Source organism: Streptomyces yangpuensis (assembly GCF_001005295.1).
In the GTDB taxonomy this organism is placed as follows: Bacteria; Actinomycetota; Actinomycetes; order Streptomycetales; family Streptomycetaceae; genus Streptomyces; species Streptomyces yangpuensis.
The window spans coordinates 1,751,189-1,803,162 of sequence record NZ_LBMK01000002.1; the positions used below are offsets into that span (position 1 = coordinate 1,751,189).

General features: G+C 72.6%; 43 protein-coding genes and 2 pseudogenes (1 of these 45 cut by a window edge). 21 read left to right on the forward strand and 24 right to left on the reverse strand.

Annotated features, from left to right (window positions below):
• The 3 genes from AAT21_RS13090 to fusA all read right to left on the reverse strand — a co-directional run.
• Positions 1 to 396, reverse strand: partial view of a polysaccharide deacetylase family protein gene (locus AAT21_RS13090; protein WP_046777342.1) — the 5' portion only. Its footprint begins 345 nt before the window's first position; only the first 396 of its 741 coding nucleotides appear in the window; it begins with the start codon at positions 394 to 396; the stop codon falls past the left edge of the window.
• A gap of 123 nt (positions 397 to 519) precedes the next feature.
• The gene (locus AAT21_RS13095) at positions 520 to 1,068 is read right to left on the reverse strand and encodes a nitrobindin family protein (RefSeq protein WP_235438772.1); all 549 of its coding nucleotides are present in this window, start codon (positions 1,066 to 1,068) and stop codon (positions 520 to 522) included.
• A gap of 121 nt (positions 1,069 to 1,189) precedes the next feature.
• Positions 1,190 to 3,268 carry an elongation factor G gene (gene fusA, locus AAT21_RS13100; protein WP_046776769.1) on the reverse strand — a complete coding sequence of 693 codons (2,079 nt, stop codon included), beginning with the start codon at positions 3,266 to 3,268 and terminating at the stop codon, positions 1,190 to 1,192.
• 455 nt (positions 3,269 to 3,723) lie between these two features.
• Here fusA and AAT21_RS13105 point away from each other — a divergent pair, with 455 nt between their 5' ends.
• Positions 3,724 to 4,623 carry a hypothetical protein gene (locus tag AAT21_RS13105; protein ID WP_046776770.1) on the forward strand — a complete coding sequence of 300 codons (900 nt, stop codon included), beginning with the start codon at positions 3,724 to 3,726 and terminating at the stop codon, positions 4,621 to 4,623.
• Positions 4,624 to 4,635: 12 nt separating this feature from the next.
• Entirely contained in the window at positions 4,636 to 4,935 is a 300-nt protein-coding gene (locus AAT21_RS13110) for a hypothetical protein (RefSeq protein ID WP_046776771.1), read from the forward strand.
• Positions 4,936 to 5,044: 109 nt separating this feature from the next.
• On the opposite strand, the gene AAT21_RS13115 is transcribed toward AAT21_RS13110, so the two are convergent.
• From AAT21_RS13115 to AAT21_RS13125, 3 genes are all read right to left on the reverse strand, one after another.
• The gene (locus AAT21_RS13115; RefSeq protein ID WP_046776772.1) at positions 5,045 to 5,683 is read right to left on the reverse strand and encodes a GNAT family N-acetyltransferase; all 639 of its coding nucleotides are present in this window, start codon (positions 5,681 to 5,683) and stop codon (positions 5,045 to 5,047) included.
• A gap of 412 nt (positions 5,684 to 6,095) precedes the next feature.
• Positions 6,096 to 7,466: a sensor histidine kinase gene (locus AAT21_RS13120; protein ID WP_046777343.1), complete on the reverse strand. Its 1,371-nt coding sequence runs from the start codon at positions 7,464 to 7,466 to the stop codon at positions 6,096 to 6,098.
• An 85-nt stretch (positions 7,467 to 7,551) separates the two neighbouring features.
• Positions 7,552 to 8,232: a response regulator transcription factor gene (locus AAT21_RS13125; RefSeq protein WP_046777344.1), complete on the reverse strand. Its 681-nt coding sequence runs from the start codon at positions 8,230 to 8,232 to the stop codon at positions 7,552 to 7,554.
• A 135-nt stretch (positions 8,233 to 8,367) separates the two neighbouring features.
• On the opposite strand from AAT21_RS13125, the gene AAT21_RS13130 reads away from it, so the two are divergent.
• From AAT21_RS13130 to AAT21_RS13145, 3 genes are all read left to right on the forward strand, one after another.
• Positions 8,368 to 9,015: a hypothetical protein gene (locus AAT21_RS13130; protein ID WP_046776773.1), complete on the forward strand. Its 648-nt coding sequence runs from the start codon at positions 8,368 to 8,370 to the stop codon at positions 9,013 to 9,015.
• Positions 9,016 to 9,665: 650 nt separating this feature from the next.
• The gene (locus AAT21_RS13140) at positions 9,666 to 10,244 is read left to right on the forward strand and encodes an RNA polymerase sigma factor (RefSeq protein ID WP_220818769.1); all 579 of its coding nucleotides are present in this window, start codon (positions 9,666 to 9,668) and stop codon (positions 10,242 to 10,244) included.
• An 857-nt stretch (positions 10,245 to 11,101) separates the two neighbouring features.
• Entirely contained in the window at positions 11,102 to 11,947 is an 846-nt protein-coding gene (locus AAT21_RS13145; protein WP_046777345.1) for an IclR family transcriptional regulator, read from the forward strand.
• Positions 11,948 to 11,988: 41 nt separating this feature from the next.
• Here the strand turns inward: AAT21_RS13145 and nadE are convergent, their stop codons facing one another.
• Both nadE and AAT21_RS13155 read right to left on the reverse strand, forming a co-directional pair.
• Entirely contained in the window at positions 11,989 to 12,819 is an 831-nt protein-coding gene (gene nadE / locus AAT21_RS13150; RefSeq protein WP_046776775.1) for an ammonia-dependent NAD(+) synthetase, read from the reverse strand.
• A 175-nt stretch (positions 12,820 to 12,994) separates the two neighbouring features.
• Positions 12,995 to 13,645: an HAD family hydrolase gene (locus AAT21_RS13155; RefSeq protein WP_046776776.1), complete on the reverse strand. Its 651-nt coding sequence runs from the start codon at positions 13,643 to 13,645 to the stop codon at positions 12,995 to 12,997.
• Between the two features lie 195 nt (positions 13,646 to 13,840).
• Between AAT21_RS13155 and AAT21_RS13160 the strand changes: the two genes are divergently transcribed.
• The 4 genes from AAT21_RS13160 (at position 13,841) to AAT21_RS13175 (ending at position 18,167) form a co-directional block, all read left to right on the forward strand.
• Positions 13,841 to 14,206 (forward strand): PRC-barrel domain-containing protein, encoded by a 366-nt coding sequence (locus AAT21_RS13160; protein ID WP_046776777.1) that lies wholly within the window; start codon positions 13,841 to 13,843, stop codon positions 14,204 to 14,206.
• Between the two features lie 138 nt (positions 14,207 to 14,344).
• Positions 14,345 to 15,928 (forward strand): FMN-binding glutamate synthase family protein, encoded by a 1,584-nt coding sequence (locus AAT21_RS13165; RefSeq protein WP_046776778.1) that lies wholly within the window; start codon positions 14,345 to 14,347, stop codon positions 15,926 to 15,928.
• A gap of 26 nt (positions 15,929 to 15,954) precedes the next feature.
• Positions 15,955 to 17,682: a thiamine pyrophosphate-dependent enzyme gene (locus AAT21_RS13170; protein ID WP_046776779.1), complete on the forward strand. Its 1,728-nt coding sequence runs from the start codon at positions 15,955 to 15,957 to the stop codon at positions 17,680 to 17,682.
• A gap of 125 nt (positions 17,683 to 17,807) precedes the next feature.
• Positions 17,808 to 18,167, forward strand: coding sequence for a hypothetical protein (locus tag AAT21_RS13175; RefSeq protein WP_052757754.1), 360 nt, complete (start codon positions 17,808 to 17,810; stop codon positions 18,165 to 18,167).
• A 28-nt stretch (positions 18,168 to 18,195) separates the two neighbouring features.
• Here the strand turns inward: AAT21_RS13175 and AAT21_RS13180 are convergent, their stop codons facing one another.
• The 3 genes from AAT21_RS13180 to AAT21_RS13190 form a co-directional block, all read right to left on the reverse strand.
• Positions 18,196 to 19,110, reverse strand: coding sequence for a YihY/virulence factor BrkB family protein (locus AAT21_RS13180; RefSeq protein WP_235438773.1), 915 nt, complete (start codon positions 19,108 to 19,110; stop codon positions 18,196 to 18,198).
• 287 nt (positions 19,111 to 19,397) lie between these two features.
• Positions 19,398 to 20,225: a DUF1206 domain-containing protein gene (locus tag AAT21_RS13185; RefSeq protein ID WP_046776780.1), complete on the reverse strand. Its 828-nt coding sequence runs from the start codon at positions 20,223 to 20,225 to the stop codon at positions 19,398 to 19,400.
• Between the two features lie 5 nt (positions 20,226 to 20,230).
• A complete protein-coding gene (locus tag AAT21_RS13190) occupies positions 20,231 to 20,680 on the reverse strand; it encodes an SRPBCC family protein (protein WP_046776781.1) in 450 nt (149 codons plus the stop codon).
• Between the two features lie 135 nt (positions 20,681 to 20,815).
• Between AAT21_RS13190 and AAT21_RS39845 the strand changes: the two are divergent.
• Positions 20,816 to 20,941, forward strand: a pseudogene (locus AAT21_RS39845) (VOC family protein); the annotation flags it as partial.
• Positions 20,942 to 20,980: 39 nt separating this feature from the next.
• Here the strand turns inward: AAT21_RS39845 and AAT21_RS13195 are convergent.
• From AAT21_RS13195 to AAT21_RS13210, 4 genes are all read right to left on the reverse strand, one after another.
• Positions 20,981 to 21,412, reverse strand: coding sequence for an ATP-binding protein (locus AAT21_RS13195; protein WP_046776782.1), 432 nt, complete (start codon positions 21,410 to 21,412; stop codon positions 20,981 to 20,983).
• A gap of 180 nt (positions 21,413 to 21,592) precedes the next feature.
• Positions 21,593 to 22,597 carry a sensor histidine kinase gene (locus AAT21_RS13200; RefSeq protein WP_046776783.1) on the reverse strand — a complete coding sequence of 335 codons (1,005 nt, stop codon included), beginning with the start codon at positions 22,595 to 22,597 and terminating at the stop codon, positions 21,593 to 21,595.
• Complete coding sequence (locus tag AAT21_RS34445; protein ID WP_052757755.1) at positions 22,594 to 22,926, reverse strand: STAS domain-containing protein; 333 nt, start codon at positions 22,924 to 22,926, stop codon at positions 22,594 to 22,596. The genes AAT21_RS13200 and AAT21_RS34445 overlap by 4 nt, the downstream gene beginning before the upstream one ends.
• 10 nt (positions 22,927 to 22,936) lie before the next feature.
• The gene (locus tag AAT21_RS13210; RefSeq protein WP_052757756.1) at positions 22,937 to 23,863 is read right to left on the reverse strand and encodes a SigB/SigF/SigG family RNA polymerase sigma factor; all 927 of its coding nucleotides are present in this window, start codon (positions 23,861 to 23,863) and stop codon (positions 22,937 to 22,939) included.
• Between the two features lie 237 nt (positions 23,864 to 24,100).
• Between AAT21_RS13210 and AAT21_RS13215 the strand changes: the two genes are divergently transcribed.
• A complete protein-coding gene (locus tag AAT21_RS13215) occupies positions 24,101 to 24,445 on the forward strand; it encodes an STAS domain-containing protein (RefSeq protein WP_046776785.1) in 345 nt (114 codons plus the stop codon).
• A 49-nt stretch (positions 24,446 to 24,494) separates the two neighbouring features.
• Here the strand turns inward: AAT21_RS13215 and AAT21_RS13220 are convergent, their stop codons facing one another.
• Positions 24,495 to 24,932, reverse strand: a complete 438-nt coding sequence (locus AAT21_RS13220) for an ATP-binding protein (protein ID WP_046776786.1) — start codon at positions 24,930 to 24,932, stop codon at positions 24,495 to 24,497.
• Between the two features lie 342 nt (positions 24,933 to 25,274).
• Here AAT21_RS13220 and AAT21_RS13225 point away from each other — a divergent pair, with 342 nt between their 5' ends.
• The 4 genes from AAT21_RS13225 (at position 25,275) to AAT21_RS13240 (ending at position 33,753) form a co-directional block, all read left to right on the forward strand.
• Positions 25,275 to 29,294, forward strand: coding sequence for a HAMP domain-containing protein (locus tag AAT21_RS13225; protein ID WP_046776787.1), 4,020 nt, complete (start codon positions 25,275 to 25,277; stop codon positions 29,292 to 29,294).
• The gene (locus tag AAT21_RS13230) at positions 29,291 to 31,729 is read left to right on the forward strand and encodes a SpoIIE family protein phosphatase (RefSeq protein ID WP_079025599.1); all 2,439 of its coding nucleotides are present in this window, start codon (positions 29,291 to 29,293) and stop codon (positions 31,727 to 31,729) included. The genes AAT21_RS13225 and AAT21_RS13230 overlap by 4 nt, the downstream gene beginning before the upstream one ends.
• An 88-nt stretch (positions 31,730 to 31,817) precedes the next feature.
• Positions 31,818 to 32,660: a dienelactone hydrolase family protein gene (locus AAT21_RS13235; protein ID WP_046776788.1), complete on the forward strand. Its 843-nt coding sequence runs from the start codon at positions 31,818 to 31,820 to the stop codon at positions 32,658 to 32,660.
• A 304-nt stretch (positions 32,661 to 32,964) separates the two neighbouring features.
• On the forward strand, positions 32,965 to 33,753 hold the full coding sequence (locus tag AAT21_RS13240; RefSeq protein ID WP_046776789.1) for a class I SAM-dependent methyltransferase: 789 nt from the start codon (positions 32,965 to 32,967) through the stop codon (positions 33,751 to 33,753).
• Between the two features lie 53 nt (positions 33,754 to 33,806).
• Here the strand turns inward: AAT21_RS13240 and AAT21_RS13245 are convergent, their stop codons facing one another.
• From AAT21_RS13245 to AAT21_RS13260, 4 genes are all read right to left on the reverse strand, one after another.
• Positions 33,807 to 34,700 (reverse strand): hypothetical protein, encoded by an 894-nt coding sequence (locus AAT21_RS13245; protein WP_046776790.1) that lies wholly within the window; start codon positions 34,698 to 34,700, stop codon positions 33,807 to 33,809.
• On the reverse strand, positions 34,697 to 35,035 hold the full coding sequence (locus AAT21_RS13250) for a PadR family transcriptional regulator (RefSeq protein WP_046776791.1): 339 nt from the start codon (positions 35,033 to 35,035) through the stop codon (positions 34,697 to 34,699). Before AAT21_RS13250 ends, AAT21_RS13245 begins: the two co-directional genes overlap by 4 nt.
• A gap of 91 nt (positions 35,036 to 35,126) precedes the next feature.
• Positions 35,127 to 35,843, reverse strand: a complete 717-nt coding sequence (locus AAT21_RS13255; RefSeq protein ID WP_046776792.1) for a hypothetical protein — start codon at positions 35,841 to 35,843, stop codon at positions 35,127 to 35,129.
• Between the two features lie 50 nt (positions 35,844 to 35,893).
• A complete protein-coding gene (locus AAT21_RS13260; protein ID WP_235438879.1) occupies positions 35,894 to 36,250 on the reverse strand; it encodes a hypothetical protein in 357 nt (118 codons plus the stop codon).
• Positions 36,251 to 36,341: 91 nt separating this feature from the next.
• Between AAT21_RS13260 and AAT21_RS13265 the strand changes: the two genes are divergently transcribed.
• Both AAT21_RS13265 and argG read left to right on the forward strand, forming a co-directional pair.
• A complete protein-coding gene (locus AAT21_RS13265) occupies positions 36,342 to 37,613 on the forward strand; it encodes a PP2C family protein-serine/threonine phosphatase (protein WP_046777351.1) in 1,272 nt (423 codons plus the stop codon).
• A 17-nt stretch (positions 37,614 to 37,630) separates the two neighbouring features.
• The gene (argG, locus tag AAT21_RS13270) at positions 37,631 to 39,082 is read left to right on the forward strand and encodes an argininosuccinate synthase (RefSeq protein ID WP_046776793.1); all 1,452 of its coding nucleotides are present in this window, start codon (positions 37,631 to 37,633) and stop codon (positions 39,080 to 39,082) included.
• A gap of 577 nt (positions 39,083 to 39,659) precedes the next feature.
• On the opposite strand, the gene AAT21_RS13275 is transcribed toward argG, so the two are convergent.
• Positions 39,660 to 40,763 (reverse strand): GNAT family N-acetyltransferase, encoded by a 1,104-nt coding sequence (locus AAT21_RS13275; RefSeq protein ID WP_046776794.1) that lies wholly within the window; start codon positions 40,761 to 40,763, stop codon positions 39,660 to 39,662.
• Positions 40,764 to 41,735: 972 nt separating this feature from the next.
• Here AAT21_RS13275 and AAT21_RS13280 point away from each other — a divergent pair.
• Together AAT21_RS13280 and AAT21_RS13285 are read left to right on the forward strand one after the other, a co-directional pair.
• The gene (locus AAT21_RS13280) at positions 41,736 to 42,989 is read left to right on the forward strand and encodes a protein-glutamine gamma-glutamyltransferase (protein ID WP_046776795.1); all 1,254 of its coding nucleotides are present in this window, start codon (positions 41,736 to 41,738) and stop codon (positions 42,987 to 42,989) included.
• 354 nt (positions 42,990 to 43,343) lie between these two features.
• Entirely contained in the window at positions 43,344 to 45,128 is a 1,785-nt protein-coding gene (locus AAT21_RS13285) for an immunity 49 family protein (RefSeq protein ID WP_052757758.1), read from the forward strand.
• A gap of 177 nt (positions 45,129 to 45,305) precedes the next feature.
• Here the strand turns inward: AAT21_RS13285 and AAT21_RS13290 are convergent, their stop codons facing one another.
• Positions 45,306 to 45,974, reverse strand: coding sequence for a TetR/AcrR family transcriptional regulator (locus AAT21_RS13290; RefSeq protein WP_046776796.1), 669 nt, complete (start codon positions 45,972 to 45,974; stop codon positions 45,306 to 45,308).
• A gap of 79 nt (positions 45,975 to 46,053) precedes the next feature.
• Between AAT21_RS13290 and AAT21_RS13295 the strand changes: the two genes are divergently transcribed.
• On the forward strand, positions 46,054 to 47,031 hold the full coding sequence (locus AAT21_RS13295; RefSeq protein ID WP_107081251.1) for an alpha/beta fold hydrolase: 978 nt from the start codon (positions 46,054 to 46,056) through the stop codon (positions 47,029 to 47,031).
• A gap of 54 nt (positions 47,032 to 47,085) precedes the next feature.
• Here AAT21_RS13295 and AAT21_RS13300 read toward each other — a convergent pair whose 3' ends face one another.
• Both AAT21_RS13300 and AAT21_RS13305 read right to left on the reverse strand, forming a co-directional pair.
• A complete protein-coding gene (locus AAT21_RS13300) occupies positions 47,086 to 47,760 on the reverse strand; it encodes a GNAT family N-acetyltransferase (RefSeq protein WP_046776797.1) in 675 nt (224 codons plus the stop codon).
• 227 nt (positions 47,761 to 47,987) lie between these two features.
• Positions 47,988 to 50,690: pseudogene (locus tag AAT21_RS13305) on the reverse strand (M4 family metallopeptidase); the annotation flags it as partial.
• 257 nt (positions 50,691 to 50,947) lie between these two features.
• On the opposite strand from AAT21_RS13305, the gene AAT21_RS13310 reads away from it, so the two are divergent.
• Positions 50,948 to 51,974 (forward strand): helix-turn-helix transcriptional regulator (locus AAT21_RS13310; RefSeq protein WP_167350576.1); only part of this gene is annotated, 1,027 nt, incomplete at its 3' end.

The following is a 51,974-nucleotide window of genomic DNA, read 5'->3' on the forward strand; positions in this document are numbered from 1 at the left end:
GTCGGCGCGCCGTACCTCCTCCGTCCGCTGCGCGGTGCTGAGCCCGTCGAAGTAGGGATGTCCGTACGAGTGGTTGCCCAGGCCGTGCGCGGTACCGATGGCCCGTACCGCCGCCGGGTGCGCGTCGGCGAACGCGCCGGTCGGGAAGAAGGTGGCGGGCAGCCCGCGCCGCCGCAGTTCCGCCAGGACCGTGTCGATCCCGGCCTCGTCCCAGGCGGCGTTGAAGGTCAGCGCCACGACCTTGCGTGACGTGGGCAGCCGGCGGATCTCACCGCCGAGCAGCGAGGCCGGCGGGCGCGGACCGGACGGGGAAGCGGCGCCGCTCGCGGCCCGGGCGCCGGAGCACGGCATGAGTCCTGCGGCGAGCAGCGCCGCCAGCGCGGCGCGCCGTCCCATGTCCACCACGATCGCTCCCTCCGGCACAGCACGGCCCCTCGGCGCGGCCCGGGCCTGCCTCGACTATGCGTCGGCGCGTGCCGGAGCAGCCGCAGCCCGTGTCGCGCAGCCGGGTGAACCGGCTCAGGGCCGTCGGCGCAGGTGCGTCGTCAGGTGGTGCTGGAGCGGCCGGCCGACCGCGGCCATGTCGTGAACGACCGTCAGCTCCCCCTCCGGGGTGACGGTGTACCGGCGGCGCGTACCGGTGACCTCCTTCGCCAGCGGGGTCAGTGACACGTCCTTGGTCTCGATCTCGAACTCCGAGCCGGACACCCGCCCCACATAGGTCTCCACGATGCCGGTGGGGTGGGCGAGCACGACCTCCAGCGAGGCGTCGGGGGTCACCCGCCACCACCCCGCCTCGCGCCCCGCCGGGCGGACCGGGGCCCCGGTCCCGTCGATCAGCCACGCCCTGGCCTCGTAGCGCAGGAAGGGGCGGCCGTCATGGCTGAAGGTGACCTCCTGCTCGTAGCGGAAGTCCTGCTCCAGCGTCGGGTACTCGCCCCGGCCGCGGCCGTGCCAGCGACCCAGCAGCGGCAGCACGGGCAGGAGCAGCGGATGCGGATCCGGACCCTCGCCGAGGACGTGGCTGTCGGGGTACGGATCGTCCTGCACCGGCTCGAAGCTGTTCACCCGCAGCAGCATAGGCGGTGCACCGGGGCGTGCACGCCGCACGCCCCGCCCCACCCCAGCACACCGCACGCCCCGTCCCGCCTCCCGGAGCCGGGAGGCAGGACGGGGCAGCGGTCACCCGTCACCGGGCCGGCAGGCCACCCGCCACCGAGGCCGGTACTGGGGCCAGACCGGCCGGCCTGGTGGTGAAGACGCCCCGGCCCTGGGTCCGGCCCCGCAGCCGGGACGCGTACCCGAACAGCTCGGCCAGCGGCACGGTCGCCGTGATCACCGCGCTGCCGGCCTCGGCGGCCTGCCCGGAGACCCGGCCGCGACGGGCCGCCAGGTCACCCAGTACGCCCCCGACGCCGTCCTCCGGAACGCTCACCGTGACCTCCACGACCGGCTCCAGCAGCTCCACCGTGCTGAGCCGCAGCGCTTCGCGCAGCCCGAACCGGCCCGCCGCCCGGAACGCCATCTCCGAGGAGTCCTTGGAGTGGGTCGCGCCGTCGGTGAGCGTGACCCGCAGCCCCGTCACCGGGTACCCGCCCAGCGGGCCCGCGACGAGCGCGTCCCGGCAGCCGGCCTCCACGGCGCGCGCGTACTCCTGTGGCACCCGGCCGCCGACCACCGTCGAGCGGAACTCGAAGACCGGCTCCTCCAGCGGCTCGACGTCCAGCACGACGTGTGCGAACTGGCCCGCGCCACCGTCCTGTTTGACGTGCCGGTGGACCAGGCCGGTCACCCCGCGCACGACGGTCTCCCGGTACGAGACCTGCGGGCGGCCCACGACGACCTCCACCCCGTGGCCGCGGCGGATCTTCTCCACCGCCACCTCCAGATGCAGCTCGCCCAGCCCCGACAGCACGGTCTGCCCCGACTCCGGGTCGGACCGCACCACCAGCGAGGGGTCCTCCTCCGCCAGCCGCGCGAGCGCCGTCGCCAGCCTGCCCGTGTCGGCGTTGCTGCGCGCCTCCACCGCCACCGACACCACCGGCTCGGCCACCGTGGGCGGTTCGAGCACGAGCGGCGCGCCGGGGGCGCACAGGGTCGTGCCCGCCCGGGCGGACTTGAGCCCGATCACGGCGACGATGTCACCGGCCACCGCCTCCTCCCTGTCCTCGTGCCGGTCGGCCTGGACCCGCAGGATCCGGCCCACTCGCTCCGTACGGCCCGTGGCCGCGTCCAGTACCGTCGCGCCCTTGCGCAGGGTGCCCGCGTAGACCCGCAGGTACGTGAGCCGCCCCGTCGCCGTGGCCGTCACCTTGAAGGCGAGCGCCGCGAACGGCTCCGCCGGGTGGGGGGCGCGTTCCTGCTCCGCACCCGCCGCCGTACCGCGCACCGGCGGCATGTCGGCGGGCGCCGGCAGGTACGCGACGACCGCGTCCAGCAGCGGCTCGATCCCGCGGTTGCGGTACGCCGAGCCGCACAGCACCACGACGCCGTCCCCACGCAGCGTCAGCTCGCGCAGGGCCCGGGTCAGGGTCTCGTCGCTCAGCGCGGAATCCGCGCAGAACTCCTCCAGGGCCTCGGCGTGGAGCTCCGCGACCGTCTCCTCCAGCAGCCTGCGCCGCCGGCCGGCTTCCTCCCGCAGCGGCTGGGGGACCGGCCCCGAATCGATGTCGGCGGAGCCGGTCCGCCAGCGCAGCGCACGCATGGTCACCAGGTCGACGACCCCGGTGAAGTCGTCCTCCTGCCCGATGGGCAGCTGCACCACCAGGGGTACGACGTCCAGGCGTCGGCGGATCGACGCGACGGCGGTGTCGAGGTCGGCGCCCGCCCGGTCCAGCTTGTTGACGAACGCGATCCGCGGCACACCGTGCCGGTCGGCCTGCCGCCACACCGTCTCGCTCTGTGGTTCGACCCCGGCGACGGCGTCGAAGACGGCGACCGCTCCGTCGAGCACCCGAAGGGAGCGTTCCACCTCGTCGGAGAAGTCGACGTGCCCGGGGGTGTCGATCAGGTTGACGTGGTGCCCGCCCCAGGCGCAGCTGACGGCCGCGGCGAAGATGGTGATGCCGCGGTCGCGTTCCTGCGGGTCGTAGTCGGTGACGGTCGTGCCGTGGTGCACCTCGCCGCGCTTGTGGATGGCACCGGTCGCGAACAGGATCCGTTCGGTGATCGTGGTCTTGCCGGCGTCGACGTGGGCGAGGATGCCCAGGTTGCGGACCGCGGTGAGGGAAGTGGAAGTGGTGCTGAGGGGGCGTCCGTTGGCGCGCATGGCCCGAGGCCTTTCGAGTGCGGAGATGAAGAGGGCGGCGCGAATTCCCTGACGCCGGCCCCGTGGCCCGCGACCGGCAGCCGCGGCCGGCCGCCCCGCCCGGAGCGGGTCCGGGCAGGCGGCGGCGTACGGAAGGCGGGGGAGGGGACGGGACCTAAAGGTGCGTCACGGGCATGCGGTGACGGCCGCGCAGCCGGCACCGGGCGTCACGAGACACCGGGATCACGTCGTACCGGGACGGGGGAGCGAAGGCGGCGGTGCGGTACGTGCACATGGCGCTGCTCCCCTTCTCCTCTGACTCGGCATGAGGCGCGCGGTGCCCTTTCGGCAGCGCGTACGGCGAGTTTAGGGAGAGGACGCGGCCGGGGCATTGCATTTTTCCGGCAACCATGGGTTACTGTGCGTGATGAACGGCTACGGAAAGTGATGATCTGTTTCGACTTCGGGGAGCCATCATGTCCATGCTGCTGATCAGAGGGTCGTTCCGGGTGGACGGTGGTGCCGAGCCGGACGGCGACACCCTTCCCTTCATCCCGGACGATGTGACGGACTGGAAGCTGGTGGGCGGTCGCGCCCCGGTCGTGCCCAAGGCGGACGGCCGCGCCGCGGTGCGGCTGGAGGGCGTGGACGCCCTGGAGACGCACTACAGAAAGCCGGGGTACGGCAAGGAGCGCCACCAGCCGAGGAAGTTCGGGCGGCAGGCCGCCGACGCCCTGTTGAGACACCTCGGATTCACCAGCGTCGACCGGCACGACGACGAGACCGTCACCACCGTCCCCGTCCAGGTGCCGGGCTTCATCCTCACCAGCGGCGCCGACGCCTACGGCCGCTGCATCGCCCTCGCCTTCGACGGCAGCGTCCGCCCGCCCGTGTACAGCGGATACGAGGTCTCGGTCGACGAGGACCTGCTGAAGAGGAGTGCCAACTACCGTCTGATCAAGGACGGTCTGGCCTATCCGATGTTCTATCCGGGCCTGCCCGCATACCTGCGGGACGTCCTCAGGGAGGCGGCGCGGGAGGCGAGCGGTTCGGTGCCGCCCAAGGGGCTGTGGGACGTGGACAAGACCATCGACGGGGCGTTGATCTCCGACATCGGATCGATCACGGACGACGCCACGGGCGTGGTGATCCTGCCCAAGCTGTTCCGCCGGTTGAAGGACTACCTGGACTCCGGTGCGGCCGTCACCTCGCTCGCGGGGTTCTCCGCCTACCTCGCCGGTGCGGCCGACGAATACCGCTTCCTGCCGGACGGCAAGACCCAGACCGGGCTGCACAGGCTGATCGAGATCAGCGAGGACGGCAAGATCCTGCGGATGCCCCGCCCCTCCGACCAGATCCTGTTCCTCGACAAGTAACGGAGACCAGCCATGTATGCAGTGATCCGGCGTTACGAAGGGGTGACCGACCCCGCCGAGGCAGGACGCCTGGTGGACGAGGGGTTCGTGCCTCTCCTCCGCCGGGTGCCGGGATTCGTGGCCTACTACTGGGTCGACGCCGGGGACGGCGTGATGGTGTCCACCAGCGTCTACGAGGACCGGGCCGGGGCCGATGAATCGGTCAGGAAGGCTGCGGACTTCGTGCGGGAGCACCTCGCGTCCCTGCTCCCCAACCCTCCTCAGGTCACGGCCGGCCAGGTGGTGGCCGCCGGAGAGTGGCCCGCCGGGTAGCGGCCCGCCGTCCGGCGGGAGGCCGGGGCCGAGCGCCGTCCGGCCGGAGGCCGGAATCGAGCGCCGATCGGGCCGGACCTGCCGGCACGGCCCGATCGGTACGGCATCCCTACGAGGTGGTGACCGCCACGGCGGCCGGGAGCACGGCGGGGCGGTCCAGGAAGGCGAGGACGGCCCGCTTCTCGGGGAGGTACACCTCGGGCAGGTCGATCTCCGGGAGGGTGATCTCCCCCTGCCGGACGAAGCCGAGCCGGCCCATCAGGGCGACGGCCTTGTCGTTGAGGGCGTCAGGCTCGGCCACCGCGCGCAGGACGGACGGGTCGCGGAAGGTGAACCGGATGAGCGACCCGATCAGGGTCCGGCTGAACCCGGGCCGGGGCAGGCCGGCCGCCGGAGCCAGCATCAGGTGCACGCCGATGTCGCCTTCCCGCACCGGGTAGCACTCGCTGATCCGGTCCTCGGACGGCTGGTAGGTCTGGAAGAGCGCCACCGGCTCGTCGTCCAGCCGCACCATGAAGGCGTGGTGGGTGTCGCGGCGGTCCACGTCCTCGTAGATCTCCTGGACGAGTTCCCGGCTGGCACCGTTCATGCCCCAGAACTGTGCGCGCTCCTCGACGACCCACGAGTGCAGCACGGCGGAGTCCGCGACGGGATCGACCGGCGTGAAGCGGACCGTGCCGAATCCTTCGACGGTCTCGGTCAGGACATCGGCGCGCGAGGAGGCGAGGACGGTGGACTCGGGTCTCATACGGGTTCCGGTTTCCGTTCGGTGGGGTCCGACGGGTGCGGAGCACACACGAGACCCCAGTTAGGGTGACCTAACTATAAAGGTCCCTGGAAGCCGGTCCGAACGGGGACCCCGGTCAGGAACCGGCCCGCGGCGGAAGCGGCGTGGTGGCGTCCGCCGCGCTGCGGCGCCGCCGGCGCGACCCGGTCGCCGGGCCGCCGGACGAGTGGTGACCCGTGTCGACGGCGGCAGGCCGGGCACAAGCGCCACATGACTTTCCTCCTGCTGTTCCTGCTGCCCCTCGGCCTGGCCCTCGTCCTGCTGACGACCGGTCACCCGCACAAGCACGGCCGGCACCGCCAGACCCGCTGAACGGACACCGCCCGCGGCGTACGGTCCTGCCCGCGGACCCGGGCCCGTCAGGCCGGGCCCGTCAGGCCCGAGGCGTCAGCGGCAGTCTGAGCACCAGCCGGGCGCCGCTCGCGCAGTCCTCCGCCGTCAGCGTTCCGCCGTGGTGCGTACTCAGGTCACGTGCGATGGCCAGGCCCAGGCCGGCCCCGCCGTGGTCGCGGCTGCGCGAGTCGTCGAGCCGTGCGAACCGTTCGAAGACCCGCTCCCGGTCGCCCGCGGGGATCCCCGGCCCGTCGTCGACGACCTCCAGCACGGCGGTACGCGCCACCGCGCCGCCGCCCGTGGTCCGCAGCGTGACGTCCACGCCGTCCCGGGCGTACCGCTGCGCGTTGTCGACCAGGTTGGTGACGACACGGCCGAGCCACAGCGCGCCGCCGGTGACCTCGACATCGGCGGCCAGGTCCGTCCGTACGGGCACCCGGTCGCCGAGCCGGGCCTCCAGCACCTCGCGTACCAGGGCGCCCAGGTCCAGCGGCACGGCCGCCACGGGCTGGGCCGCGTCGATCCGGGCGAGCAGCAGCAGATCCCCCGCGAGGTGCTGGAGCCGCTCGATGTCCTCCAGGGCGCCACCGATCAGTTCGGGCCACAGCTCCGGGTCCCGGACGGCCAGCGCCACCTCCAACTGCGTGCGCAGGACGGTGATGGGGCTGCGCAGTTCGTGGGAGGCGTCGGCGATGAACTGCCGCTGGCGGATGCCGGACGCCTCCAGCCGGTCCAGTGTGGCGTTCATGGTCTCCGCGAGCCGGGCGACCTCGTCCCGGGTCGCGGGAACCGGCACCCGGCGGTGCAGGTCCCGGTCGGAGATGCCGGCGACCTCGGCGCGGATCGCCTCCACCGGGCGGAGCGCGTGCCCGGTCACCCGCCAGGTCACCAGGACGACGGTGGCCAGGAGCAGCGGCATGCCGATCACCAGCGCGGCGGTGGTGGTGTCGTCGGCCGCGTCCGCGTCCCGCAGCGACGCGCCGGCGTAGACGGTGGCCGGGCCGTCCGGCGTCTGCGTGACGACCTGGACGACCCGCTGCCGGTGATCGCCGTCGACCGGCCGGACCCGCCAGGTGTGCAGCCGGGGCCCCGGCGTCCCGGGCGGGGCCGGCGGGAGGGCGGGCATCCCGATGAGGTTCGGGCTGGAGAACAACACCCGCCCGTCCGCGCTCACCACCTGCACGAACTCGACGGCGCGGCCCGGCGGTCGGGCCCGGCCGAGCCTGCCGGTGGCGGCGAGCTCCGCCACGGTCTCGGCCTGCCGGCGGGCGTCGTTCTCCGCGTTGCGCAGCAGATTGGCCTCCAGCAGCCCGAGCAGGGCGAACGAGGCGAGCGCCAGCGCCGCGGCCACCACCAGCCCCGCACCCACGGTGGCCCGCGCCCGGACCGTGGTGGGCCGGAGCCGGCGCAGCAGCGGCCACCGGTCGAGGACGGCGCCCGGGAGCCGGCGCAGCAGCTCACCCACGCGCCCGGAGAGGCGGGAGGGCCCGGGGGATTCAGCCACCGTCGGCCGCCAGCCGGTACCCGGCGCCCCGTACGGTCTCCAGCGCAGCCCGGCCGAACGGGGCGTCGACCTTGCGGCGGACCGCGCTGACGTGGACCTCGACGACGTTGGGGTCACCGTCGAAGGCGGTGTCCCACACCTGCTCCAGGATGTCCCGCTTGGAGACCACCTCGCCGGAGCGGCGGCCCAGGTACTCGAGTATCGCGAACTCCCTGGCGGTCAGCCGGATCTCCGTACCGCCGCGGGAGCACGTGCGCCGGGCCGGATCGATCAGCAGGTCGCCGAACCGCATCACCTGCGGGCGCCGGCCACCACCCGTACGCCTGCCGAGCGCTCGCAGCCGGGCGACCAGCACCAGATAGGAGAACGGCTTGGACAGGAAGTCGTCGGCCCCGGTGTCCAGGGCCTCCGCTTCGTCGTACTCGCCGTCCTTGGCCGTGAGCATCAGGATTCCCGACTCGTTGCCGGCCGCGCGCAGCTTCGCGCAGACCCGGTAGCCGTTCAGCCCGGGAAGCATGATGTCGAGGACGATCAGGTCGTAGTCGTGCTCGGTGGCCATCCACAGGCCCTGGGCCCCGTCGTGGGCCACGTCCACCGAGAACCCTTCCGACTGCAGACCCCGTTGCAGGGCCACGGCGAGCCGCCGTTCGTCCTCCACCACCAGTACGCGCATGCCGCACAGCATCGCAGGCTCCCCCGGCGCCCGGCTGAAGAGGTCTTCAGGTGGCTTCAGCTGGGCTTCAGCATCCCCTCCGCATGCTCTGGGACGAGCCGGGCACCGCGCCCGGCTGCCCGGAGGAGTAGCCGTATGTCTGAATCCGTTCCGCCGCCGTCCGAGCAGTTGCCCGAGAACGCGCCGGAGGCCGGTGCCCGCAAGCGCGAGCGTGTGGTGCTGTCCCGGCTGGTGCCCCGCAGCCGGCGCGCCCGATGGGTCGCGGCGGGCGCGGCCGTGGTGGTCGTGGGCGCCGGGGTCACGGCGGTCGCCGTGGCCGAGCACCACGACCACCACGTGCGCGCCGACCGGGGTGCGCACATGCTCCGCTTCGGACCCGGCCACGAGGGGTGGGCCGAGCGGGGGCCGCACGGTGGGGAGGCCGGCGGCGAGCGCGCACGGAAGGGACCCGGCGGGGAGGACGGCCCCGCGGTGCGGGAGCGGTTCGGCCACCCCGACACCCCCGGACTCCCCGGTCTTCCGGGCCGGTCCGAGCGGCGCGACGGTTCCGGCAAGGGCGCCCAGGCACCCGCGCCGCTGCCCTCCCTGTCCATCGGCGACGCGGCAGGCAAGGCCGCCGCGGCCGTGCAGGGCGGGAAGGTGGAGAGCCTGCGCGCGGTCGCCCAGGACGGCGGCGGGGGCGCCTGGCTGGCCGTGGTCCTCGGCCCCGACGGTGTCCGGCACGCCGTCACGGTGTCCGGTACGGACGGCACGATCACCGGCAACACCACCCTCGGCGGATAATCCCGGCACCGCCGGCACCGCCTACCGGGCCATCGCGCGGCCCCCGATGCCGGGGGCCCCGTCGAGCCGGCCCCGCCACCAGGCGGCCATCCCGTCGCCGTCCAGGGCCGGCCCAGGCCGGGGTCCGCTCCACCTGGGCCCGGCCCAGCCGGCGGGCCGGCGCGACCAGTCCCCGGCCGACGGCCCCGCGGGCCCGGGGATGCGGTAGACGACGCAGGTGCCGCCGGCCGGGGGCGTGCGCGGGGGGCCAGGGGCGCACGGGGAAGTGAATGCGCTTCGTTCCCGGGATTTCCGAGGACCGGCTTGCACGATCGGGCCCGGTTTCCGATGGGGTGATGAGTGGGAGCGCCCGTCGCTCCGCGGCTGCTGGTGCGGGGGCAGGCAGCCGGCTGCAGCCGATCCACCGGGAAGGTTCACTCCGACGTGAATGCCGTCGATACGGTCGCCCTTGCGTTGTTGGTCACCATCGTGGTCAGCGTTGTCGCCATCGATGTGTTCCGGGCACGTGTGCGCCTGCCGGGTCCCGGGACGGAGAGAGAAGCCGGCGAGCCATCCGCCGGCCGCCGCCCCGAAGTCACCGGCGCCCGCCCCCGCCCCCGCCGGTTCACCGCCATCCCGACGGGCGGCGAGGAACAGCTGTGGGGGAGCGTATGAACGAAGGGGAATTCGACCCATCAGGAGACCGGGCGGTCTCCAGTGAACTCGCCGGTGTGCTGCCGGTGGAGTTCACCGCTTTCCATTCCCAGCAGCACCGAGCCTATCTGCGCTACGCCCACCTGCAGTTGGGAAACCCCAAAGACGCCGAAGAAGTCGTCGACGACGTCTTCACCTTCCTGCTCAAGGTGTGGCGGCAGGCGCTGAAGGAGGCGAGCCTGCACGGTTTCGCCTGGGCGGTGCTGCGCGAACACGTCGAGCGGAGGCTGGCCGTGCTGGGCAGGCAGGTGGCCATGGTGGAGACGGCCTGGTTCGCGGCGCTGCGCCGCTCCTCACGTGAACGGCTGGAGCTGCTGGAGTCCAAACTCGGGCTGTACGCGGCGATCGCGGGCCTGTCCGAGCGGCAGTACGACGTGGTGCTGCTGGCCTTCCTGCTGGGAAACGACTGCGACACGGTAGCCCGGATGATGGGGATCTCGCCCGCCACCGTCCGGTCGCACATCCGCGGCGCACGCCGAACCCTGTCCCGCAAGCTCGGGGTGGACTGGATCCCCGGAGAGGAGAAGGACCAGTGAGCGACATGCCACGCCACCACGACATGCCGCTGTGTGAACTGGACGCGTCCCTGGCGGACGCGACGGTGCTCGCGGAGGAGTACGCCGGATACGACGAGGGCGCGGCCCGGCGCCGCATCGCCCGCCGGATCGCCGGTGACCGCGCCCGCTCGGCGCCGACCGGAGAGCCCTCGGGGGCGCCCGCCGGCCCCGCGTGCGGAACGGCCGACCCGGACGCGACCGACGACCTGGTCCTCGACGCGGCCTGCCACGTGCGGGCCGCCCGCGGCCTGGACGACGTGACCTGGTGCCTCGTGGAGAGCCGGGACTTCGCCGAACTCGCCCTGGCCGCCGACTCCTGGCCGCACGGCGTGGACTCGGCGCTGCTCTTCGGCTGCCTGCTCCACCTCGCCGACCGGACGGAGGGCGCGCAGTTCTGGTTCCAGTACGCGGCCGGGGCGGGCTCGCAGACCGCCGCCCGCTGTCTCTACCTCCACCACCTGGCGCGCGCCGAGGTCGCGACCGCCCAGTACTGGAAGTGCCAGGCCGACGCCCTGCCGCCCGACGACCACCTGCCGCCCCTGCCGCAGGTCCCGCACGACCTCGAAGAGGCCCTCGGAGCCTCGGTCATCTGGACGTCCCCGCCCATCACCACCCAGGACCTCAGCTCCCTGACCGGCGGACCGGGCCTGGCCAGGCCGCCCCTGCGGCTCCCGGCACGACTGCGGCAGGCCCTCATGGCGCGTCCCCGCAAGGAGCATCCCGACCTCGGGGAGGTCTTCACCCCCGGCCCGCAGGTCGCCGTGGCCGTCGCGCAGAACGCCCGGCTCAACCCCCGGCACCTCACGGAGCAGGCGAACGGGTGGCCGCTCGAAGCGCTGAAACAGCCGCAGCCGAGGCCTGCGGCCCGTACGTCCCCCGAGGGACGCCCGGCCCCTGCGGCGCTGGAATCCGTTCATCAGGCGCTGCGCGTCCTGGAGGTCGTCAACCGCTGTTCGAGCGGCGTGAACCTGACACAGATCGCCCGTGAGACGAAGCTGCCGCAACTGGTCCTGGCCCGGGCCGTGGAGCAACTGGTCCGCGCGAGCCTGGCCACGCCGGTCGGACCGGACGCCTACGTCGCCGGGCACACCCTGCTGCTGGGCGAGACGGACGGCGCGGCCGGCCGCGGGCATCTGCGCGAGACACTGGCCTGGCTGCGGGACGCGGTCGGAGCCGCCGTCTACGTCGCCCGCTACACCGACGGCGAGGTCGCCATCACGCAGTACGCGGACGGGCCGGCCACGCCCGTGGTCGAGGAGTGGGTCGACTTCCGGGTCGCCGCCCACGCCTCCGCGGTCGGCAAGGCACTGCTGGCCCAGCTGGACCACGACGACCGGCGCGACCACCTGGCCCGCCACCGGCCCACGCCCTTCACCCGGCACACCCTCACCAGCCGGCACGTGCTCTTCCGGCAACTCGACGAGCGCCCGCCCGGCACGCCCCTGCTCGACCTCCAGGAGTACGCCCTCGGCACGGTGTGCGCGGCGGTGCCGATCACCGCCGGCCCCAATCCGGAATGCGTGGCCCTGTCCATCCCCGTCCCCGATCCGGGCCGGCTGAAGCAGGCGGCCCGGATCCTGCAGAGCGAGGCGGCCGCCGTCCTACTCGCGCTGATCGTCGCCGGCAGCACCCGGCCCACGGTCCGCAGGCCTGAGGACACCATCCTGTCCACCTCCGCCTGAGTGCCCCGCGGGGCGGCCGTCCGCCGCCCCGCGCGTGCCGGTCAGGGGGCGATCGGGAGCTGCCGCTTGTGCTCGGTGGCCCGGTAGCGGCCCACGATGATGTCGAGCGCGGCCGGGTCGACGGGCTTGCCCTCCAGCACGTCGTCGATGTCGTCGTAGGTGACGCCGAGCGCCTCCTCGTCGGCCAGACCCGGCTTCAGCGTCTCCAGGTCCGCGGTCGGGGTCTTCCAGATCAGCGAGGACGGCGCTCCCAGCGCCTCCGCCGTGGCCCGGACCCGGCGCTTGGTCAGGCCCGTCAGCGGGACCACGTCGGCCGCACCGTCGCCGAACTTCGTGAAGAAGCCGGACACCGCCTCGGCGGCGTGGTCCGTGCCCACCACGAGACCCGCGTGCGCGCCCGCCACCGCGTACTGGGCGATCATGCGCTGGCGGGCCTTGATGTTGCCGTGCACGAAGTCCTGGTGGTGCGCGTCACGGAAGACCGTGCCGCCGGCCCGGACCGCCGCCAGCGCGGCGTCGCTCGACGCCTTCACGTCGACGGTCAGAACCTGGTCGGGCCGGATGAACTCCAGGGCCAGCTGCGCGTCCGACTCGTCCGCCTGGATTCCGTACGGCAGCCGCATCGCGAAGAACGTCGCCTCCTGCCCGGCCGCGCGGACCCGCTCGACCGCGAGCTGGCACAGCCGGCCCGCGGTGGTGGAGTCCACACCGCCACTGATGCCGAGGACCAGCGAGCGCAGGCCCGTGGAGAGCAGCCGGTCGGCGAGGAAGGCCACGCGGCGCTCGATCTCCTCGTGGGCGTCGAAGGACGCGCTCACCTGGAGGTCCCGGGCGATCTCCTGCTGCAGCGATATGGACGCCTGGTCGGTCACGATTGCTCCTCGGTCGGGCCCGCGGACAGTTCGGCTCGCGCCGCGGGGCGGACCGCGGGCGCGATGAAGGGGGCCGGAAGCACTCTAGAGGAAAGGCCGCGAAGCCCTGCTCAAGGGCCGCGACGGGCGTACGCCGGCCAGGCCGGCCGGACTGCGTACGGCCGGACGGACGCCGTCACCCCGCCGCGAGCAGAGCGGGCAGCTCCCGCATGTCGTGGAACACCTGCGTTCCCGGACCTTCGAGCCGCTCGGGCGGGGTCATCCCGCCCCCGAAACCGAAGGCCCGCATCCCGGCGGCGCGGGCCGCCTCCACCCCCGGACGGCTGTCCTCGACCACCGCGCAGGCCGCCGGATCGACGCCCATGCGCTGCGCGGCGTACAGGAACAGGTCCGGGGCCGGCTTGCCGCGGGCGACCTCGGTGGCGCTGAAGATACGGCCCGCGAAGCGGGCGTAGAGCCCGGTGCGGCCCAGGGTGTGGCGCATCTTCTCGTGGGAGCCGCTGGAGGCGACACAGGTCGGCAGAGTGATCGCGTCGAGCGCCTCGGGCAGTCCCTCGACGGCGGTCAGCCCGGCGTCCACCGCCTCGCGGTGGAACTGCTCGAACCGCTTCCCCCAGACGTCGGCGGTCGTCCCGCCCAGCCGGGCGGCGATCAGCTCGCGCACCGAGGCGTTGGACCGCCCGATGAACAGGTCGATCACGTCGCGCTCGGTGAGCGGCCACCCCAGCTCCGCCCCCAGGGCCACCTGCACGCGCGTCGCGATGCGTTCGGTGTCGACGAGCACACCGTCGCAGTCGAATATGACGAGTTCAATCGGCTTGATCATCCCCGCAGCATAGGGTCCGGGCCGGACGGGCCGTGGCGGAGCCCGCGGACCGAGACATTCCGTCCGTGCATGAGGCGCCGGAGGCGGGGCATGCGCAGTTCACGGGGCGAACGGAACACCCCGCGCACGACGCACCAAGAAGGACGGACGGCGGATCACCCGCCGTCCCCCGTCCACCGGAGGAGTTGTTTCCGCGTGACTGAGCATGTGTGGAGTTTCAAGTCGACCTCGGGCCACCTGGCCGGCACCGATCTGACGGGCTACAAGGTCGAGGCGACCGACGGCGGCATCGGCAAGGTGGACAAGCACTCCGACGAGGTCGGTGACGCCTACCTGGTCGTGGACACCGGGGTCTGGATCTTCGGCAAGGAGGTCCTGCTGCCGGCGAGCACCGTCGTCAGCATCGACCCCGAGGAGCAGGTCGTCTACGTGGACCGCACCAAGGGCCAGATCAAGGACGCCCCCGAGTTCCACCGGGAGAAGCACCTCGGTGACCGGGACTACCACCAGGAACTCGGCACCTACTACGCCACCACCCGTCTCGGCCTCCCGCCGCTCTGACCGGCCGGAGTCCGACCGCTTGCAGGCCGTGGGCCCGAACTCCTCGAGTTCGGGCCCACGGCCGTGCCGTGCCCCTCGCGGAGGAGCAGCACCGCAGTACGGCCGCATGGCCGACCGGGTCCGGGACACACGCGCCATGTGCTGAAACTACTTGTGGTGGCCGTCCTCGGCCCGCTCGCGGCGGCCACCGGCGCCGCCGCCCTCCTCGTCTCCCCCTGGTGGTGGGCCGCGGCCGCCCCGCTGCTCCTGCTCGCGGCGACGGCGGTCCACGACGTCGTCCAGCGGCGGCACTCCGTCCTGCGCAACTACCCGGTCCTCGGACACCTCCGCTTCGCGCTGGAGAAAGTGCGGCCGGAGATCCAGCAGTACTTCATCGAGCGGAACTTCGACGGCCGCCCCTTCGACCGCGACACCCGCGACCTCGTCTACGAGCGCGCCAAGGGCACCGACTCGGAGGAGCCCTTCGGCAGCGAGCTCGACCTCTACCAGCCGGGCCGCGAGTACCTCACCCCGTCCATGGCCCCCCGGCCGGTACGCACCACCCCGCCCCGCGTCCGCGTCGGCGGACCCGACTGCACCCGGCCCTACGACATGGCCCTGCTGAACGTCTCGGCGATGAGCTTCGGCTCGCTCTCGGCCCAGGCCGTACTCGCACTCAACACCGGTGCCCGGCTCGGCGGCTTCGCCCACGACACCGGAGAGGGCGGTCTGTCGCCGTACCACCTGCGCCCCGGCGGGGACCTCATATGGGAGATCGGCACCGGGTACTTCGGCTGCAGGACGGCCGACGGCGGCTTCGACGAGCGGCAGTTCGCCGAAAAGGCCGCCCGCGAGCAGGTGAAATGCGTATCCCTGAAGATCAGTCAGGGCGCGAAGCCGGGCATCGGCGGCGTCCTGCCCGCCGCCAAGGTCAACGCGGAGATCGCCCGGGTCCGCGGGGTCCCGCAGGGGAAGACCGTCATCTCGCCGCCCTACCACCGCGTGTACTCCACCCCGCGCGAACTGGTGCGCTTCCTGGCGCGGATGCGCGAGCTCGCCGACGGCAAACCCGTCGGCTTCAAACTGTGCCTCGGCTCGCGCCGCGAGTTCCTCGCCGTCTGCAAGGCCATGCTGGAGGAGGGCAGCACCCCGGACTTCATCGTCGTCGACGGCGCGGAGGGCGGCACGGGCGCCGCGCCGCTGGAGTTCGTGGACAACGTCGGCCTGCCGCTCGGCGAGGGCCTGATGACCGTGCACAACGCCCTCGTGGGCACCGGACTGCGCGACCGGATCCGGATCGGGGCCAGCGGCAAGGTCGCCACCGGCAGCGACCTCGTCAAACGGCTCCTCCAGGGAGCCGACTACACCAACGCCGGCCGCGCCATGATGTTCGCGGTCGGCTGCATCCAGGCCCAGCGCTGCCACACCAACACCTGTCCGGTCGGCGTCGCCACCCAGGACGAGCGGCGCGCCCGCGCCGTCGACGTCCCCGACAAGTCGCAGCGCGTACGGCGTTACCAGGAGGCCACGGTCAAGAGCGCCCTGCAGATCATGGCCTCGCTGGGGGTCGACGATCCGCGCGGCCTGCGCCCCCACATGCTGCTGCAGCGCGTGGACCCGCACACCGTCCGCTCCTACGCCGAACTCCACTCCTGGCTCGCCCCCGGACAACTCCTCGCATCCGTACCCGCCGACTGGGCATCCGACTGGGAGGCGGCCGACCCGGACCGCTTCGCCCACTGACCCCCTCACCACCGGAGGACCGTCCCATGGCACGCACCGTCGCCCACGTCATCGTCGAGGCACTGAAGGACCTGGGTGTCCGGCACGTCTTCGGGGTCGTCGGAGACGCCCTGAACCCACTGACCGACGCGATCCGCACCACCGACGGCCTGGAGTGGGTCGGCTGCCGGCACGAGGAGGCCGCCGCGTTCGCCGCCGGCGCCCAGTCCCAGCTCTCGGGCGTCCTCGGGGTGTGCGCGGGCACGGTCGGGCCGGGCTCCGTACACCTGCTCAACGGGCTGTACGACGCGGCCAAGAGCCGTGCCCCGGTCCTCGCGATCTGCGGTCAGGTGCCCCTCGCCGAGATGGCGGGCGACTACTTCCAGGAGGTCGACAACGACCTCCTCTTCCGTGACGTGGCCGTCTACCGGGCCACGGTCACCTCCCCGGACCAGATGCCCCGCATGCTGGAATCCGCCGTTCGCGCGGCCGTCGGCCGGGGCGGGGTGGCGGTGCTCACCGTGCCCGCGGACCTCGGTGACCGGGAGCTCGGCGAGGACCGGCCCGCCCGGTTCGCGCTGGGCCGGGCCGTCACCCGCCCGGACGACACAGCCCTCACCGAGGCCGCCGAGCTCCTGAACGCCGCCTCGCGCGTCACCCTGCTGGTCGGCCGCGGAGCCCGCGACGCCCGCGGCGACGTGCTGCGCACCGCGGAGCGGCTCGCCGCGCCCATGGTGCTCACCCTCAAGGCGAAGGAGGGCTTCGAGGACGACAACGCCTACGAGGTCGGCCAGACCGGCCTGATCGGCAACCCCGCCGCCGCGCACGCCCTCGACCACGGCGACGCCCTGCTCATGCTGGGCACCGACTTCCCCTACCGCGACTGGTACCCGAAGGACTGCAAGGTCGTCCAGATCGACGTCCGCGAGGAGCACCTGGGGCGGCGGGTACCCGTGGACGTGGGCCTGGCCGGAGACGTCGGGGCGACGTTGCGGGCCCTGCTGCCGCTGCTGGACCAGGTGCCCGACCGGGACCATCTGGTCGATGCACGCGACCGGTTCGCGAAGTGGCGGGAAGGACAGCTCCGGCTGGCCGACCCGGCGCACGACCGGCGCCCGTCCGGCAGGCTGCGGGCGGCCCTGGACAACCGGGACCACGCCGTCCGCCCCGAAGCCCTGGCCGCCGCGGTGGACACGTACGCCGCCGACGACGCCGTCTTCACCTCCGACACCGGCATGGCCACCGTCTGGCTCTCGCGCTTCGTCACCATGCGCGGCGGCCGGCGGCTGATCGGCTCCTACAACCTCGGGTCCATGGCCAACGCCATGCCGCAGGCCCTCGGGGCACAGCTCTGGGCGCCCGAACGGCAGGTCGTCGCCCTGTGCGGCGACGGCGGCCTGGGCATGCTGCTGGGCGACCTCATGACGATCGCCGCGTACCGGCTGCCCGTGAAGATCGTCGTCTTCGACAACCGCCGTCTGGGCATGGTCGAACTCGAACAGGAACAGGCCGGGCTGCCCGAGTTCGGCACCGGTCTCGACAATCCCGACTTCGCCGCCGTCGCCACCGCGCTCGGGTTCACGGGCGTTCGCGTCACCGAACCGGACGGCCTGCACGACTGCGTGCGCGAGGCGTTCGCGACGCCGGGGCCCGTCCTGCTGGACGTACTGACCAATCCCGACGAGATCGCCGTCCCCGCCAGGCTGACCGTCGGCCAGGCATGGGGTTTCGCCCTGGCCAAGGCCAAGGAGATCCTGCCGGGCACGGCCGGCTGACGGACCGTCTCCCTGGGCTCCCTGTGCTCCCGGGCCCTGCGGGCCGGCGCGCGTGATCGGCCCGTTGAGGGGTACCCGCGCAGCAGACACCCCGACGCCTACGACTCCAGGGAGAGTGCAGCCCCATGACGCTGATACCGCACGCGAACCACAAGTCCGTCCCCACCCCGGCGGAGCTCCGGGGGCACGTCACCCGCGCGACCGGCCGGCTCCGGGAGACGGCCGGGCACGTCGGGCGTCTCGTGGAGGACAAGACACCCGATCCCGTCCTGGCCGGGGCGCTCCGCACCGCGACCCGGGTACGGGAGACCGCCGCCCGCGCCGGGCGGCTCGCCGGGCACCGCAGGTTCGACTCCGTGCGGGCCGGGGCCGGCCGGGCCGCGACCCTGGCACGGGCCAACCGCACCGCGCTGACCACGGCCGCCGGCGTGCTGACCGCGGCCGTGCTCGCCCGCCGCGCCCGACGGGCCCGGCGCACGAAGTAATGCTCAGGGGCGGCCGGGCCGCAGGGCCTCAGGCCCGCGGCCCGGCCACCGGCCCCCGCGCCCGCTCGGCGTTGAACTGGGCGCCGGTGACCAGCGCCAGGTTGGCGAACCATAGCCAGACGACGAAGACCACGATCCCGGCCAGCGACCCGTACAGCCGGTCGTAGGTGTCCAGCTGCGTGTACAGCGTGAAGAGTCCCGAGGCGGCCAGCCACAGCAGGGCCGCGAGTACGCCGCCGGGCAGGCCCCGCCGCGTGCCCCGGCTCTGGGCCGGGCCGGTCCGGAAGAGTACCAGCACCAGCAGGGTCACGACCACCAGCAGCACGGGCCAGCGCAGCAGCGCCACGGCCTCCGGGCCGCCGCCACCGACGACCCGGGCGAACCACCGGGCCGGTGGCCCGGACACGACCAGTCCCACGGCACCGACGACGAGCAGGACCAGCAGCAGCCCCGCATGGACGACCAGCGTGTGCGCGGCACGCAGCGGCCGCCGTGTGTCCGGCACCCCGTGCATCGTGTGCAGGGCGCGACGGAACACCGCCAGGTAGCTGCACGCCGACCACAGCGCGCTCACCACCCCGCCGAGCAGCAGCGCCCACATCGACGAATGCCCCTCGGGCAGCCCGCCCAGCGCCTCACGGAGCACCTGGGCCGACTGCGGGGGAGCGTACGCGGTCAGCTCGGCGATCAGCCGGTCCCGCCGGGCCCCGCCCAGCAGCCCCACGACGGACACGGCGATGACGAGCGCGGGCAGCAGCGCGAGGAGGGCGTAGTAGGTGAGCGCGGCCGCATGGTCGGCCAGGTTGTCCGTCCAGACGCGGACTGCCGTACGCCGTAACTCGGCGCGGGTGCGCGCCGCGAGGGCCGCCGCTCTTGCGGTGGCGTCAGCGTTGTCGGCGGGCGGACCGCCTCGAGGTGATGCGGTGCGGGGAATGTCGGTCACTCCGAACGCGTGCCCTCCCGGGCCCGTGCCCATGCGCCCGGGAGGCACCCGCGTACCGGTCCGTCGGCCGGGTACCCGCGCCCCATGACGGGGAGTTGCGCGCGACGACGTGACGAAGAGCCGCCGGAAGCCGTGGGGCAGCCCGCCGGTACGAAGAGCCGCCCGGCCGGCCCGAGCGCCCCGGTCCGCCCCGCCCACCCGGCCCACCCGGTCGTACGTGCCCTGTCCGCCGCGCCGCCGACGAGCGCCACGCCGCACCGCGAGAACCGCTGCGTCCCCCGGACGACTCACACCTCGCGCCACCGGGCCATCGCCCAGGAGAACGCCCCGAAGAGCATCAGCCCGACGGCCACCGCCAGCAGCAGCCACGGTCCCGCCGGGGTGAGGGCGAACGACCTCAAGGTGTCGTCGAGCCCCTTGGCCTGACCCGGGTCGTAGCGCAGCGCCGCGTACACGACGAAGCCGCCGGCCGCCGCGAACACCGCGCCGCGGGCCAGCCCGCCGCTCACCCCGAGGAAATCGACCGCCTTGCGCGTCCCCCGCGAGGCACCGCCCATGGCGAGGTGCTCACGGAAGCGGCACCGCGCCGCCTGCACCGCGATGACCACGCCCGCGACGGCGACCCCGAGCCCGACGGCGCCCACCAGCCACTGGCCGGCGGGAAGACCCATGGCCTTCGCCGTCATGTCCCGGGACTGCTCGTCCCCCGAACGCCCGCCGCCGCCCGAGGCGAACACGAGGACGGAGAAGGCCGCCACTGCGTAGAACACGCAGCGGCCCGCCGAGGCGAGGCGTTTGGTGGGCTTGTCGCCGTCCGGTCCGGCCGCGCCGAACACGGCCTCCGACAGCTGCCACAGCACCAGGCACACCAAGCCGATGCCGACGGCCCAGATGAGGACGGAGCCGAAGGGCTTGTCCGAGAGTTCCTGGAGGGCGCCCTGCCGGTCGGCCTCCCGGCCGCCGTCGCCACCGAAGGCGACGCGTACGGCCAGTACGCCGATCAGCCCGTACAGCGCTCCGCGTGCCACCAGCCCGGTGCGCGCCGTGACCTCGCGGAGCGTGCCGCCGCGCGACGCGGCCCGGGTGCCCCTGCTCACCGCCTCGCTGCCGCTCATCGTGATCAGACCTCGCCGCGCCAGGCGCCCGTCTCGACCCCGCGCGATTCGATGAACAGCTTGAACCGCTTCAGGTCACCCGTGACCTGGCGTTTGACGAAGCCGAGCTTGTCGGCCGCGGCCTCGGCCAGGCCGTCGGGCACCCAGTTCATGTGCAGGACGACCTTGGTGGTGGTCGCGTCGATCGGCTGGAAGGTGACGAGGCCGGCCTGACGGGCCTCACCGTCGACCGTCATCCAGGCGACGCGCCGGTCCGGGACCTGCTCGGTGATCTGCGCGTCGAACTCGCGCCGCACCCCGCCCACGTTCGTCACCCAGTGGGTGAGCGTGTCGCCGCGCTGGTCGATGCGCTCGACCCCCTCCATGAAGGCGGGGAACTGCTCGAACTGAGTCCACTGGTTGTAGGCGGTACGTACCGGAACATTGACCTCGACGTACTCCTCGACGTGCGACATGCGCACCCCTTCCTGTCGCTGCGGTTGGCGGCGTCCGGCCGGACGTCCCGAAGGCGCGGCTACCCGGCCCCGGGGGCCCCATGCACCACCCGCACGGCGCGTGTACGGCCGACGACGCAGGGCACACGCGGGTGCATGACCGTACTCAGGACGAGCGTGATCGTCCTGGACTGCGCCGACCCCGAGCCCCTGGCCCGCTTCTACGCGGACCTGCTCGGCGCGACGGCCGGGCCGGCCGCAGACGACGGCGACCTGTCCGCGTGGGGCAGCCGGAGCGAGGCCGGCGAGGGCCGGCGCCGGCTATCGTCCCGTGGGCCTGCCGGACACCAGACGGGCGACCTCGATCTCGGCCCAGACGGCCTTCCCACCCGCGTGGACGTCCGTGCCCCAGCGGTCGGAGAGGCGCTCCACTATGTGGAGGCCGTGGCCGCCCGGGACACCGCGCCGCGGTGCCGGATCGCGGCGGGGGAGCGTCGTCGTGCCGTCGCACACCTCGATGCGCAGCACCTTCCCGGCCGTGAGCACGAGCTCGTGGCAGCCGTCCGCGTGCAGTGACGCGTTGGTCAGCAGCTCGGACACGAGGAGCAGGGTGTCCTCGGCGGTCTCGGTTCCGTCCCAGCCCCAGTCCCGCAGGGCCTGGCGCGTGAAGTCGCGGCCCTTGGCCACGGAGCCGCGGACGCCCGACAGGGCGAGCCGGCGGCGCTGCCCCGCGGCGGGAAGGCCGACACCCACAGGATCACCCGTTTCCGTTCCGACGGTCTCCACTGAGCTCTCTCACCCCCGCGTCGACACTGGTCTCTGTCACAGGCGTATGCCCGGCGCGGGCACGATCGATGTACGGGCCCGCCCACGCACCGCCGACGGCTGGTGGCCGCTCTGGCAGGCGCGTGACATTGTAGGCGACGGCCGGTCTCAGCGCGTGGCCAGATGCAGCCGCAGCGTGAAGCCGCTCTCCGTGGCGCGGACCTCCACCAGGTCGCAGAGCTGGTGGATCATCCACAGCCCGCGGCCGCCGTCGGCCGAGGCGAGTGAGGGGCGGCGCCGCCCCGCCAGCGGGTCGGCGAGGAGCCCGCCGTCCTCGATCTCGGCGACGACTCCCGTGACGGCCCGCGCGGGGCCTCCCGCGACGGCCTCCGGCTCCTGCGTCGCGGGCCCGCCGACGGTCCACAGGCGCAGCGTGCCCTTCCCGCCGCCGTGGGCGAGGGAGTTCGCCGCGGCCTCGCTGATCGCCATGATCAGGTCGCCGCGCCGGGCCGGGGACAGGGCGGTGCCGCGGGCCCACTCCTCGGCGTACTCGCGCACCTGCGCCAGTCCTCCGTGGGAGTAGGCGAGCCGGGCCACCGGGCCGGCGGGCTCGGGCAGCGGGCGGTCCAGGTCCGCCGCGAGGGCCGAGGCGTCGGCGTAGGCCGGGCTCGGCAGGTCCCGGCCCCGCTCGATGGAGGTCGGGTGGGTGCGCCGGGCGTCGCTCACCACGTCGGGTGCCAGCCCGACCACGTCGTACGGGCACAGGACCGTGGCGGGCCGGCCGGCGAAGGCGGTGTTGACGAGGGCCTCGTGGCGGGTGGCCTCCAGCACCTCGGCGGGGGAGCGGCCCGGCCAGATCGGTTCGCCGACGATCCGGGCCGCCCGGCCCGTGTGCCGGTCGGCGAACTCCTGGAGGGCGGCCAGGACCCGGCCGGGATTGCGGCCCAGCTCCGTCATGTCCGTCCAGGTGATCCCGGCTCCCCCGCCCGTACCGAGGCTCTCGCGCAGGGGGTCCAGGCGCGGTCCCGGTACGGCGACGAGCACCGGCTCGTCGGCCGCGAGGGCGGTGCGCACGAAGTCGCCCACCCCCGACAGGTACTCGGCCAGGTCCCGGTAGAACAGGGCGGGATGGACGAAGGCCCCCGGCCCGGCGGGCGCAGGAACAGTGATCATGCTGCGACCTCCAGCGCGGCGCACTCGTCCGGGAACATCTCCACTACCTTGCGGAGCGAGTACGGCGCGTCGTGGAGGAGCAGGCGCCGTCCCTGCCCGCCGAGGTCCGCCGACGCCTGTACGAGGGCGGCGACCGCGGTCGGGTCGAGGAAGACGACGGCGGACAGGTCGAGGTGCACGACGGGGCCGGGGATCCCGGCCACGACGCCGAGGGCGGTGGACAGGGCCTGCCGGGTGTCGAGGTCGCAGCTGCCGCTCAGGCGCGCGCCGGCGCGGTCCGGCATCGGCAGGGCGGTCAGCGGCGCCGGCGCGCCCGTATTCGGCGTCATGGTGCGCTGCCTACACCGTCAGCATGCCGGTGCGCAGCCGTGCCAGGGTCCGGGACAGCAGGCGGGACACCTGCATCTGGGAGATGCCCAGTTCGGCGCCGATCTCGGCCTGTGTCCGGTCCTCACCGAAGCGCATCTGCAGGATGCGCCGGTCGCGTTCGTCGAGCTGCTCCAGCAGGGGCGCGAGGGTGTGGAAGTCCTCGAAGAGTTCCATGGCGGGGTCGACGTCGCCCAGGCGTTCCGCCAGGGGCCGGGACGTCCGGTTCGAGGTGGACGGCGCGTCGTCGTCGGTGTTCGCGGCGTCGAGGGAGCCGCTGGTGTAGCCGTTCGCGGCCACCAGCCCGTCGATGACCTCGTCCTCGGACAGTTTCAGGTGCCGGGCGACCTCCTTGACGGTCGGTGCCCGGCCGAGGTCGTCGGTCAGCGCCTCCTGGGCCTTGGCGAGTTCCGTACGGAGTTCCTGCAGCCGGCGGGGGACGTGCACGGCCCAGGTGGTGTCACGGAAGTACCGCTTGATCTCGCCGATGATGTACGGCAGGGCGAGCGTGGAGAACTCGACCTCGCGGTCGAGGTCGTAGCGGTCGATGGCCTTGATGAGGCCGATGGTTCCCACCTGGATGATGTCGTCCATGTCGAGGCCGCCGCCGAGCACGCGGGCGCGGAAACGCCGTGCGGCGAACTGCACGAGGGAGAGGTTCATCTCGATCAGGGTGTTGCGGGTGTACTGGTACTCCCGGGTGCCCTCCTCCAGAGCCTGCAGCCGCCGGAAGAAGTGCCGCGACAGCTCGCGCGCGTCGCCGGGCGCCATCTCACGGGCGTTCTCCACCCGTGAAAGGTCCTCGCCCCGCGCCGGTACTCCCGGGTCCTCCCGGTCACGGACCGGGACGTGCACGTCGGTTGTACGAACGGGGCCTACAACGGTGGCCGAGCGAGACATGGTTGGCCGCTCCCTCCCGATTGACTGCGGCTGCCGAGGCGCTCATGCCCCGACTTTCCGTTTCCACACACCCGACTGCGACTTCGTTTTCCGCGGCTTGTTCCGTGGACCGTTCCGCGTGGCGCGTACCGGACGGCCGCCGGGGGTGCCCGGCCGACCCGGGGGCGCGGTGTCATCGTCGTGAGCAGGCATACTCCCTTGACGAGGACGAACAGACGGCGATCCGTGGAGGCGGACATGGGCGGATTCGGGGACGCGTACCAGCCGGGCGTGGTGGGGGAGGGCTACCCGGCGGGCGACGGCTGGGTGGTGGCGGCCCACGGGGAGCTGGACCAGGACACGCTGAAGCCGCTGGAGGGGGCGCTCATCGCGGCCGCCGGACGGCACGCGCTGGTGGTTCTGGACGCCGGGTCCATCACCTTCGGGGACTCGTCTTTCCTGAACCTGCTGCTGCGACTGCACCACCTCACCGGGCTGCGCATCGCCGCCCCGGGCGAGCAGTTGCGCCGGCTCTTCGCCGTGACCGGCGCCGACACCGTCCTCTCCCTGCACACGAGCGTCGAGGACGCCCTCGCGGCGTGAACCGGCGTGAACCGGCGTGCGAGCAGGGCGTCCCCCGCCCGCGACCGGCTCAGCCGGTGCACGGGTCGACTCCGTGCGGGTCCGGTCCGCCCGCGGGCCGGAAGCAGGCGGTGACCGCCTTGCCGCCGTGACACGCGTGGACGTCCAGGGAATCGGCCAGCGCGGTGACGATGCCCAGCCCGCGGCCGGAGGTGGCACTCGCGTCGCCCTCGGGGGTCCGGGCGTGGGGCAGCCGCGGATCGGCGTCGGCGACGCTGACGTGGAGGCAGCGGCCGTCCCAGGTCAGCACCAGGTGCGCGGTGCATGCCGCGTGCAGGTGGGCGTTGGTGACCAGTTCGGAGACGCAGAGCAGCACGGAGTGCACGGTGTCGGCCGCCGAGGCGTTCCACGGCAGGGTCGCCAGGTGCTCCGACGTCCACTTCCGTGCCGCCCGGACGCCCTCCGAGATCGGGAACGACCGGGCCCAGCCCACTGCCTTGACCGCCAATGTCCTCACCTCTTCTCCTTACTTTGTGCCGTCCTCTGCAGGTTCGTCTACCCGGAGCGGGCGCCGGCATCCTGGAAGTTCCGAAGCACCGCGCGGGGAACGTGAGTTCGGGCCGGATATCGTCGGGATTCCGGGCACGTCCCGTTCCCCGGATTCCGGATGCGCCGCGTCCCGGAGTGATCGACCGTGCTCCATCGCACCTCCGGCGGCGTTAGCCTTCACCGGACCGGTGCCGCGGCAGGGACGGATCCCGGCGGAGCCGGGCACTCCGGCATGCCCCGGTTCCAGGCGCCTGTCCTGTCCGCGTGTCGGCGCGGTTGGTATCGAGAGTGAGGGTGACGGATGGCCGAGCGGGTGGGCGCGGATCCACTGGGCGGCGTACCGGCGTTGCCGGGTGACGGCGGGATCGGTGAATCGGAGCTGCGCCAGTTGCTGGCCGGGCTGACCGCCGTACGGGACGGGGACTTCCGTACGCGGCTGCCCGACGGGGCGGACGGGCTGCTCGGGGAGATCGCCACCGTCTTCAACGGGATGGTCAACCAGCTGTCGCTGTTCACTTCCGAGGTGACGCGCGTCGCCCGCGAGGTCGGCACCGAGGGAACCCTGGGCGGTCAGGCTGACGTCCCGGGGGTCGGCGGCGCCTGGTTGGACCTCACGGATTCGGTCAATTTCATGGCCGGAAACCTCACCGCGCAGGTGCGTTCCATCGCCCAGGTCGCGACGGCCGTGGCCAAGGGCGATCTCTCGCAGAAGATCACCGTCACCGCCCGCGGGGAGATCCTGGAGCTGAAGGAGACCATCAACACGATGGTCGACCAGCTCTCCGGGTTCGCCGGTGAGGTCACCCGGGTGGCCCGTGAGGTCGGTACCGAGGGCCGGCTCGGCGGGCAGGCGGACGTCAAGGGCGTCTCCGGCACCTGGAAGGACCTGACGGAATCGGTCAACGTCATGGCCGACAACCTCACCGCCCAGGTCCGTTCGATCGCCGAGGTCACCACCGCCGTGGCCCAGGGCGACCTGACGCAGAAGATCCGGGTGGACGCCCGCGGGGAGATCCTGGAGCTGAAGGAGACCATCAACACGATGGTCGACCAGCTGTCCGCCTTCGCCGACGAGGTGACCCGGGTGGCCCGCGAGGTCGGCACCGAGGGCAATCTGGGCGGCCAGGCCACCGTCCGGGGGGTCTCCGGCACTTGGAAGGACCTCACCGACAACGTCAACGTCATGGCGTCCAACCTGACCGGACAGGTCAGATCGATCGCCCAGGTCGCCACCGCCGTCGCGCGCGGCGACCTGTCGCAGAAGATCACGGTGGAGGCGAAGGGTGAGGTCGCCGCGCTGGCCGGCGTGATCAACACGATGGTCGACACGCTGTCCGCGTTCGCCGACGAGGTGACCCGGGTGGCCCGTGAGGTCGGCACCGAGGGCCGCCTCGGCGGCCAGGCCCGGGTCCCCAATGTGGCGGGCACCTGGAAGGACCTCACGGACAACGTCAACTCCATGGCGAACAACCTGACCGGCCAGGTCCGCAACATCGCCCTCGTCACGACCGCCGTCGCCAACGGCGACCTGTCCAAGAAGATCGACGTGGACGCCCGCGGCGAGATCCTGGAGCTGAAGACCACCATCAACACCATGGTCGACCAGCTCTCCTCCTTCGCCGCCGAGGTCACCCGCGTCGCCCGCGAGGTCGGCAGCGAGGGCCGGCTCGGCGGCCAGGCCGAGGTCGAAGGGGTCTCCGGCACCTGGAAGCGGCTGACCGAGAACGTCAACGAGCTGGCCGGGAACCTCACCCGGCAGGTGCGGGCCATCGCCGAGGTCGCCAGCGCGGTCGCCGAGGGCGACCTGACCCGCTCGATCACCGTCGACGCCTCCGGAGAGGTCGCCGAACTCAAGGACAACATCAACTCCATGGTCGGGTCGCTGCGGGAGAGCACCCGCGCCAACCAGGAGCAGGACTGGCTCAAGTCCAACCTGGCCCGCATCTCCGGCCTGATGCAGGGCCACCGGGATCTCGCCGCCGTCGCCGAACTCGTCATGGACGAGCTGACGCCGCTGGTCGCCGCCCAGTACGGCGCCTTCTACCTCGCCGAGGACAGCCCCCGCGGCACCGTGCTCACCCTCGTCGGCTCCTACGGCCGTCCGGCGGACACCGAGGAGGGCACGCGGTTCGCCCTCGGGGAGTCCCTCGTCGGGCAGGCGGCCCGCAGTCACCGGATCATCGCGACCGACCGGGTCCCCGGCGACTACATCATCTCCTCCGGGCTCGGCCACACCACGCCCGGCAGCCTGATCATCCTGCCGATCGTCGTCGACGACCAGGTCCTCGGCGTGATCGAACTAGCCTCCTTCAGCGCCTTCACCCCCGTCCACCGGGATTTCCTCGCCCAGCTGATGGAGACCATCGGCAGCAACGTCAACACCATCGTCGCCAACGCCCGTACGGACGAACTCCTCGGCGAGTCCCAGCGGCTGACCGGCGAACTCCAGGCCCGATCCGAGGAACTCCAGGTCCAGCAGGAGGAACTCCAGCGCTCCAACGCCGAACTGGAGGAGAAGGCCGCGCTCCTCGCCAGCCAGAACAGCGACATCGAGGCCAAGAACCTGGAGATCGAACAGGCCCGGCAGGAACTGGAGGCCCGGGCGCAGCAGTTGTCTCTGGCCTCCACCTACAAGTCGGAGTTCCTGGCCAACATGAGCCACGAACTGCGCACCCCGCTCAACAGCCTGCTCATCCTGGCCCAGCTGCTCGCGCAGAACCCCACCCGCAACCTCACCCCCAAGCAGGTCGAGTACGCGGGCATCATCCACTCGGCCGGATCCGACCTGCTCCAGCTGATCAACGACATCCTCGACCTGTCGAAGGTCGAGGCGGGCAAGATGGACATCAACCCCGAGCGGGTGCACCTGCCCCAGCTGCTGGAGTACGTCGACGCCACCTTCCGCCCCATGACCACGCAGAAGAGCCTCGACTTCACCGTCACCACCGCTCCCGACGCCCCCGACGACCTGCTCACCGACGACTCCCGGCTGCGCCAGATCCTGCGCAACCTGCTCTCCAACGCCGTCAAGTTCACCGAACGCGGCGGCGTGGAGCTCCGCATCGAACCGGCCACCGCCCCCGAGATCCCCGCCGGGGTCTCCCGGCGCGGCCCCATGCTGGCCTTCCGGGTACGGGACACCGGCATCGGCATCCCCGAGCAGCAGCTGGAGTCCGTGTTCGGCGCCTTCCAGCAGGCCGACGGCACCACCAGCCGCAAGTACGGCGGGACCGGCCTCGGCCTCTCCATCAGCCGCGAGATCGCCCAGCTCCTCGGCGGGGCCGTCACGGCCGAGAGCACCCCCGGCCAGGGCAGCACCTTTACCCTCTACCTGCCGGTCAGCCGCGCGGACTACGAGGACGCCCCGGACGGCGACACGGTCGTGCCGCCCGCCCCCGAGGGCACGTCCGAGGCGGGAGACCCGGGCCGCCGGGACACCCCCGCCCTCCCGGCGCAGCGGCACCCGCGCCGGCTGCTGGTGATCGAGGAGCGGCCGAACGGTCTGCTCTCCCTCGTCGCCGAGAGCGCCGACCGCGACTTCGCCCCCCACCCCCACGCGGCGGGGGAGCGCGGCGGCATCCAGGTCGTGGGCGCCACGAGCTCGCGGGAGGCGGCGGCCGCCCTGGCGTCCGACGCGTTCCACTGCGTCGTCCTGGAACTGGACATGCCCGACGGCGAGGCGCTGCGCTTCCTCGACGCGCTCGACGGCGATCCGGCCCTCTCCTCGCTCCCCGTCCTCGCCCACAACAACCCCCGGGTCCGGACCGGCCGCGAGGATGCCCTGCGGGAGCGGGCCGCCTCGCGCCGGGTGGAGCTGCTGTCCAGCCTGGACGAGCTGCGCGAACGCATCGCCCTCCACCTGTCCGCCGATCAGCCCGGGGACGTGCTGCCCCTCGTGCACGCGGACGCCCGGCGGCCGCAGGACGCCCACGTACCCGACGGCGACCTCGCCGGACGCACCGTCCTCGTCGTCGACGACGACGCACGCAACCTCTTCGCCCTCAGCGGGGTCCTCGAACTGCACGGCATGCGCGTCCTGCACGCCGAGGACGGCCGCAAGGGCATCGACGCCCTCACCGGCAACACCGACGTCGACCTGATCCTGATGGACGTGATGATGCCGGAACTGGACGGCTACGCGGCCACCGCCGAGATCCGCCGGATGCCCGCGTACGAGGCCCTGCCCATCATCGCGGTCACCGCCAAGGCGATGCCCGGGGACCGGGAGAAGAGCCTCGCCGCCGGCGCCAGCGACTACGTGACCAAGCCCGTGGACGCCGACGACCTCATCGCCCGCGTCCGGCACTGGCTCACGCGATGAGCGGGGACACGGCACGCAACGGCGCCGTCCACCCGCCGTCGGCGCTGGGCGCCGGCCGGAGCGCCCGCGCCATCCCGGACCAGTCCCCGACCCCGCTGGGCCGTCTCGTCGCCACCGTCGAACGGCTCCGCCGGGAGGTGCTGGAGGCGCAGGCGGCCGCCGACGGCCGCGCACTCGTCGAACTGGCCAAGGGCATCCTCATCGGGCAGCTGAACTGCACCCCGGCCGCGGCGGCCCGGCAGCTCGACGTCCTGTGCCGGGAAAGCGGCACCTCCCGCCTCGAACTCGCCGCCGACATCGTCAACCAGGCCTCCCGCGACCAGGTCAGCGAGATCGCCGCCGCGTTCGTCGAGGGCGCCCGAACCGGTACCGGTACCGGTGGCGACGACGACACCGCCGGACACGCCACGGTCTCGGTCCGGCTGCGGACCGCCGAGAGCGGCATGCTGGCCGCCGCCTCCGACACCCAGGCCGTGGCCGAGTCCCTGCTGACCAATGCCCTGGGGCCGCTGGGAGCGGTCGCCGTCGCCGTCTGGACCGCCGTGCCCGACGGCTCGCTGGCCCTCGCCGGCCACGCCGGGTTCCCGTCCAGGGAGGCCGTCCGCTGGCGTCACGTACCTCCCGGGGTCTCCACCGTCGCCGGTCTAGCACTGCGGGAACGCCGGCTGGTGACCCTGCCCCGCCTGGGGCGCGCGGGGCTGCCCTCCGTCGGCCACCTCCAGTGGCCGGACGGCGGACGGATGGCCGTACCGACGGGGACGGGCGGACGGATCCACGGCGTCCTGGAGATCTGCTGGCCGCAGCCCCTGGCGCCGCAGCCACCACAGATCGAACGCCAGGTCGAAGCCCTCGCCGAACTGTGCGCCCGCACCATGGACGCGGCGCCGCCGGTCGACCCGACGGCCGTCGACGCGGTGCTCCCCGACGTCGCCGAACTCATCGACCTCGCCGAGGGGCTCCAGGACCCCGCCGTGGTGCTCACCCCGGTCCTCGACCCCGAGGGCCGCCTCAGCGACTTCAGGATCCGGCACGCCGGCAGCCGCTTCGTCGACCCCGTGGGACGACCGCGGGGCGACGTCAACGGTGCGCTGCTGCTGGAGGCCTACCCGATGGCCGCCGCCGAGAACGGGCTGTTCGACATCATCGAGCGCGTCCACGCGACCGGCGAGCCGTTCCGTGCCGAACGCATGAGCCTGACCGCGCTGGTCGACCAGATCCCGCTCACCTCGGTCGCCGACATCAGCGTCAGCCGCCACGGCGCCGCCGTACTCCTGATCTGGCGGATCGAGGACGAGACGGCCCGGCTGGCCAACCTCCTCCAGCACGCCCAGCGCCTGGGCCGCATCGGCGGCTTCGAGGAGAACCTGGCCACGGGCGAGACCACCTGGAACGCACAGCTCTACGCACTCCACGGACTCCCGGCCACCGCACCCCCCGTACGGCTGCGCGAACTGCCCGGCCACGCCCATCCGGACGACTCCGCCGCCCTCGGCCGCTTCCTGCGGGCGCTGCTGCGCCACCGACGCCCGTCCTCCGTCAACTTCCGTCTCCAGCGGCCCGACGGCATCACCCGCCACATCCGGGTGGTCGCCGAGCCCGTCCTCGACGCGGACCAGCGGCTGCATGCCGTACGCGGCGCCTACCAGGACATCTCTGCCCAGCACTGGACCGAGGTGGCGCTGGCCGCGACCAGGGACCAGCTCGCCCACACCGAGGCCGAGTCCGCCGAACGCAACCGGCTGGCCCTCCAGCTCCAGCACGCGATCATGCCGGTGACACCACCGGCCGTCGAGGCCCCGGGGATGCGGGTCGCCGTCCGCTACCGGCCGGCCGAGACCGAGTCGCTCGTCGGCGGCGACTGGTACGACACCGTGGTCCTGCCCTCCGGTCTCATCATGCTGTCCGTGGGCGACGTCGCCGGCCACGGCATCGAGGCCGCCACCGGCATGGTCGTGCTGCGCAACGCCCTGCGCGGCCTGGCCGTCACCGGCGCGGGCCCGGGCCAGCTGCTGTCCTGGCTCAACACGGTCACCCACAACCTCGCCAAACACGTGACCGCCACCGCCGTGTGCGGCCTCTACGACCCGAGCACGCGGGTGCTGCGCTGGGCGCGCGCGGGCCACCTGCCGCCCGTACTGGTCCGCGGCGGCGGGGCCGAGGCCTTCCCGCTCATCGAGGGCCTGCTCCTCGGCGCCCTGCCCGATGTCGTGTACGGCGAGCGCGAGGTGCGGCTCGAACCCGACGACACGCTGCTGATGTTCACGGACGGACTGGTGGAGCGGCGGGATTCCTCGGTCCAGGACTCGCTCGGACACCTCGTGAACGCGGCGGCCGCCGGAGCCGGGGACCTGGACGCGCGGCTGGACCGCCTCCTCGCCGGAAGCCGGTCGGACACGGACGACGACACCTGCGTGATCGGCATCCAGGTGGGCTGACGGCCGTCCCCCGGGAGGGTTGACCACCATGCCGTACCTGCCGGTAACTTGAGCGCGGTCCAGAAGCGCCGACGGAAGGAACGGGCACGTGCCGAACCACGACCTGACCGGCTTCACCGAGGGTTCGTTCACCCACGACGGCGCGACCCGCCACGTACTGCGGGCGGGCACGGGCCCCGCCGTGATCGTCATGGCGGAGATCCCGGGCATCACCCCCAAGGTGCTGGAGTTCGCCGAACGGGTGGCCGCGGCCGGCTGCACCGCCGTGCTCCCGGTCCTCTTCGGCGAGCCCGGCCGTGACCCGGACCCCCGCGCCGTCGGCTGGGCGAGCAGCGGCCGCTACATGGCGTCCACCATGTGGAGGGTCTGCGTCAGCCGGGAGTTCACCCTGCTGGCCACGGGCCGCAGTTCCCCCGTCGTGGGGTGGCTGCGGGCCCTGGCCGCCGCCGAGCACGAGCGGTGCGGCGGCCCGGGCGTGGGCGCTGTCGGCATGTGCCTGACCGGCGGCTTCGCGCTGGCCATGGCCACGGACGAACGCCTGGTCGCGCCGGTCCTTTCGCAGCCCTCGCTGCCGTTGGCCTGCACGCCCGGTCGCGCCGCCGCCATCGACATCAGCCCGGAGGACCTCGCGGTGGTCCGCGGGCGCTGCGAGCGCGAGGGGCTCCAGGTCCTCGGGCTGCGCTTCCGGGGCGACCGGCTGGTCCCGGCCGACCGCTTCGCGTCCCTGCGGCGCGAACTCGGCGAGGCCTTCGTCGCCGTCGAGCTCGACGACGGCGACGCGAACCCCGACAGCGCCCTGCCGCCGCACTCCGTCCTGACGGAGCACCTGATCGACGAACCGGGCAGGCCCACCCGCGAGGCGCTCGACACGGTCCTCGACCTCTTCCGCACCCGCCTCCTCCTGGAAGAGCGCCCCGCCCCGGCGAACTGACGCCGCGAACGCCACCGGCGCGCCGAAGTGTGCGCGCGTCGCCACATGGACGGCCGGGGGAGTGGCAATCTTGGACAGATCACCATAAAACGGCGATCCGCCGCGCCCCCCGCCCCCGTCATCCGCACCAACCCGTATCCGGGTCGCGCGTCGTGCGCCCGGTGCGGCTTCGTCCGTTCACCACACTCCAGTGGTTTGTATATGTCGGTCACCGACGTATGGTGGGTCGTGAAGATCCTTCCGGACGGCAGCGGATCCCGCCCGCCGTGCCGGGATTTCACCTTGCGACCGAAACGGAGTGCTCATGGCCACCAGGAAGAACCTCACCGTCAACCGGGAATCCCTCGTCCACAAGGTCCGCTACGCGGCCGGCCGCCCGCACCGCATCGCCCCGTACCTCAAGCGCGCCGCGCGCGACCGGTGGCTGGCCTTCAAGCACCCCGACCACGTGAGCTACTACCGGGCGGTGATGGCGTCGGACACCCGCCGCAACCCCGAGGCGGCCGTCGGCAGCCAGACCCACGAACGCTGGCTCGCCCTCGGGAAGATGCAGTTCGACTACCTGCTCGGCCACGGGCTGCGGCCCGGCGCCCGCATGCTGGACATCGGCTGCGGCAACCTGCGCGCCGGCTGGCGCTTCATCGACTACCTCGACGCGGGCCACTACTACGGGATCGACATCTCGCCCGACATCCTCATCGCCGCCAAGCAGACGCTCACCGAGCGGGGACTCCAGGCCAAGGTCCCGCACCTGACCCTCACCAGGAACCTGACGCTGGACTTCCTGCCGGACGCCTACTTCGACGTGGTCCACGCCCACAGCGTGTTCTCCCACTCGCCGATCGAGGTGATCGAGGAATGCTTCGCCCACGTGGGCCGTGTCCTGGCCCCCGGCGGTCACTTCGACTTCACCTTCGACCGCACGACCGGCACCGAACACCAGGTCCTGCGCGAGGACTTCTACTACCGGACCCAGACCCTCCTCGACCTCGCCGCCCGGCACGGACTGGCCGCGCGTTTCATGGAGGACTGGGAGGAGCTCGGCCACGGCCAGTCCAAGATCCGCATCAGCGCCGTCGGTGCCGATGCCTGAGGGCAGCAGGGCAGCAGTGCAGCAGGGTCGGGCAGGGGCCGGCGGACAGCGGATCAGGCGTGCCCCGTCGTACCGGAGTTCCTGCGGCGCCACAGACGAACGCCCAGGCCCGTGGCCGTGAGCAGTACCAGGCACGGGACGGCGTTCGCCTCGCTCACCACCCCGGAGAAGTGGCCGAGGACGAGGAACGGCGCCACGGCCAGCGCGAACTGGCCGGCCGTACGGACACCCGACACGGCCGTCCGGCCCGCCAGAACGAGGGCGGCGACGACGGGTACGGCGAACCGCCAGAGCTCGATCATGCCCAGCCCGCCCGCATCCAGCAGGGCGAGGATCACCACGGACAGCGGCGCCCACATCAGCAGCGCCACCAGCCCCGCGGCGCCGCCGACCCGGCGCGACGGCCGCAGGTCCGCAGGACACACCAGCGGCAGCGCCGCGATCAGCAGGGGCGGCACCAGATACGCCGCATGCTCCAGCGGCATCTCCATGGCTCCCGGCAGCGAGACGGCGATCAGGCAGGCCGAGGTCCCGGCCACGGCTGCGAACGCGCACCGCGCACCGACGGCGAACTGGCCGCCGAGCGCCACCACGACGCCGATCAGGGTCAGCAGGTTGCAGCCGACGAGGGCGTAGCCGATCGGACCCTCGACGTCGGGCCGGCCGGTGACGTAGGCGTTGTTCAGCGTCGAGGCGAGCAGGAACGCGGCGCGTGCGCCCAGCGCGGCCAGCGCGAAGGGCGCCGCGGCCGCGAGGAGCCGCCCGCCGCGGTGCGCGGAGCCGACGCGCAGGCGCAGCCGCAGTGCGTGCGCCACGATGTCGCAGCCCTCCCGCAGCCGGGTGAGCCGCCCCGCACCCTCGGTCGCCTCCCGGTAGGCCTCGGCGATCTCGTCACCGAAGACCCGGCGGAACTCCGCCGGGTACAGGCGCAGCAGGCGAGCGTTCACGCCGTGGCCGTCTCGCCGGATACGCCCAGCCGGCGGGCCGCCTCGCGGGCGGTCGCGGCTATCCGCGCCGCCTCGGCGGCCAGGCTCTCCCGTCCCGCGACGGTGAGGCTGTAGGTGCGCCGCAGCCGGCTGTCGACGATCTGCTCCTCGTGGACCTCGATCAGCCCCTGCCCCAGCAGCCGCTCCAACGCCCCGTACAGGGTGCCCGTGCGCATCTTGACGCGCCCGCCCGAGATCAGCTCCACCTCCCGGGCGATCGCGTACCCGTGGCGCGGCTCGTCCGCGAGCGCGGTCAGGAGGAGAAGGGTCGGTTCCTGCATCGCGCGATCACTCATGCCCGCATGGTAAGTCACCCACCGGCATATGTCGCCCGGGCGAATGACGACCGGCAGGGGGCCTTCTCGGGAAGGCCGGCGGGGCACCCGGTCAGGAGATGGCGTACCACTGGCTGGCCCAGCCGGTGTTGATGGTGGCCTGGGACTGCTCGCCGAGGTTCACGGTGGCGGGCAGCGAGGACTGGCCGGTCAGGATGCTGCTGTACCGCAGGTTCGGCGGCGTCAGCCCGGCGTTGACGGAGATGCCGGCGCCCGTGGACTTCAGGGTGAGGGCGTTGGTGGCCCAGTTGCCGTTGAGCAGCAGGGCGATGAAGTACGTGCCGGGGGCGGCGGTGAAGGGCTTGGCGAGCGGCAGCGGCTTGGCGATGGCGTCGGTCATCAGCTGGGGCGAGATGTCGGCGGTGGACCCGACCAGCGTGCCCTTGGCGTCGTACACACCGAGGTAGCAGTTGGCCAGCTGGGCGTTCGGGTCCAGCCCGGCCAGCCCCAGCCAGATGTTCGACCAGGTGATCTGCTCGCGCAGGACGATCCGCACCAGCGTGATGCGGCCGCCGACCCCCGCCGAGGACTGGGCGGTGACGTGGCCCGCGTCGTTGGGGTCGCCGGTCCACGCCAGCAGGTTCTGGTCCTGCGGGCGCGGGCCCTCGAACCCGGAGCCGCCGCCCTGCGGGGCCGGCGCGGACGCCGTCGGCCCCGTCGTGGCGGCTCGGTTCTTGTCCGGGGCGGTGCTGCAGCCCGACAGGGCGAACGCCACCGCGAGCGCGGTGACGAGGCCGGTCGCGGCGGTGGTGATGGTGCGGGTGCGCATGGTCCCCCCATGAGGTGCTGGTGGTACGGGTTGTGCAGAGACGGACATGATCACACGGCTGCCGGCCCGGGCCGCAGGGCGAGTGTCCAGGTGTTCAGGACATGCCGGCCGGGCCGGTCCTCGTGCTGTTCCGCGAGGGTCACGGTGAGCCGGTCGCCGGTCCGGCGCAACGCGCCGCGGTACAGCCAGGTCCGGTCCGGATCGACCGGAAGCAGCTCGGCGAGAACGGTGTCCGCCAGCCGGCGGTCGACGGCGCGCAGCACCCCGGCGTCGAGGACCAGGATGGTGCCGTCCGCCGGCACCAGGGGCTTCGGGCACACCGGGTCGGTGAGGGCGGCCGGTCGTACCGGGCTCGCGGGCCCTGGTGCCGCGCCGGGACCGGCGGGGGCGGCAGCCGAACGGCCCACGTCGGGCCCTCGTGCCGGGGCCGCCTCCCGCGACCGCGCCTATCGTGGGAGGAACCCCCACGAGCGGGACGGAAGGCACACGGACAGGTGGATCGTGAACGGATCCGGGATCGACTACCGGGCGGTGTTCCACGCGCTGCCGGGCGCGGCCGCGCTGCTGACCCCTGAACTCGTCTACGTGGACATCAACGCGGCCTACCTCTCCGTGGCCGGCCGCACCCGCGAGGAGCTCATCGGCCGCCACATCTTCGACGTCTTCCCCGACAACCCCAACGACGCCGCCGCGACGGGCACGCGGAACCTGCGCGCCTCGATGGAGCGGGTCGTGGCCACCGGGGAGCGCGACGCCATGGCTCTGCAGCGCTACGACGTCGAGGACCCCCGGCAGCCGGGAGTCTGGGACGAGCGGTACTGGAGCCCGGTCAACGTCCCTGTCCTCAGCTCCGACGGCAGTGTGGCGCTGGTACTGCACCGCGTGGAGGAGGTCACCGAGCTGATCCGGGCCCGGGGCGCCCGCAGCGGCGAGGACGCCACCCAGGTCCTGGAGTCCGAGCTCTACACCCGCGCCCGGGAGCTCCAGGAACTCAACGAGCGGCTGCGCCAGGCCCACGCCCGCGAGCGGGAGGTGGCGCTCCACCTCCAGAAGTCGATGCTCCCCGAACCGAGCCCGCTCGCCCACCATCAGGCCGCCGTGCGCTACCGCCCCGCCGCCGCGGCCCTGAACGTCTGCGGGGACTGGTACGACCTCGTCGAGGCCCCCGGCTGCACCGCCGTCGCCGTCGGGGACGTCGTCGGCCACGGGCTGGGCGCCGCCGGGGTCATGGGGCAGCTGCGCAGCGCCCTCTCCGCCGCCTCGCTCGTGGCCGACGGCCCCGCCCAGGCCCTGGAGGCCCTCGGCCTCTACGCCCGCTCCGTCGCGGGAGCCGAGTCCACCACCGCCGTCTCGGTCTTCATCGACTGGAACAGCCGGAACCTCACGTACAGCAGTGCGGGCCACCTCCCGCCGGCGCTCTGCGACCCCGACGGCACCGTCGTCTTCCTCGACGCGGCCACCGACCCGCCCCTCGGGGCCCGCCCCGAACACGCGCCGCGCCCCCAGGCCCGTACGGAATTCACCGAGGGTTCCGTCCTCGTGCTCTACACCGACGGGCTCGTCGAGCGCCGCCGCGAGGACATCGACACCGGCCTCGGCCGGCTCGCCGACGCCCTCGCCCGGCACCGCGCCGCCGATCCCTCCGTACTCGCCGACGCCCTCCTGGCCGAGCTGGTACCGCCTGTCGGCGTCACCGACGACACGGTCCTGGTCGTGCTGCGCCTGGAAGGACAGGCCGACACGCCCACCGGATTGCATGAACATGCGTGAGCCTGCATACTCTTCCTATGTCTAAGGTCCTCACCTCCCTTCCCGCCGGCGAGCGCGTCGGTATCGCCTTCTCCGGCGGACTCGACACCTCCGTCGCGGTCGCGTGGATGCGCGACAAGGGCGCCGTCCCGTGCACCTACACCGCCGACATCGGTCAGTACGACGAGCCCGACATCGCGTCGGTGCCCGCCCGTGCCTCGGCGTACGGCGCTGAGATCGCCCGTCTGGTCGACTGCCGCGCCGCGCTGGTCGAGGAGGGGCTGGCCGCCCTCACCTGCGGTGCCTTCCACATCCGCTCCGGCGGCCGTGCGTACTTCAACACCACGCCGCTCGGCCGCGCCGTCACCGGCACCCTGCTGGTCCGGGCAATGCTCGAGGACGACGTCCAGATCTGGGGCGACGGCTCCACCTTCAAGGGCAACGACATCGAGCGGTTCTACCGCTACGGCCTGCTGGCCAACCCGCACCTGCGGATCTACAAGCCCTGGCTCGACGCGGACTTCGTCACCGAGCTCGGCGGCCGCAAGGAGATGTCGGAGTGGCTGCTCGCCCACGGCCTCCCCTACCGCGACAGCACCGAGAAGGCGTACTCCACCGACGCCAACATCTGGGGCGCCACGCACGAGGCCAAGACCCTGGAGCACCTCGACACCGGTGTCGAGACCGTCGAGCCGATCATGGGCGTGCGGTTCTGGGACCCCGCGGTGGAGATCGCCGCCGAGGACGTCACCATCGGCTTCGACCAGGGCCGCCCGGTGACGATCAACGGCAAGGAGTTCGCCTCCGCCGTGGACCTGGTGATGGAGGCCAACGCCATCGGGGGCCGGCACGGCCTCGGCATGTCCGACCAGATCGAGAACCGGATCATCGAGGCCAAGAGCCGCGGCATCTACGAGGCCCCCGGCATGGCGCTGCTGCACGCGGCGTACGAGCGTCTCGTCAACGCGATCCACAACGAGGACACCCTCGCGCAGTACCACAACGAGGGCCGGCGGCTCGGCCGCCTCATGTACGAGGGCCGCTGGCTGGACCCGCAGGCACTGATGATCCGTGAGTCCCTCCAGCGCTGGGTCGGCGCGGCGGTCACCGGCGAGGTCACCCTGCGGCTTCGGCGCGGCGAGGACTACTCGATCATGGACACCACGGGCCCGGCGTTCAGCTACCACCCGGACAAGCTGTCCATGGAGCGCACGGAGGACTCGGCCTTCGGTCCGGTGGACCGGATCGGCCAGCTCACCATGCGCAACCTCGACATCGCCGACTCGCGCGCCAAGCTGGAGCAGTACGCGGCCCTCGGCATCGTCGGCAACACCCACGAGACGCTCATCGGGGCCGCCCAGGCCGCCTCGACGGGCCTGATCGGCGCGATGCCGGAGGGCGGCGCCGAGGTCATCGCCTCCCGCGGCCGGGCCGAGGGCGACGACGAGCAGATGCTCGACCGCGCGGCGATGGAGTTCGGCACCGACTGACCCTCCGCCCTCCGCCCCGGGCGGCGGGAGCGCACCCGGCCCCCGGGCCGCGCCCCCGCCGCCCGTCGGCATGTGCCGCACTGGATCTCGAACCGGCCGGCACCGCCCCCGGGATTCGGCTGACGGTCGCCGATGCGCACGGTGGCGGGCAGCGCGCGCTGTGGCCCTGTCGGCTGCCCTCCGATAAGGATTCGTGTGCTGCGGACGATGTCCCTACTCTTGACCGCAGCGGGGGTGCGCGCGTCCCCGTAGGTCGCGGAGCCGTGGCAGAGCGGTCCATTGCGATCGCCGTGGGCGGGGTCCCGCCCACGGCGACTGACGGGGACGGGGCGGACCTGCCCCCAACTGTCTCGCGGGTTCAAATCCCGTCGGCACTGCGGCCGTCCACCACCGAAAGGGGCGCGGACCCTGGTCCGCGCCCCTTTCGGCGCGCTCGGCCGTCCCCGCCCGCCACCCGACCTCGGATGGCGACGACGGCACGTGCGCACTCAGCCACCGACTTCATCTGCCCGCAGCGTGGGCGGTGCCGCCGCCGCATGCCCTCGGCCTCGTCGGCGACGTACTGCCGGTTTCGCTCTCACGGGCGGGGTGTCCGGTCACGCATCCTGCCGGCCATGGCCAGGGTGCGCAGAGCCGCGGACTTGAGCTGCGGCCGCTCACGTACGAACCCCCGGACGGCACGCGGCGGCTCGTGGCTGAGCCAGTGCAGGGCCGCCCCGGCCCCGGCCCGGAGCACCGCACCCTCGTGCACGGTCAGCTCCCGTGTCTTGAGGGAGTCCTTGTAGGCGGCGTCGCCCCTGCCGAGATCGAGCATGCCGATCCCGGCGGCGGCAGCCGCCTCGATCATGCGGAGGTAGAGGACGCGGCCGGGACTGAACGTGGCGAAGTCCCGGTCGTAGGCGGGGAACCAGCACGACAGCACGGTGCGCGAGCGCAGACCGAAGTGTGCGGCGACGGGCCGCTCGCCCGCGTAGAGGACCGACAGCAGGCCCGAGCAGGACGGTGTCCGGGTGGTGGCGAGCATCCGCACCAGGTTGTTGATCCAGTCCTGGGCGAACCGGTCGCGCCGGCCGGTCCGGCGGTACTGGGCGGACTTCCACGCCATCAGCGTCTTCAGGACCGCCGGACTACGCTCGTCGAACACGAACCGCAGCGGCCCGGCCTGCCGGGCAAGACGGCGTTCCTGCGCCCGCGTAGCCTTCAGGAACTTGCGGGAACCGGCCCGGAGCAGGGTTTCGTAGCCGGCGTATCCGCCGACGGTGTCGATGTCGATGACGGGGGAGGCGAACCGCCCCGTGGCGAACGGCAGGAACAGGTCCTGGCCACTTTCGAGGTGGTTGAACTCCCAGACGGACAGGGAACTGGCCCGCAGGAGCTCGTGCGGGTCCACGGACACCCCGGGGCGCAGTACGGCCCCCTGGCTGTCGGACACACCCAGGCCGATGGCACGGCCGCGGCCCCACCGGCCCCGCTCGAAGGGAAAGAAGCCGACAGGCTCGCCGTCCTGGCGCACCACCGCGACCCTGGCACCCTGCCGGACACGGCCGACCGCCTGGCAGAACTCCGGGCTCATGAAGGGGTTGGCCTCCGGCGCCGTACTGGCACGCAGCTCGCCCCACAGCTCCAGGTCGGTCGGGCTCAGCTCGGCAGGGCGAATCACGTCGATGTGTTGAACGGTCACTACGGCTCCTGATTCGTCGGAAAACTCACCGGGCCCTCGGCGACTGCCGGCACACGAGTTGTGCGCTGCGGTCCCGCCGTGGTCGCGCACCGTCCCCGGCCCCTTGGCGGTGGGCCGGACATGGTGTGCGAGGGCGCCCGTACGGTGTTAAACGACTGTCGGAGTATCAGGCAGCGGTGGACGGAGCCGCCGCGACGGAGCACTTTCCGGGCGGCCGCATCAGGCCGAACGTCTGCCGCCTCGGCCCGTGCGTCGCCCGCCTCAGCTGCCGCGGCTCGTTCCCCGTGCCTGCAGGGGAGAGGGCTTTGTCAGCCGTTTTGCGGAAGACGACGGCTCATGACGGAGCGGTTCCGGATGGCGGGACGGCCGGGGACCGCAGGGGCGGTGGCGAGGATTCTGCGGTCCTCCCGGCGGGCAGTGGGCGCGCCGAAGGGGAACTCCGCAGGCGCCGGCCGGAGTTCCCGGAGTGCGTATTGCTGGCGGCGCATGACATTCCTCGGCCCGACTGAGCGCGGCCACAGGCCATTCACGGGACTCCCGGGGCGCCCGGTGCCGGGCGCGCCGCGGATCGTGCGGCAGGGGGCAGGAGAAGCTGCCGTTGAACGTAACCGGCGCAGGGCAGGCCCGGGCCGCATGACCGAATACCGCCCCATTGGGCACTGGCCGATTCTGAGGCCGCGGTGTTGTCGGGGAATCGGCGTCAGGACATGATCACTTCTCGCGCAACCTGACGGTCCATTCGGGAGTCGAGAAATGAGCAGCAAATCTCCTGCCACGAGACGGAGAACGGAGCTCCGTCCGCCCGACTGGCGCGCGGCGCAAAACAAGGTGGCCTGATACGGCCGACTCGGGCCGAACGGGGCCCAGTCGGACCCTGCGGGTCCTTGAATTCACCGGCCTCCTTCCTGTCGCCGCACAGGCGTTCCGTGTGCCGGCATGTCAATTCTCACCGCAAAAGAATGTTGGGTTTTCATGTACAAACGTTCAGGATTTCTGGCCCTGACCACAGCGGGCATAGTGCTGTGCACCTCTGGTCTCACGCCGTCCGTCAGCGCGGCAGCCGGCGGTACCGGCGACGGGAAGGGCTCCTATGCCGAAAGCAACGGCCTGACAGCGGATGACATCCGGCTCATCAACACACTGAACGAGAAGGCCCTGGAACTGGGCCGGCCGGACAAGCCCATGGGTGATGCCCTGCCGAGCGCCACCGAGTCCCTCAGGGCCCCCGCCGTGGCCGATCGCAGGGTGACTCCGCCGGCCGAGCCCCTGGACCGTATGCCCGACGCGTACCGGGCCCGCGGAGGCAGGGCCACCACCGGCATCAGCAACTACATACGCAAGTGGCAGCAGGCCTACAGCCACCGTGACGGACATATACGGCAGATGACCGAACAGCAGCGAGAGCAGCTGTCCTACGGGTGCGTCGGTGTCACCTGGGTCAACTCGGGCCCCTACCCGACGAACAAGCTGGCCTTCGCGTCCTTCGACGAGGAAAAGCACAGGGACGCTCTGGCGACCACCAGCCCCCGGCCGGGCGAGACGCGGGCCGAGTTCGAGGGGCGCATCGCCAAGCAGAGCTTCGACGAGGCCAAGGGGTTCAACCGGGCTCGCGAAGTGGCGTCCGTCATGAACAAGGCCCTTGAAAACGCGCACGACGAGAGTGCCTACCTCACCGGCCTCAAGGCAGAGCTCACAAAGAACAACGACGCTCTCGCCGGCGAGGACGGCCGGTCGAACTTCTACTCGGCTCTGAGGAACACGCCGTCCTTCCGGGACAGGAACGGGGGCAACCACGACCCGTCCAAGATGAAGGCGGTCATCTACTCGAAGCACTTCTGGAGCGGGCAGGACCCCCGGAGCTCCTCCGAGAAGAGGAAGTTCGGCGACCCCGAGGCGTTCCGCCCCGACCAGAACACAGGCCTCGTCGACATGTCGGCGGACAGGAACACCTCACGCAGCCCCGCCAAGCCCGGCGAAAGCTATGTCAACTTCGACTACGGCTGGTTCGGGGACCAGAAAGAAACTAACCCTGACAACACCATATGGACCCACGCCAATCACTACCACTCGCCTGAAGGCGGAATGGGACCCATGCAGGTGTACGAGAGCAAGTTCCGCAGCTGGTCCTCCGGATACACGGACTTCGACCGCGGAACCTACATCATCACCTTCATACCCAAGAGCTGGAACACCGCACCCGCCAAGGTCAAGCAAGGCTGGCCGTAACGACTGATCCGCGCCTCGCCGAGCGGACCGGCTCCCCCGGAAGTGGCCTTCGAGCCCGGGTTCCCGCGCGGCCCATCGACCACGATGCGCATGATCCCGGGTCTCGATCACCCCACGCGCGGGCGGGCCCTGATCGCCGGCCGTCCCCATGCGGACCTGCGCCGGCCGTACGCGCGCTCGGCGCGACGCCGGACGCCCGGGGCCGTTCACCCGGCCCGCTCGGCCCGCTCGGCCCGCTCGGCCCGCTCGGCCCGCTCGGCCTGCTCGGCCCGTTCGCCCCGGAGCGGAGTGGCAGCCGTCGGCTGTCAGATCCCGCACCTAGGCTGTCGGCGGTACCGATCAAGGAGCAGGGCAGTGCGAATAGAGCGTCACCAGGTGGCCGGGGCCGTCGTGTCGGCAGCGCGTGAGGACTTCACGAACCGCATCGGGGGGCAGGTGCGGTCCATGTCGAGGGCCGGCCGGATCACCACGTACGAATGGCAGTTGATCGCCGACGACTTCCTCGATTACCTCGCGGCGCTCTCCGTCACGTCACCCGACCTCGACAGCCCGGAGGCCAAGGCCGTCCTCAAGGACGCTTCCGAGGCCGCGGCCGGCGCCGTCGCCTACGCCGCCTACCACCCGCACTGCAGCTTCCAAGTCTTCCTGGATTACCCGAACTTCGGTATGAGCTACGACCCGGGTGACGATGCGCCCGAAGAGAGCGTCACTCCCGGCGAGTGGATCGACGCGCTCTGCCTGGCGGTCCTGAGGGACAAGGCCAAGTGGCATGGTGAGGCCTTCCACTTCGCCCGGGACAAGTTCGCCGAGAAGGCGCAGGGGACACCCACCGGCGAACTCGCCACCGCCCTGAATGCCGTGGTCCTCGACAGCACCGGCAACGACGAGGAATACCCGCCGAGCGCCCGGGCCAAGCTCGCTGCCGTCGACGCGGCCCTGGACCGCGTCCGTACCCGCGCTCGGGAGACCGGCGAGGGCTTGGGAGACCGGCCGGAGAGTGCGAGTGCGGCGCAGCCTATGCTTGCGGCGGCGCTGCGTACGCTGCGCGCCCTGGCCGCCGAGGACCGGGCCGCATTCGATGCCGCTCTGACCGACCTCCTCGTCGAGCACAGCACCCGGCAGGTCCCCTCGGCTTCCGCGCGCTCCCTTCTGCCGCTCGTCCCGATCGCCCTCGCCGCTCTCGCGTACCGGAAGCTCGGCTGGTCGCCCACCGTACGCAGCGACTACCTCCCGCACGCGCTGATCACCGGGTTCGAGACCCCGGGTCCGAGGGTCGCCGGCTTCGGCCGCGACCGGCGGCCGGACGCGGTAGCCGCGCTCGCCGCGGGCCCGCTGGTGGTGGAGCGGCCGGCCTGTGAGCGGACCGTGCACCCGCAGACCGAGGCCATGTACGAGGAGGATGTCCAGGAGTTGCTCACCGCAGTCGACGGACAACCCCTGAAGGTCTGGCGGCTCGCCTGGATCATGGACGACCAGGTGCGCCTGTTCAAGTGGCGTGCGGGGGATCCCGGCGAACTCGCGGATGCCCGGCTCGCGCCCCTGCGGCGGGCCGCCCGGATGGGGGCGGCACTGTTCCGCATCGCCCTCGCCGAGCCGGGAACCGAGGTCGAGGTGACCATCGAGGGCCGCGCACTGCGCTGTCCCGCCGAACGGGGCGAGGAGGCCGGTGCGTACTATTGGGAGAGGGCGGTCGCCCTCGCCCTGATCACCGGAGAGCGCGAGGACCTCGCCCCTCTGGTCCTCACCGGTCCTGCCTTCGCCCGCCCGGACGGCGCCGCCTTCAGCGCGTACCGCGAGGCCCTGCACGCCTACCTGAGGGGCGTGGACGCCGGACCGGCCGCGCAGCGAGCGCTCCAGCAGGTCGAGAACGCCAAGGACTGGGGCTTCGCCATGCCTCCGGCGGTGCTGCTGTCCCAGCTCATCGAGGGCGACGAGGAGAGCTTCAACCTGGCGCTGGCCGACGCGCTCGAAGCCCATCGCGCCTACTACCAGGTCGCCGACCGCGCCGACGATGCGGATGCCTCCATCAGTCTCGGCATCCTGGGCCTGGCCTGCCACGCCCGCCGGCGTGGCTGGGCCATCCGCGTCGAGTCCGCGTACCTTCCGCCGGACCTGCTGCGGGCTGCCGAGCCCTTCTAGGGCAGTGGCCCGGCCCCGCACGGGTGCTCGTAAGGTGTCGCGGGCAGCTCCGCAGCTTCGAGGCTCAGCGGCGGTACGCGGCTGTCGCGCTCATCACCGCGGCCGGGCCGGAAACCGGTGGGCCGCCACCGCACCCCCGACAAGCCCCGGCCGGCCCGGGGTGCGCGCTCCCGGCAGTCACGGGTACACCCTGGCCTTCGCCGCCGGCGCGGCGGTCGGCGGCCCCTTCGGTGCGTGGCGCCGCCCGGGGGTGAAGATGCGGTCCAGGTGGTGGTGGAGTACCGCGATGGCCGATTCGGGCTGCCGTTGGCCCACGAGGATGCTGGTCCCCATCGTCGCCGTCATCGCCAGAAGGCTGATCGCCTCCGTGCGGGCGTCGGCGTCCGGATCGGCCAGGCCGGCCTCCTGCGCCTGCCGGATCAGGCCCGTCAGCGCGTCCTCGGCGGCATCCGGCTTGTCGATGAACGGCTGCGCGGCGAGGGCGTCGTCCGTCACGGACAGGATCGAGTAGGAGCTGTAGAGCAGATGAAAGGTGCGGCTCTCCTCATCGGTGGGCAGGGAGGCCAGCAGGATCGCCTCGATGGTCGCGCGCGGGCCGGGATCCGGGCCGACGGCGCTCAGGCGGGCCCCCACACGGGCGGAGAAGCGGTCGGTGAGGTGCTGGAGCCCGTAGAAGAGCAGCTTCTCCTTGGTCTGGAAGTAGTACTGCACGAGCCGCAGTGACACGCCGGCCTCGGCCGCCACGTCCCGCATGCCGACGGCGTGCAGTCCGCGCCGTCCGGCGACCCGGACGAGTGCCTCGGCGATCTGCGTCCGCCGCTCCTCGTGGTCCACGCGCTTCGGCATGGTTCCTGTCTCCGCCCGTCGATGCTGAATGGGGTCCGGCCGCCCCAGCTCCTTTTCATGATACCGCCGTACCATTTTTATGGTACGTTCGTATTACGAAGAACGGATCTTCCAGGAGGTGCCCGTGCCCCAGACCACGACGACCCGACCCCGCGTGAGCCGCGACATCGGCCACTACGTGAACGACACGCTGCGGGACCGGTACTTCGCCGCCTGCGACGCCCTCTACGCGCTGGGCGCACCCGCCCGCTCCGAGACCGATGTCGAGACGAGCTTCGGCACCACGCACGTCTACCGCTATGGCCCCGCGGACCCGGCCTCCGAGTCCCGCACGCCCGTGGTCCTGATCCACGGGTCGGGGGGCTGCTCCGCCCAGTGGTACCCCAACACCCGCGCCCTCAGCGCCGAACGCCCCGTCTACGCCGTCGACACCCCCGGCGACCCCGGCCGCAGCGTCCACCGCGAGCCCATGTGGCAGCCCGAGCGCGCCGCGCAATGGCTGGACGAGGCCCTCGAAGCGCTCGGCCTGGACAAGGTCCACCTGGTCGGCTCCTCCTACGGCGGCTGGCTGGTCATCAACCAGGTCCACCGCCGGCCCGGACGGCTCGCCTCCGTCACCGCCCTCGACCCGGGCGGCCTGGAGAAGGTGGGGCTGCGCTTCTTCGTCTGGATCTTCGCCAGCCTCTTCGCCACATACGCCCCCAGGGCCTGGCGTCCGCGCCTCGCCAAGTGGCTGGAGCAGCCGGTGATCGTCGTCCCCGAGCTCCGCGCGATGATCCAGGCCGGCGTACGGGCCTTCCGGATCCGCCGCCCAGCCCCCCTGCCGCTGTCGGACGCCGAACTGGGCACCATCCGGACGCCGTTCTACCTGATCATGGGCAAGCGCAGCCTCCTCGTGCACCCGCAGAGGCAGCTGGAGCGGGTGCCGCGCGTCATCCCCGGTGCCCGCGCAGAGATCGTCGCCGCCACCGGCCACGGACCACAGATCGACCACCCCGACCTGGTCAACGCCCGGATGCTGGCCTTCATGGAGGACATCGACTCCCGCGGCGCGTGAGGCGGGCCGGCACGGGGCAGCCGCCGACCCCTCACATGGGCCCCTTCCGGCCGGTCAGGAAGCCACCGGCCGCCCGGCGATCACGACGTCGGCCTCGCGGCGCCAGCCGAGGGACGAGTAAAGGTGCCGGCCTTCATCACTGGCGATCAGCAGACCGGTACGGGCGCCCCCGGACACGGCCGCCTCCGCCAGGGCGCTCATCACGGCGCGCCCCAGGCCGCGTCGACGGTGCGCCGCGTCCGTCTCGATGCGATCGGCGATCGCGTCGCCGCCGACCACGGCGACGGTGCCGCGCGCCGCCACCTCACCGCAGGGGCCGCGAAGGGAGACGACCGTGACCGGTCCGTCCGTACGCACCTGTCGCTCGTACGGCGCGGCGGGCACGTGCCGCGGATGCTCGGTCAGATCGGTCGTCATGAGCCACTCGCCCCGGCGGAGCAGCTCCAGTCCCGCGGCGCCGACGACCGCTTCGGCCCTGCCCGGGCGCAGCGTGGGTACGGTGAGCCAGGTGACCTGCCGCGCGGCGGCAACGGCTGCCGCGAGCCGCGCCACGGACTCGGGCTCCTCGTCCGCGCGCAGCGCGAACACCTCCACCTCGCGCCCGGGTTGGTGACACTCGGACCGAAGCCCGTCCCCGCCGGGTCCGACCGGTTCGGCCTCGGGAAGCGAGCGAGCGACGGTCCAGCCGCCCAGCCAACGTCGTATCAGCTCTGATTCGATCTTCGTCATCCGGCGATTAGAGCATGACCACACCAGCCGGGCATGTACCGCTCTGCTGGACACCGAGCGCACCCGCGGGTGGGTGGGGTCGGGGGACAAGGGGTTCCCGTGAGCCGGCCGAAGCCGACGGATTGAACGCGCGGACGGGGCCGACGGCTGCAGCCGTCGGCCCCGTCACTCAGCGGTGGGGATCAGCAGGTGCCCGCCGGGCGCTCCCGGACCACCAGGTCGGTGGNGCCGGTCGTCGCGTCCAGCCAGGCGACCTGGCGGCCCGCGCCGGCCACCGGGTAATTCTGCTCACCGCGGTTGCAGGACACCCGCTCGCGGCGGGCGCCGTCGGTGGTCAGCTGCCACAGCTTCGGCAGCGACTCGTTGCGCAGCCGCGTGTCGGGCGTCCGGGCGACCAGGGTCAGCGCGTCCTGCGAGACCGTCAGGTCGGAGGCGATGAAGGCACCCGGCTTGTGCTCGCTGCTGACGAGGAAGGCGCCCCGGCCGTCCAGGCCGGAACTGACGACCGACACGAGACCGCCGTTGCCCTCGTCGCTGTCCGCCAGCCAGAACACGTTCTTGCCGTTGATGCCGGTCTGGCCCAGGCTCACCGGCTCGTCCAGCTGCTCCGTCAGGACCGCCTTGCCGGTGGTCAGGTCGACCACCTCCACACCCAGCCGGTACGAGCCGCCCTGCGAGTACAGCTTCGCGTAGGCGATCTTGTTGTCGCTGATGGAAGGCAGGGCAGTCAGGGTGTTCCACTTCTTGTCGTCGGTGAAGACCGGCGCCTTGTCGGTGGGCCGCATGTAGCCGACGTGCCGGCCGCCGAGGATGTCGTACTCCTCGAACACGACCGTGCTCTTCTCCACCCGCAGGCCCGCGACGCCCGTCGTCGAGCTGTAGAGCGTCTTGACCGGCCCGCCCGCCACCGGACGGGAGAGCACGTCGACCGAGGCCGGGCCGTACGCCGTCCACACCACCGTCTTGCCGTCCGTCGCCGGGGCCGTGTGGTAGCGGCCGTCGTTGGGGCTGATCACCTTCGGCGCGCCCTTGCCGTCGAGCCGGCCGGCGTAGACCGAGTAGGGCTCGGAGCCGTCGTCGTTGGACTTCGAGGCGGTCCACCAGCCGCCGCCCGCGCCGACGCCCGAGTCCGTGGTGTTCAGCGTCCCGAAGAGGGTGTCACTGTCGACACCGAGGGCCTGCTCCCAGCCCGGGACGATGCCGTGGGCGTTGAAGGACCGCTTGACGGTGTTCTGCTGGGCGGAGGTCGCGCCCAGCGCCTTGGCCGCGGCGAGTACCGCGCCCCGGGCTTCGGTGAACCCGTCGATCGGCGTCATGTACTCGGTGACGGCCTTGTACACGATCTTGTCGGCGAGCTCCCCGCCCAGGTCCTCGCGCATGTCCCACAGTGCGCCGGAGAAGATCGTGGAGTTCAGGTGCACGCCGCCGTTGTCGGTGGCGAACGACACGCCCAGGAAGCTCTTCGACGTGGTGGCCCCGTCGTTGAGGTCACGCAGCGCGCAGTCGGCGGCGGCCTTCGTGCGGCACAGGTCCTCGCCGATCAGGCCGGCGGCCGGATCGCTCATCGGTGTGCCGCTCGCCGTGACGTCGATCGCGTTGCCGAAGTAGTCGGCCAGGGCCTCGTTCAGGGCGCCCGACTGGCCCGCGTAGACCAGGTTCGCCGTGTGCTCGATGACCCCGTGGGTCATCTCGTGGCCCACGACGTCGGTGTCGGCGGACATCGGCTTGAACTCGTCGTCGCCGTTGCCGTAGACCATCTTGGTGCCGTCCCAGAACGCGTTGGCGTAGGGCATGCCGTAATAGGTCACGCCGACCAGCGAGTTGACGGCCCCACCGGCCCCGTCGAGGCTGTCGCGCCCGAAGTTCTTCTTGTAGAAGTCGTAGACCTGGCCCGCGTTCCAGTGGGCGTCCACGGCCCCCGACTCCGTCGCCGGCCTGCCGAAGGTGGTGGTCGGGGAGGAGAACATGGTGATGCCCGAGGGCCACTTGCCCGCCGTCTCCGACACCGACTTGCCCCGGGCGTCCCAGGTGGACAGCAGGCTCTTCGACGTGGCGCGCATCCGGCCCGCGTCCGCAAGGAGGTAGTTCCCCGCCGCGGGGTCGTAGGCGATGTCCAGCGATGCCGCGGCGCCACCGAGCCGGGCACCGGACCCGGTCTCGGGGACCAGGTTCGGGGGAACGGCGGGCGGCCCGTCCGCCGACGCCCCCTCCGCGACCTGACCGGCCGTCCCCGTGGCGGCCTTCGGGGCCGCCAGCGTCTTCAACGCGCTGTACTGGAGCGCCGGGTAGCCCGAGCGCGCGTCCACGTACACCTCGTCCACGACCGGCGCGCCGGTGCCGGGGGCGGTGCCGCGCACGGTGACGCGGTAGGCGAGTACACCGCCGCCCTTGGGCAGGACCACGAGGCCCTTGGCCTCACCGGTCATGCCGGTGGCCGCCGGGTCACCCGACTCCGACCGGGGCGCCTGGCTCTTGTGGAGGGTGGCCCCCAGCCGGCGGGCCGTGGCGGCGACCGCGCGGCGTACCGCCACGTCCTCGGCGACCTGGGGGGTGACGTCGGTCTTCAGGGCCGTGAAGTAGTGGCCCGAAGTGCCGGTGACCACGCGCTTGCCGTCCTGCTTCTGCATGCGCACGACGTACTGGCCGCCCAGGACGTCGACTCCGCGGTGCTTCTGCTGGAGCCGGACGGTCTCGTCCTTGGCCCCGGTGGCCGTCGCCGACAGGGTGGCGAGGTCGCTGCCCGCCCGCGGGATCTTGTAGCGGCTCTTGTTCGCCGCGAGGTGTTTGCGGGCCGCGTCGGCGGGGGCCGCCTTGGCGTCCACGGACTCCCGTATGCCCTCGACGAGCACCGGGGTCGCGGTGTCCTGGCCGGGCAGGATGTTCGAGGGGCCAGGGTCCGCGGCCCACGCCGGCGACGTCTGCAAGGTCATTGCGGCGGCCAGCAGAACCGCGATTCCTCCCGCGGATCGGAACTCTTTCCGCCATATCCGTCGTTCGGTCGGGGTCGGAGCCGACGAACCTGCGCTGAACTTGGGCAAGGGGTCTCCTCAACCATGAGTGCCTGATGCGTAGCTGTGAGTCGCCGCCATGCAAGCGCCGCAGGCGGCTCGCGACCAGAGCCGGGAGCCCCTCAGAAGTGGCCATGCACAGTTGTGGGGGCCCTGTGAAGGCGGTCAAAATCCCCGGCATGATCGAAACCGACCCGCACGACCGGACTCCCGCCCGTACGCAGGAAGACAGCAGGCCGACGGGCCACCCGGCCGCCGACCCGGCTACCGCCCCGGCCGTCGGCCCGGCCCCCGCCTCGGCCGTTGGCCCGCCTCCCGGCTCGGCCGTCGACCCGGCCGTCGGCCCGTCCGTAGATCCGGCTGCCGTACTGCGCGTCCTCATCCAGCGCCGACAGGACCTCCTGCACCGGGAAACGGCGGAACTGAGGTCCCTGCGCACCTACGCCGACCGGCTGGCCCACGAGTTACCGCCGCCGCCCGTCTTACCCCCCGGCCCCCCGGCCGGCGTAGAGGTCCTCACCGGCGCCGAAGCCGTCGAAGCCCGCCTGGACACCATGCTCGACTCCGCCGAGACGGAAGTCCTCGTCCTCGACCGCAGCGCGCTGACGGCGTCCCGTTCCGGGGGACTGGGGAAGGCCGGCGAGGCGGGGGAAGAAGCGGGCGCCTGCCGGATACGCCGTCTACTGGCCCGCGGCGTCGCCGTACGGACCGTCACCGACCGGCGCGGTACCGACTTCCCCGAACGGGCCCGAGAACTGATCGCCCTCACCCGACTCGGCCTCCAGGCCCGGATCGGGCAGCGCCTGCCCACCGGCCTGGTCCTCGTGGACCGGCGCACCTGCCTGCTGCCCCCACCGCCGTCGGACGGCGGAGGGGCCGAAGGAGCGGCCCTGGTCTTCGGCGGCTCCCTGCTGCACCGTGCCGCACTGCCGCTGTTCGAGTCCCTGTGGGCACGCGCCACCCCCGTCGGCAGCCCCGTCAGCCCCCTCAGCGCGGAGCAGCGGGAACTCCTCGGGCTGCTCGCTTCCGGCCTGAAGGACGAAAGCATCGCCCGCCGGCTCGGCGTACACGTGCACACCGCCCGCCGCCGGATCACCCGCATGCTGGAGGAACTCGACGCGGACACCCGCTTCCAGGCCGGAGTCCAGGCCGCCATCCGTGGCTGGCTGCAACCCCACCCCGCCGAACCCCAGGGGGCACCCCGGG

Bases quoted from the DNA above. Each gene is read 5' to 3' on its own strand.
- AAT21_RS13295 (WP_107081251.1), top strand. From the start codon at position 46,054: ATGGTACGTTCGTATTACGAAGAACGGATCTTCCAGGAGGTGCCCGTG.
- AAT21_RS13300 (WP_046776797.1), bottom strand. From the start codon at position 47,760: ATGACGAAGATCGAATCAGAGCTGATACGACGTTGGCTGGGCGGCTGG.
- AAT21_RS13230 (WP_079025599.1), top strand. From the start codon at position 29,291: ATGAGCGGGGACACGGCACGCAACGGCGCCGTCCACCCGCCGTCGGCG.
- argG (WP_046776793.1), top strand. From the start codon at position 37,631: ATGTCTAAGGTCCTCACCTCCCTTCCCGCCGGCGAGCGCGTCGGTATC.
- AAT21_RS13280 (WP_046776795.1), top strand. From the start codon at position 41,736: ATGTACAAACGTTCAGGATTTCTGGCCCTGACCACAGCGGGCATAGTG.
- AAT21_RS34445 (WP_052757755.1), bottom strand. From the start codon at position 22,926: ATGACGCCGAATACGGGCGCGCCGGCGCCGCTGACCGCCCTGCCGATG.
- AAT21_RS13115 (WP_046776772.1), bottom strand. From the start codon at position 5,683: ATGAGACCCGAGTCCACCGTCCTCGCCTCCTCGCGCGCCGATGTCCTG.
- AAT21_RS13140 (WP_220818769.1), top strand. From the start codon at position 9,666: ATGAACGAAGGGGAATTCGACCCATCAGGAGACCGGGCGGTCTCCAGT.
- AAT21_RS13255 (WP_046776792.1), bottom strand. From the start codon at position 35,843: ATGCGCACCCGCACCATCACCACCGCCGCGACCGGCCTCGTCACCGCG.
- AAT21_RS13225 (WP_046776787.1), top strand. From the start codon at position 25,275: ATGGCCGAGCGGGTGGGCGCGGATCCACTGGGCGGCGTACCGGCGTTG.
- AAT21_RS13155 (WP_046776776.1), bottom strand. From the start codon at position 13,645: ATGATCAAGCCGATTGAACTCGTCATATTCGACTGCGACGGTGTGCTC.
- AAT21_RS13105 (WP_046776770.1), top strand. From the start codon at position 3,724: ATGTCCATGCTGCTGATCAGAGGGTCGTTCCGGGTGGACGGTGGTGCC.
- AAT21_RS13290 (WP_046776796.1), bottom strand. From the start codon at position 45,974: ATGCCGAAGCGCGTGGACCACGAGGAGCGGCGGACGCAGATCGCCGAG.
- AAT21_RS13250 (WP_046776791.1), bottom strand. From the start codon at position 35,035: ATGAGTGATCGCGCGATGCAGGAACCGACCCTTCTCCTCCTGACCGCG.
- AAT21_RS13185 (WP_046776780.1), bottom strand. From the start codon at position 20,225: ATGAGCGGCAGCGAGGCGGTGAGCAGGGGCACCCGGGCCGCGTCGCGC.
- AAT21_RS13125 (WP_046777344.1), bottom strand. From the start codon at position 8,232: ATGCGCGTACTGGTGGTGGAGGACGAACGGCGGCTCGCCGTGGCCCTG.
- AAT21_RS13240 (WP_046776789.1), top strand. From the start codon at position 32,965: ATGGCCACCAGGAAGAACCTCACCGTCAACCGGGAATCCCTCGTCCAC.
- AAT21_RS13215 (WP_046776785.1), top strand. From the start codon at position 24,101: ATGGGCGGATTCGGGGACGCGTACCAGCCGGGCGTGGTGGGGGAGGGC.
- AAT21_RS13175 (WP_052757754.1), top strand. From the start codon at position 17,808: ATGACGCTGATACCGCACGCGAACCACAAGTCCGTCCCCACCCCGGCG.
- AAT21_RS13190 (WP_046776781.1), bottom strand. From the start codon at position 20,680: ATGTCGCACGTCGAGGAGTACGTCGAGGTCAATGTTCCGGTACGTACC.
- AAT21_RS13130 (WP_046776773.1), top strand. From the start codon at position 8,368: ATGTCTGAATCCGTTCCGCCGCCGTCCGAGCAGTTGCCCGAGAACGCG.
- AAT21_RS13200 (WP_046776783.1), bottom strand. From the start codon at position 22,597: ATGATCACTGTTCCTGCGCCCGCCGGGCCGGGGGCCTTCGTCCATCCC.
- AAT21_RS13210 (WP_052757756.1), bottom strand. From the start codon at position 23,863: ATGTCTCGCTCGGCCACCGTTGTAGGCCCCGTTCGTACAACCGACGTG.
- AAT21_RS13170 (WP_046776779.1), top strand. From the start codon at position 15,955: ATGGCACGCACCGTCGCCCACGTCATCGTCGAGGCACTGAAGGACCTG.
- fusA (WP_046776769.1), bottom strand. From the start codon at position 3,268: ATGCGCGCCAACGGACGCCCCCTCAGCACCACTTCCACTTCCCTCACC.
- AAT21_RS13110 (WP_046776771.1), top strand. From the start codon at position 4,636: ATGTATGCAGTGATCCGGCGTTACGAAGGGGTGACCGACCCCGCCGAG.